At 62.3% G+C, this 54,917-nt stretch carries 56 protein-coding genes and 1 pseudogene (2 of these 57 only partly in view); 34 read left to right on the forward strand and 23 right to left on the reverse strand.

From position 1 onward, the window contains the following. From BLU85_RS00780 to BLU85_RS00795, 4 genes are all read left to right on the forward strand, one after another. Nucleotides 1-789, forward strand: the 3' portion of a protein-coding gene (locus BLU85_RS00780) for a TRAP transporter substrate-binding protein (protein ID WP_092196523.1). Its footprint begins 180 nt before the window's first position; the window shows 789 of its 969 coding nt (coding positions 181-969); its start codon lies off the left edge, out of view; it ends in the stop codon at nt 787-789. Between the two features lie 77 nt (nt 790-866). Next, on the forward strand, nt 867-1,394 hold the full coding sequence (locus BLU85_RS00785; protein ID WP_092171919.1) for a TRAP transporter small permease: 528 nt from the start codon (nt 867-869) through the stop codon (nt 1,392-1,394). Continuing rightward, entirely contained in the window at nt 1,394-2,674 is a 1,281-nt protein-coding gene (locus BLU85_RS00790) for a TRAP transporter large permease (protein ID WP_092196526.1), read from the forward strand. The genes BLU85_RS00785 and BLU85_RS00790 overlap by 1 nt, the downstream gene beginning before the upstream one ends. A 218-nt stretch (nt 2,675-2,892) precedes the next feature. Next, nucleotides 2,893-3,762, forward strand: a complete 870-nt coding sequence (locus BLU85_RS00795) for an aldose 1-epimerase (RefSeq protein ID WP_092196529.1) — start codon at nt 2,893-2,895, stop codon at nt 3,760-3,762. Between the two features lie 34 nt (nt 3,763-3,796). Here the strand turns inward: BLU85_RS00795 and BLU85_RS00800 are convergent, their stop codons facing one another. After that, entirely contained in the window at nt 3,797-4,597 is an 801-nt protein-coding gene (locus tag BLU85_RS00800) for a sulfite exporter TauE/SafE family protein (protein WP_092196531.1), read from the reverse strand. Nucleotides 4,598-4,735: 138 nt separating this feature from the next. Here BLU85_RS00800 and BLU85_RS00805 point away from each other — a divergent pair, with 138 nt between their 5' ends. Next, nucleotides 4,736-5,599 (forward strand): MBL fold metallo-hydrolase, encoded by an 864-nt coding sequence (locus tag BLU85_RS00805; RefSeq protein ID WP_092196534.1) that lies wholly within the window; start codon nt 4,736-4,738, stop codon nt 5,597-5,599. A gap of 87 nt (nt 5,600-5,686) precedes the next feature. On the opposite strand, the gene bkdR is transcribed toward BLU85_RS00805, so the two are convergent. Next, a complete protein-coding gene (gene bkdR, locus BLU85_RS00810; protein WP_003202929.1) occupies nt 5,687-6,175 on the reverse strand; it encodes a Bkd operon transcriptional regulator BkdR in 489 nt (162 codons plus the stop codon). Between the two features lie 192 nt (nt 6,176-6,367). Between bkdR and BLU85_RS00815 the strand changes: the two genes are divergently transcribed. The 5 genes from BLU85_RS00815 to BLU85_RS00835 all read left to right on the forward strand — a co-directional run bounded on the left by BLU85_RS00815 (nt 6,368) and on the right by BLU85_RS00835 (nt 12,610). Next, nucleotides 6,368-7,603, forward strand: coding sequence for a 3-methyl-2-oxobutanoate dehydrogenase (2-methylpropanoyl-transferring) subunit alpha (locus BLU85_RS00815; RefSeq protein WP_092196537.1), 1,236 nt, complete (start codon nt 6,368-6,370; stop codon nt 7,601-7,603). Between the two features lies 1 nt (nt 7,604). Next, nucleotides 7,605-8,663: an alpha-ketoacid dehydrogenase subunit beta gene (locus tag BLU85_RS00820; RefSeq protein ID WP_018605866.1), complete on the forward strand. Its 1,059-nt coding sequence runs from the start codon at nt 7,605-7,607 to the stop codon at nt 8,661-8,663. Then, nucleotides 8,664-9,932 carry a dihydrolipoamide acetyltransferase family protein gene (locus tag BLU85_RS00825; protein WP_092196540.1) on the forward strand — a complete coding sequence of 423 codons (1,269 nt, stop codon included), beginning with the start codon at nt 8,664-8,666 and terminating at the stop codon, nt 9,930-9,932. It abuts the gene before it with no gap. An 18-nt stretch (nt 9,933-9,950) separates the two neighbouring features. Continuing rightward, nucleotides 9,951-11,333: a dihydrolipoyl dehydrogenase gene (lpdA, locus tag BLU85_RS00830; RefSeq protein WP_092196543.1), complete on the forward strand. Its 1,383-nt coding sequence runs from the start codon at nt 9,951-9,953 to the stop codon at nt 11,331-11,333. Nucleotides 11,334-11,590: 257 nt separating this feature from the next. Then, a complete protein-coding gene (locus tag BLU85_RS00835; protein ID WP_092196546.1) occupies nt 11,591-12,610 on the forward strand; it encodes a branched-chain amino acid aminotransferase in 1,020 nt (339 codons plus the stop codon). A gap of 184 nt (nt 12,611-12,794) precedes the next feature. Here the strand turns inward: BLU85_RS00835 and BLU85_RS00840 are convergent, their stop codons facing one another. Beyond that, nucleotides 12,795-13,724, reverse strand: a complete 930-nt coding sequence (locus BLU85_RS00840; protein WP_092196549.1) for a DMT family transporter — start codon at nt 13,722-13,724, stop codon at nt 12,795-12,797. Between the two features lie 109 nt (nt 13,725-13,833). Here BLU85_RS00840 and BLU85_RS00845 point away from each other — a divergent pair, with 109 nt between their 5' ends. Continuing rightward, nucleotides 13,834-14,625, forward strand: a complete 792-nt coding sequence (locus BLU85_RS00845) for an AraC family transcriptional regulator (RefSeq protein WP_092196553.1) — start codon at nt 13,834-13,836, stop codon at nt 14,623-14,625. Between the two features lie 21 nt (nt 14,626-14,646). Here BLU85_RS00845 and BLU85_RS00850 read toward each other — a convergent pair whose 3' ends face one another. After that, nucleotides 14,647-14,988, reverse strand: coding sequence for an FKBP-type peptidyl-prolyl cis-trans isomerase (locus tag BLU85_RS00850; protein WP_092196556.1), 342 nt, complete (start codon nt 14,986-14,988; stop codon nt 14,647-14,649). A 211-nt stretch (nt 14,989-15,199) separates the two neighbouring features. Between BLU85_RS00850 and BLU85_RS00855 the strand changes: the two genes are divergently transcribed. Both BLU85_RS00855 and BLU85_RS00860 read left to right on the forward strand, forming a co-directional pair. Next, nucleotides 15,200-16,261 (forward strand): M4 family metallopeptidase, encoded by a 1,062-nt coding sequence (locus tag BLU85_RS00855; RefSeq protein WP_092196560.1) that lies wholly within the window; start codon nt 15,200-15,202, stop codon nt 16,259-16,261. Then, nucleotides 16,261-16,584: a protealysin inhibitor emfourin gene (locus BLU85_RS00860; protein WP_053122893.1), complete on the forward strand. Its 324-nt coding sequence runs from the start codon at nt 16,261-16,263 to the stop codon at nt 16,582-16,584. Before BLU85_RS00855 ends, BLU85_RS00860 begins: the two co-directional genes overlap by 1 nt. Nucleotides 16,585-16,588: 4 nt before the next feature. Here the strand turns inward: BLU85_RS00860 and BLU85_RS00865 are convergent, their stop codons facing one another. Continuing rightward, nucleotides 16,589-16,897 carry an RcnB family protein gene (locus tag BLU85_RS00865; RefSeq protein WP_092196563.1) on the reverse strand — a complete coding sequence of 103 codons (309 nt, stop codon included), beginning with the start codon at nt 16,895-16,897 and terminating at the stop codon, nt 16,589-16,591. A 275-nt stretch (nt 16,898-17,172) separates the two neighbouring features. On the opposite strand from BLU85_RS00865, the gene BLU85_RS00870 reads away from it, so the two are divergent. Further along, nucleotides 17,173-18,276 (forward strand): DNA alkylation repair protein, encoded by a 1,104-nt coding sequence (locus tag BLU85_RS00870; protein ID WP_092196566.1) that lies wholly within the window; start codon nt 17,173-17,175, stop codon nt 18,274-18,276. A gap of 4 nt (nt 18,277-18,280) precedes the next feature. Here BLU85_RS00870 and BLU85_RS00875 read toward each other — a convergent pair whose 3' ends face one another. Then, nucleotides 18,281-20,359: a putative bifunctional diguanylate cyclase/phosphodiesterase gene (locus tag BLU85_RS00875; protein WP_092196569.1), complete on the reverse strand. Its 2,079-nt coding sequence runs from the start codon at nt 20,357-20,359 to the stop codon at nt 18,281-18,283. A 361-nt stretch (nt 20,360-20,720) separates the two neighbouring features. On the opposite strand from BLU85_RS00875, the gene BLU85_RS00880 reads away from it, so the two are divergent. After that, a complete protein-coding gene (locus tag BLU85_RS00880) occupies nt 20,721-20,915 on the forward strand; it encodes a hypothetical protein (RefSeq protein ID WP_139207838.1) in 195 nt (64 codons plus the stop codon). Between the two features lie 41 nt (nt 20,916-20,956). After that, nucleotides 20,957-21,598 carry a DUF1345 domain-containing protein gene (locus BLU85_RS00885; protein ID WP_092196575.1) on the forward strand — a complete coding sequence of 214 codons (642 nt, stop codon included), beginning with the start codon at nt 20,957-20,959 and terminating at the stop codon, nt 21,596-21,598. 143 nt (nt 21,599-21,741) lie between these two features. Here the strand turns inward: BLU85_RS00885 and BLU85_RS00890 are convergent, their stop codons facing one another. From BLU85_RS00890 to BLU85_RS00915, 7 genes and pseudogenes are all read right to left on the reverse strand, one after another. Then, nucleotides 21,742-23,043, reverse strand: a complete 1,302-nt coding sequence (locus BLU85_RS00890) for an ATP-binding protein (protein ID WP_092196578.1) — start codon at nt 23,041-23,043, stop codon at nt 21,742-21,744. Between the two features lie 4 nt (nt 23,044-23,047). Continuing rightward, on the reverse strand, nt 23,048-23,749 hold the full coding sequence (locus BLU85_RS00895; protein ID WP_060741688.1) for a response regulator: 702 nt from the start codon (nt 23,747-23,749) through the stop codon (nt 23,048-23,050). A gap of 273 nt (nt 23,750-24,022) precedes the next feature. After that, nucleotides 24,023-25,204 (reverse strand): pyridoxal phosphate-dependent aminotransferase, encoded by a 1,182-nt coding sequence (locus BLU85_RS00900; protein ID WP_092196581.1) that lies wholly within the window; start codon nt 25,202-25,204, stop codon nt 24,023-24,025. Nucleotides 25,205-25,245: 41 nt separating this feature from the next. Beyond that, nucleotides 25,246-26,109, reverse strand: a complete 864-nt coding sequence (locus BLU85_RS31585) for a methyl-accepting chemotaxis protein (protein WP_371128532.1) — start codon at nt 26,107-26,109, stop codon at nt 25,246-25,248. After that, nucleotides 26,101-26,871, reverse strand: a pseudogene (locus tag BLU85_RS31590) (MCP four helix bundle domain-containing protein); the annotation flags it as partial. The pseudogene BLU85_RS31590 and the gene BLU85_RS31585, both read right to left, overlap by 9 nt. 187 nt (nt 26,872-27,058) lie before the next feature. Next, nucleotides 27,059-28,195 (reverse strand): glycerate kinase, encoded by a 1,137-nt coding sequence (locus BLU85_RS00910; RefSeq protein ID WP_092196586.1) that lies wholly within the window; start codon nt 28,193-28,195, stop codon nt 27,059-27,061. 282 nt (nt 28,196-28,477) lie between these two features. Next, complete coding sequence (locus BLU85_RS00915; RefSeq protein WP_092196589.1) at nt 28,478-29,602, reverse strand: sugar diacid recognition domain-containing protein; 1,125 nt, start codon at nt 29,600-29,602, stop codon at nt 28,478-28,480. A gap of 185 nt (nt 29,603-29,787) precedes the next feature. On the opposite strand from BLU85_RS00915, the gene BLU85_RS00920 reads away from it, so the two are divergent. From BLU85_RS00920 to rarD, 3 genes are all read left to right on the forward strand, one after another. Further along, nucleotides 29,788-31,098, forward strand: a complete 1,311-nt coding sequence (locus tag BLU85_RS00920; protein ID WP_092196592.1) for an MFS transporter — start codon at nt 29,788-29,790, stop codon at nt 31,096-31,098. Between the two features lie 124 nt (nt 31,099-31,222). Beyond that, complete coding sequence (locus BLU85_RS00925; RefSeq protein WP_092196595.1) at nt 31,223-32,257, forward strand: aldo/keto reductase; 1,035 nt, start codon at nt 31,223-31,225, stop codon at nt 32,255-32,257. Between the two features lie 125 nt (nt 32,258-32,382). After that, on the forward strand, nt 32,383-33,267 hold the full coding sequence (gene rarD / locus BLU85_RS00930; protein ID WP_092196598.1) for an EamA family transporter RarD: 885 nt from the start codon (nt 32,383-32,385) through the stop codon (nt 33,265-33,267). A gap of 175 nt (nt 33,268-33,442) precedes the next feature. Here rarD and hppD read toward each other — a convergent pair whose 3' ends face one another. Next, nucleotides 33,443-34,519 carry a 4-hydroxyphenylpyruvate dioxygenase gene (hppD, locus tag BLU85_RS00935; protein WP_060741677.1) on the reverse strand — a complete coding sequence of 359 codons (1,077 nt, stop codon included), beginning with the start codon at nt 34,517-34,519 and terminating at the stop codon, nt 33,443-33,445. Nucleotides 34,520-34,770: 251 nt separating this feature from the next. After that, on the reverse strand, nt 34,771-35,715 hold the full coding sequence (locus BLU85_RS00940; RefSeq protein WP_092196601.1) for a DMT family transporter: 945 nt from the start codon (nt 35,713-35,715) through the stop codon (nt 34,771-34,773). 246 nt (nt 35,716-35,961) lie between these two features. Between BLU85_RS00940 and BLU85_RS00945 the strand changes: the two genes are divergently transcribed. From BLU85_RS00945 to BLU85_RS00955, 3 genes are all read left to right on the forward strand, one after another. Further along, nucleotides 35,962-36,825: a LysR family transcriptional regulator gene (locus BLU85_RS00945; RefSeq protein ID WP_092196603.1), complete on the forward strand. Its 864-nt coding sequence runs from the start codon at nt 35,962-35,964 to the stop codon at nt 36,823-36,825. A gap of 266 nt (nt 36,826-37,091) precedes the next feature. Continuing rightward, entirely contained in the window at nt 37,092-38,636 is a 1,545-nt protein-coding gene (locus BLU85_RS00950) for an EAL domain-containing protein (RefSeq protein WP_092196606.1), read from the forward strand. Between the two features lie 224 nt (nt 38,637-38,860). Then, complete coding sequence (locus BLU85_RS00955; protein ID WP_092196610.1) at nt 38,861-39,226, forward strand: histone-like nucleoid-structuring protein, MvaT/MvaU family; 366 nt, start codon at nt 38,861-38,863, stop codon at nt 39,224-39,226. A 94-nt stretch (nt 39,227-39,320) separates the two neighbouring features. Here BLU85_RS00955 and BLU85_RS00960 read toward each other — a convergent pair whose 3' ends face one another. After that, complete coding sequence (locus BLU85_RS00960; RefSeq protein WP_092196613.1) at nt 39,321-39,857, reverse strand: DUF4946 domain-containing protein; 537 nt, start codon at nt 39,855-39,857, stop codon at nt 39,321-39,323. Nucleotides 39,858-40,052: 195 nt separating this feature from the next. Here BLU85_RS00960 and gloA point away from each other — a divergent pair, with 195 nt between their 5' ends. Further along, the gene (gloA, locus tag BLU85_RS00965) at nt 40,053-40,574 is read left to right on the forward strand and encodes a lactoylglutathione lyase (RefSeq protein WP_092196616.1); all 522 of its coding nucleotides are present in this window, start codon (nt 40,053-40,055) and stop codon (nt 40,572-40,574) included. 174 nt (nt 40,575-40,748) lie between these two features. Here the strand turns inward: gloA and ahpF are convergent, their stop codons facing one another. The 4 genes from ahpF to galU form a co-directional block, all read right to left on the reverse strand. Next, nucleotides 40,749-42,311 (reverse strand): alkyl hydroperoxide reductase subunit F, encoded by a 1,563-nt coding sequence (ahpF, locus tag BLU85_RS00970; protein ID WP_092196619.1) that lies wholly within the window; start codon nt 42,309-42,311, stop codon nt 40,749-40,751. A gap of 124 nt (nt 42,312-42,435) precedes the next feature. Next, nucleotides 42,436-42,999, reverse strand: a complete 564-nt coding sequence (gene ahpC, locus BLU85_RS00975; protein ID WP_092196623.1) for an alkyl hydroperoxide reductase subunit C — start codon at nt 42,997-42,999, stop codon at nt 42,436-42,438. Nucleotides 43,000-43,257: 258 nt separating this feature from the next. Then, nucleotides 43,258-44,613 carry a glutathione-disulfide reductase gene (gene gorA / locus BLU85_RS00980; RefSeq protein WP_092196627.1) on the reverse strand — a complete coding sequence of 452 codons (1,356 nt, stop codon included), beginning with the start codon at nt 44,611-44,613 and terminating at the stop codon, nt 43,258-43,260. Nucleotides 44,614-44,906: 293 nt separating this feature from the next. Beyond that, nucleotides 44,907-45,746 carry a UTP--glucose-1-phosphate uridylyltransferase GalU gene (galU, locus tag BLU85_RS00985; RefSeq protein WP_003182953.1) on the reverse strand — a complete coding sequence of 280 codons (840 nt, stop codon included), beginning with the start codon at nt 45,744-45,746 and terminating at the stop codon, nt 44,907-44,909. 234 nt (nt 45,747-45,980) lie between these two features. Between galU and BLU85_RS00990 the strand changes: the two genes are divergently transcribed. Both BLU85_RS00990 and BLU85_RS00995 read left to right on the forward strand, forming a co-directional pair. After that, nucleotides 45,981-46,193, forward strand: coding sequence for a hypothetical protein (locus BLU85_RS00990; protein ID WP_092196630.1), 213 nt, complete (start codon nt 45,981-45,983; stop codon nt 46,191-46,193). A 115-nt stretch (nt 46,194-46,308) separates the two neighbouring features. Beyond that, nucleotides 46,309-46,590 (forward strand): hypothetical protein, encoded by a 282-nt coding sequence (locus BLU85_RS00995; protein WP_092196633.1) that lies wholly within the window; start codon nt 46,309-46,311, stop codon nt 46,588-46,590. Nucleotides 46,591-46,620: 30 nt separating this feature from the next. On the opposite strand, the gene BLU85_RS01000 is transcribed toward BLU85_RS00995, so the two are convergent. Both BLU85_RS01000 and BLU85_RS01005 read right to left on the reverse strand, forming a co-directional pair. Further along, complete coding sequence (locus tag BLU85_RS01000) at nt 46,621-46,851, reverse strand: hypothetical protein (protein ID WP_060741667.1); 231 nt, start codon at nt 46,849-46,851, stop codon at nt 46,621-46,623. A 108-nt stretch (nt 46,852-46,959) separates the two neighbouring features. Further along, a complete protein-coding gene (locus tag BLU85_RS01005) occupies nt 46,960-47,310 on the reverse strand; it encodes a hypothetical protein (RefSeq protein ID WP_092196636.1) in 351 nt (116 codons plus the stop codon). A 203-nt stretch (nt 47,311-47,513) separates the two neighbouring features. Here BLU85_RS01005 and BLU85_RS01010 point away from each other — a divergent pair, with 203 nt between their 5' ends. The 4 genes from BLU85_RS01010 to ada all read left to right on the forward strand — a co-directional run bounded on the left by BLU85_RS01010 (nt 47,514) and on the right by ada (nt 50,119). Then, the gene (locus BLU85_RS01010) at nt 47,514-47,816 is read left to right on the forward strand and encodes a DUF1883 domain-containing protein (RefSeq protein WP_003182962.1); all 303 of its coding nucleotides are present in this window, start codon (nt 47,514-47,516) and stop codon (nt 47,814-47,816) included. 28 nt (nt 47,817-47,844) lie between these two features. After that, nucleotides 47,845-48,015: a hypothetical protein gene (locus tag BLU85_RS31045; protein WP_092196639.1), complete on the forward strand. Its 171-nt coding sequence runs from the start codon at nt 47,845-47,847 to the stop codon at nt 48,013-48,015. A gap of 262 nt (nt 48,016-48,277) precedes the next feature. Further along, a complete protein-coding gene (gene alkB / locus BLU85_RS01020; protein WP_092196642.1) occupies nt 48,278-48,958 on the forward strand; it encodes a DNA oxidative demethylase AlkB in 681 nt (226 codons plus the stop codon). 87 nt (nt 48,959-49,045) lie between these two features. Then, on the forward strand, nt 49,046-50,119 hold the full coding sequence (gene ada / locus BLU85_RS01025) for a bifunctional DNA-binding transcriptional regulator/O6-methylguanine-DNA methyltransferase Ada (protein WP_092196645.1): 1,074 nt from the start codon (nt 49,046-49,048) through the stop codon (nt 50,117-50,119). On the opposite strand, the gene BLU85_RS01030 is transcribed toward ada, so the two are convergent. Beyond that, a complete protein-coding gene (locus tag BLU85_RS01030; protein WP_060741664.1) occupies nt 50,083-50,571 on the reverse strand; it encodes a GyrI-like domain-containing protein in 489 nt (162 codons plus the stop codon). The genes ada and BLU85_RS01030 overlap by 37 nt on opposite strands. 147 nt (nt 50,572-50,718) lie before the next feature. Between BLU85_RS01030 and BLU85_RS01035 the strand changes: the two genes are divergently transcribed. The 5 genes from BLU85_RS01035 to BLU85_RS01055 form a co-directional block, all read left to right on the forward strand. Then, nucleotides 50,719-51,792 (forward strand): NAD(P)H-dependent flavin oxidoreductase, encoded by a 1,074-nt coding sequence (locus BLU85_RS01035; RefSeq protein WP_092196648.1) that lies wholly within the window; start codon nt 50,719-50,721, stop codon nt 51,790-51,792. Nucleotides 51,793-52,017: 225 nt separating this feature from the next. Further along, entirely contained in the window at nt 52,018-52,770 is a 753-nt protein-coding gene (gene modA / locus BLU85_RS01040; protein WP_092196651.1) for a molybdate ABC transporter substrate-binding protein, read from the forward strand. Continuing rightward, the gene (gene modB, locus BLU85_RS01045; protein WP_092196654.1) at nt 52,771-53,451 is read left to right on the forward strand and encodes a molybdate ABC transporter permease subunit; all 681 of its coding nucleotides are present in this window, start codon (nt 52,771-52,773) and stop codon (nt 53,449-53,451) included. A 3-nt stretch (nt 53,452-53,454) separates the two neighbouring features. Then, a complete protein-coding gene (gene modC, locus BLU85_RS01050; protein ID WP_092196657.1) occupies nt 53,455-54,534 on the forward strand; it encodes a molybdenum ABC transporter ATP-binding protein in 1,080 nt (359 codons plus the stop codon). Between the two features lie 190 nt (nt 54,535-54,724). Then, nucleotides 54,725-54,917, forward strand: partial view of a DNA topoisomerase IB gene (locus BLU85_RS01055; RefSeq protein WP_092196660.1) — the beginning only. Its footprint extends 863 nt past the window's final position; the window shows 193 of its 1,056 coding nt (coding positions 1-193); it begins with the start codon at nt 54,725-54,727; its stop codon lies beyond the right edge, outside the window.

The following is a 54,917-nucleotide window of genomic DNA, read 5'->3' on the forward strand; positions in this document are numbered from 1 at the left end:
TACTTCCCGGGCGGCGTCTTGGGTTCGGAAAAAGAAGTCATCGAGCAAATGCAGGCCGGTGCGATCCAGATGTCCCGTGTCAGCCTCGGCATCGTCGGCCCAGTGGTGCCGGACGTGAACGTGTTCAACATGCCGTTCATCTTTCGTGACCAGGCGCACATGCGCGCCGTTATCGACGGAGCGGTGGGCGATGAGATCCTCGACCGCATCACCAACTCTGAATTCGGCCTGGTGGCCCTGGCCTGGATGGACGGCGGCACGCGCAACCTCTACACCAAGAAACCGGTGCGCAAGCTCGAAGATCTCAAGGGTATGAAAATCCGCGTGCAAGGTAATCCGATGTTCATCGAGATGATGAACGCCATGGGCGCCAACGGTATCGCGATGGACACCGGAGAAATCTTCAGCGCCCTGCAGACCGGCGTGATCGACGGTGCGGAAAACAACCCGCCGACCCTGCTCGAACACAACCACTACCAAAACGCCAAGTACTACAGCCTCACCGGACACCTGATCCTGCCAGAGCCGATCGTGATGTCGAAAATCACTTGGAACAAACTCACGCCAGAGCAGCAGGACATGGTGAAAAAAGCCGCCAAGGCCGCCCAGGCGGAAGAGCGTGTGCTGTGGGACAAGAAGTCCGCCGCCAGTGAAGAAAAACTCAAGGCCGCTGGCGTCGAGTTCATCACCGTCGACAAGAAACCCTTCTACGACGCCACCGCGCCGATCCGGGCCAAGTACGGCGCGCCGTATGCCGACCTGATCAAGAAAATCGAAGCCGTGCAGTAAGCCCCCCTCAATCTGTATCCATGAAAAAGGCCCTGCGCGCCGGATGTTATGGGCGCGCCTGGTTACGGTGAAACCCGATGAAGAATTTGCTGCTGCGTATCAACGATAAAATCTACATGACATGCATCTGGGTGGCCGGCCTTTCTGTCCTTGCCGTTGCGCTGATGATCCCCTGGGGGGTGTTTGCCCGCTACGTGCTTGGCTCAGGCTCGAGCTGGCCGGAACCTACCGCGATTCTACTCATGATCGTGTTCACCTTCATCGGTGCCGCCGCCAGCTACCGCTCCGGCTCGCATATGGCCGTCGACATGGTTACCTCTCGCATGCCGCCGCACCTGAAAACCGCCGCGTCGGTTGTCTCTCAGCTGTTGATGGCAGCCGTGTGCATTTTCATGACCGTGTGGGGCACCAAGCTGTGCATGACCACTTGGAATCAATTCATGAGCGCCATCCCTACCCTGCGCGTCGGCATCACGTACATGCCGATACCGATCGGTGGCTTCCTGACGTTGATTTTTGTGCTGGAAAAACTCTTGCTGGGTGATCAAAGCCAGCGTCGGGTCGTGCAGTTCGACTTGGTTGAAGAAAACGAAGGTGCCGCTTAATGGACGCTCTGATTCTGTTGGGCAGTTTTTTGCTGTTGATCCTGATCGGCATGCCGGTCGCCTACGCGCTGGGCGCTGCCGCCCTGATCGGGGCGTGGTGGATCGATATTCCGTTCCAGGCCATGATGATCCAGGTAACGGGCGGTGTGAACAAGTTCTCGCTGCTGGCCATCCCCTTCTTCGTCCTGGCCGGTGCGATCATGGCCGAGGGCGGTATGTCCCGCCGCCTGGTGGCATTCGCCAGTGTATTGGTAGGCTTCGTGCGCGGCGGCCTGTCATTGGTCAACCTCGTGGCCTCGAGTTTTTTTGGCGCAATCTCCGGTTCCTCGGTAGCCGATACCGCCTCGGTCGGTTCGGTGTTGATCCCGGAAATGACACGCCGGGGCTATCCGCGTGACTACGCCACCGCCGTCACTGTCAGTGGTTCGGTGCAAGCGCTGCTGACGCCGCCCAGCCACAATGCGGTGCTGTACTCCCTCGCCGCTGGCGGCACCGTTTCCATCGGATCGCTGTTCATGGCCGGCATCGTCCCCGGCATCATGATGAACCTCTGCCTGATGGCGCTGTGCCTGGTTTTTGCGAAAAAGCGCAACTACCCCAAAGGTGAAGTGATCCCGCTCAAGGAAGCGTTGAAGATTTGCAAGGAAGCCATGTGGGGCATGATGACCTTGTTCATCATCCTCGGCGGCATTCTCTCGGGCGTTTTCACCGCCACTGAATCGGCCGCCATTGCTGTGGTGTGGGCGTTTTTCGTGACCATGTGCATCTACCGCGACTACAAATGGAGCGAGTTGCCGAAACTGATGCACCGCACCGTACGCACCATCTCCATCGTGATGATCCTGATCGGCTTCGCCGCCAGCTTCGGCTACATCATGACGCTGATGGAAATCCCGGCGAAGATCACCACTGCATTCCTGACGCTGTCGGACAATCGCTATGTGATCCTGATGTGCATCAACGTGATGTTGCTGCTGCTGGGCACCGTGATGGACATGGCGCCGCTGATCCTGATCCTCACGCCCATCCTGATGCCGGTGATCGTCGGCATCGGCGTAGACCCGGTGCAGTTCGGCATGATCATGCTGGTCAACTTGGGCATCGGCCTGATTACGCCACCGGTGGGTGCAGTGCTGTTCGTGGGCTCGGCCATTGGCAAGGTCAGTATCGAAAGCACTGTCAAGGCGCTGCTGCCGTTCTACGCCATGTTGTTCGTGGTACTGATGCTGGTGACTTACATCCCCGCCATTTCCCTGTGGTTGCCGCATCTGGTGTTGTAACCATTCCATCAGCAAGCAAGCCCCCTTGTGGCGAGGGGATTTTATCCCCGCTCCTGTAGGAGCTGCCGCAGGCTGCGATCTTTTCATCTTCCGCTTGAGACTCAATGGGCAGGGGAAAGATCGCAGCCTCGCTTCGCTCGTCAGCTCCTACAGGCGCAGCCGAGCGGGAGCAAGCTCCCTCGCCACAAAGGCTTCCCCACTCGACAGATGCGACCACCATGCCGCCACTCCTTCTCCATCTCGAAGACGAACTGACCCGCCTCACCCTGGCCCCGCATCTGGGCGCCAGCCTGGTCGAATGGACCTTGCGCAGCAGCGGCGCCCCGCTGCTACGCCCGCCCGCGCCGCAAGCCCTGGAAAACGGCCTGCCCGGCAAGCTTGGTGGCTTCCCGTTGATCCCCTGGTCGAACCGGATCGCCAACGGCGGTTTCGATTGCCCTGGCGGCTGGCTGGCCCTGGACGCCAACAGCCCCAACGACCCGTTCCCCATCCATGGCAGCGCCTGGCAGCAACCGTGGCAAGTGACCGAACAGAATGCCCAGGAAGCGTTGCTGCAACTCGACAGTCAGCACCCGTTCGGCTATTGCGCCAGTTTGCGTGTCCGCTTGCGCGGCGGCCAGTTGCAGATCGCAATGCTCGTCACCCACACGGCGAAACAGCCGGCGTGGCATGGGCTCGGCCTGCACCCATACTTCCCGCGCACCGCCGGCACGCGTTTGCAAACCCGGGCGAGCGAAGCCTGGCTGTGCGACGCCACTAAACTGCCGACGGAACGGATCGACCTGCCCGAACACTGGAATTTCCAGGAGTCCCGCTTATTGCCGGACACCGTCGTGGACAACGGCTTCGGTGGCTGGGACGGGCATTGCCTGATCCAACAACCGGACCTGGGTTATGAGCTGGCGTGCCAGGCCAGCGGCTGCGATTACTTCCTGCTCTACTGCCCCGTGGGCCTGGATTTCTTTTGCATCGAACCGGTCAGTCATCCGGTCAACGCCCACCACCTGCCTGGGCGGCCAGGCTTGCGCCTGCTGGAGCAAGGGCAATCGGTAGCGCTGGAGTTTTCGATGCAGTGCCGGTTGCTGTAACCCTCTGGCCATGGGCAATCCCGGTTCATGGCCGCTACGCCCGCACCCACATGAACACTGCCACCCCCAGGCACACCCCGGCGAACCCCACTTGCAGCGCCCGGGCCGGAACCTTGGCCGCCACTCGCCGCCCGAGCACCATCCCGACGATGCTCGCCGCAATGAACGCCATCCCTACCCGGTCGATGCTCACCCCGGCATGAAACGCGCCCACCACGCCAATCAACGAAATCAGGCTGATGACCATCAAGGACGTCGCGACGATCCCGCGCATCTGCACATCGGTCAGTTGCTTGAACGCCGGCACGATCAGGAAGCCGCCCCCCACGCCCAGCAACCCCGAGACCATGCCCGTCACCGCGCCCAATGCCGACAGCGTGGCGGTGCAACGAGGCGTCCAGGCCAGGCGGCCGGTCTGGCGGTCGAGCATGCAGTTTTTCTGGCCCCAACTGGCGGCGCCATGATCACTGGGCCCCACTTGCGGCGTTTCCCGGCGCAACATGCGCGCCGCCACCAGCACCATCAGCAGGCTGAACAGCATCATCAGGATTTTTTCCGAGAGCTGGTGGGCGAGGTAGATGCCCAGCGGTGAAAATACCGCGCCCAGCAGTGCGATCAGCAAGGCCGCACGGTAGCGCACCAGGCCATGGCGCAGCCCGTCGATGGCCCCCACCGCCGCCGCGCTACCCACCGCGAACAACGCCACCGGCGCGGCCTGGGTCATGCTCCAGCCCAGGCCCAACACCAACGCCGGCACCGCCAGGATGCCGCCGCCCGCCCCCGTCAGGCCAAGGACCAGGCCCATGACCACACCAAAAAAACTTGCCAGTAACATTCAGGTTCTCTCAAGCCGCGCACACCTGTTGGCAGGTGCGATCGCATTTGCAGGACGCCTTGGCCCTCACTAAGCTGCGGACCATATGTTGTAAACCTCAAGCGTAGCAACCGCTTCTTCCCGCACAGGTCCGCTGTCATGCCCGCGCAGATCCAGAGTTTTCTCGACCCCGCCTCCAAGACCTATACCCATGTTGTGTATGAACACGATGGCGGGCACTGCGCGGTGGTCGATCCGGTGCTCGACTACGATCCGGCCTCGGGCCGCAGCGGCACCGAGCAAGCGGATCGGGTGATCGCGTTTGTGCGGGAACATCGACTGACGGTGCAATGGCTGCTGGAGACCCACGCCCATGCCGATCACCTGTCCGCCGCGCCTTACCTGCGCCGGGAGCTGGGCGGCAAGATCGCCATCGGCGAGTCCATCGGCCAGGTGCAGAACGTGTTCAAGACCCTGTTCAACCTGGAGCCGCATTTCGCCGTCGACGGTTCGCAATTCGACCGCCTGTTCGCGCCCGACGAGTCCTTCCTGATCGGCAACCTCAAGGCCACCGCCCTGCATGTGCCCGGCCACACCCCGGCGGACATGGCCTACCTGATCGATGGCGACGTGATCCTGGTGGGCGACACGCTGTTCATGCCCGACGTAGGCACCGCCCGTTGCGACTTCCCTGGCGGCAATGCCCATCAGCTCTACGCCTCGATCCGCAAGCTGCTGGCCTTCCCCGCCGGGGTACGGCTGTACGTGTGCCACGACTATCCACCGGAGGAACGCGAGCCCCACTGCGTGAGCACCGTGGGTGAGCAGCGCCAGCACAACATTCATGTCCGCGATGGCATCGATGAAGCCTCGTTCGTGGCCATGCGTACCCAGCGCGACAAGACGCTGGGCATGCCGACGCTGCTGTTGCCGGCGATCCAGGTGAATGTGCGGGCCGGCCACCTGCCGCCAGCCGAGGACAATGGCGTGACGTACCTGAAGATTCCGATCAATCAGCTTTAAGATCAAAAGATCGCAGCCTTCGGCAGCTCCTACAGGAGAATCGCATTCACAATGTAGGAGCTGCCGAAGGCTGCGATCTTTTGATGTTCAGGTCCCCAAGGTCAGCCCATTGGCCGGCAACGGCAGCGCGGTCTTGTAGCGCACCTGCTTGAGGGCAAAGCTCGAACGGATGTTCGCCACGCCCGGGACCTTGGTCAGGAAGTCCATCATGAACCGCTCCAGCGACTGGATGGTCGGCACCAGCACGCGGATCAGGTAGTCCGGATCGCCGGCCATCAGGTAGCACTCCATCACCTCCGGCCGGTCGGAAATCGCCTCCTCGAAGTGCTGCAACGCTTCCTCCACCTGCTTCTCCAGGCTCACATGGATGAACACGTTGACGTGCAACCCCAGCAGGTCGGCATCCAGCAGCGTGACCTGCTCGCGGATCACGCCCAGTTCCTCCATCGCCCGGACGCGGTTGAAGCACGGCGTCGGCGACAGATTGACCGAACGGGCGAGATCGGCGTTGGTGATGCGGGCGTTTTCCTGAAGGCTGTTCAGAATGCCGATGTCGGTGCGATCCAATTTACGCATGAGACAAATAATCCTATTTTTTATCGTTGTGCAGATTTTTTATCTGCAAATGATCTGAACAGCAAGCTAACAGAGAAAAATATTCTTCTTCGTCGAGCCTATGATTGTTGTAGGACAATTTCCCCTACCCGGGGACATTCGTCAGCTAGCGCGCCCACTACAAGAAATTCACAAGATCGAGCGTAGAAAGCCATGAACCCAGCGTACGAACCGCTACGCCTGCACGTCCCCGAACCCTCGGGCCGTCCCGGCTGCAAGACCGACTTTTCCTACCTGCATCTGTCCGATGCCGGCACGGTGCGCAAACCTCCCATTGACGTCGAACCCGCCGAAACCGCCGACCTGGCCCGCAGCCTGATCCGCGTGCTCGATGACCAGGGCAATGCCTTGGGCGACTGGGCGGCGGATATTCCCGTCGAGATCCTGCGCAAAGGCATGCGCGCCATGCTCAAGACACGCATCTACGACAACCGCATGGTGGTCGCCCAGCGCCAGAAAAAGATGTCGTTCTACATGCAAAGCCTTGGCGAAGAAGCCATCGGCAGCGGCCAGGCCCTGGCGCTGAACATCGATGACATGTGCTTTCCCACCTACCGCCAGCAAAGCATCCTGATGGCCCGGGAAGTGCCGCTGGTGGGCATGATCTGCCAACTGCTGTCCAACGAGCGCGATCCGCTCAAGGGCCGGCAGTTGCCGATCATGTACTCGGTCAAGGACGCCGGTTTCTTCACCATTTCCGGCAACCTCGCCACGCAATTCATCCAGGGCGTGGGCTGGGGCATGGCCTCGGCGATCAAGGGCGACACCAAGATCGCCTCGGCCTGGATCGGTGACGGCGCCACCGCCGAATCGGACTTCCACACCGCCCTCACCTTCGCCCACGTCTACCGGGCGCCGGTGATCCTCAACGTGGTCAACAACCAGTGGGCGATTTCCACCTTCCAGGCCATTGCCGGCGGTGAAGCCACGACGTTCGCCGGACGCGGCGTCGGTTGCGGCATCGCCTCCCTGCGTGTCGATGGCAACGATTTCATGGCGGTCTACGCCGCCTCGCGCTGGGCCGCCGAACGCGCCCGCCGCAACCTCGGCCCGGCCCTGATCGAATGGGTCACCTACCGCGCCGGCCCGCACTCCACCTCGGACGATCCCTCCAAGTACCGCCCCGCCGACGACTGGAGCCACTTCCCGCTGGGCGATCCGATTGCCCGTCTCAAGCAGCACATGGTCAAGATCGGCCAGTGGTCCGAAGAGGAACATGCGGCGGTCAGCGCCGAACTCGAAGCCGAGGTGATCGCCGCGCAGAAGGAAGCCGAACAGTACGGCACCCTCGCCGGCGGGCAGATTCCCAGCGCCGCGACCATGTTCGAAGACGTCTACAAAGAGATGCCGGAGCACTTGAAGCGCCAGCGTCAGCAGTTGGGGATCTGACATGAACGATCACAACAACAATATTGCGTTGGACACCGCCATGACCACTACCACCATGACCATGATCCAGGCCCTGCGCTCGGCCATGGACGTGATGCTCGAACGCGACGACAACGTCGTGGTGTTCGGCCAGGACGTGGGCTACTTCGGCGGCGTGTTCCGCTGCACCGAAGGCCTGCAGAATAAGTACGGCACCTCGCGGGTGTTCGACGCACCGATTTCCGAAAGCGGCATCGTCGGCGTGGCCGTCGGCATGGGCGCCTACGGGCTGCGGCCGGTGGCCGAGATCCAGTTCGCCGACTACGTCTACCCGGCGTCGGACCAGATCATTTCCGAGGCGGCGCGCCTGCGCTATCGCTCGGCCGGCGAGTTCACCGCGCCGATGACCCTGCGCATGCCCTGCGGCGGCGGCATCTACGGCGGCCAGACCCACAGCCAGAGCATCGAGGCGATGTTCACCCAGGTCTGCGGCCTGCGCACCGTGATGCCGTCCAACCCCTACGACGCCAAGGGCTTGCTGATCGCCTCCATCGAAAACGATGACCCGGTGATCTTCCTCGAGCCCAAGCGCCTGTATAACGGCCCGTTCGACGGCCACCACGACCGCCCGGTAACCCCGTGGTCGAAACACCCCTCGGCCCAGGTGCCGGACGGTTACTACACCGTGCCGCTGGACGTCGCCGCCATCACCCGCCCGGGCAAGGACGTGACAGTTCTCACCTATGGCACCACGGTCTACGTCTCTCAAGTGGCGGCCGAAGAAACCGGCATCGACGCCGAAGTCATCGACCTGCGCAGCCTCTGGCCGCTGGACCTTGAAACCATCGTCAAATCCGTGAAGAAAACCGGCCGCTGCGTGGTTGTGCATGAAGCCACCCGCACCTGCGGTTTCGGCGCCGAGCTGGTGTCGTTGGTGCAAGAACACTGCTTCCACCACCTGGAAGCGCCCATCGAGCGTGTCACCGGTTGGGACACCCCCTACCCGCATGCGCAGGAGTGGGCGTATTTCCCTGGGCCGTCCCGAGTGGGCGCGGCGTTGAAACGGGTCATGGAGGTCTGAATGGGCACGCACGTTATCAAGATGCCGGACATCGGCGAAGGCATCGCCGAAGTGGAACTGTCGGTGTGGCACGTCAAGGTCGGCGACATGGTGGTCGAAGACCAGGTACTCGCCGATGTCATGACCGACAAGGCGATGGTGGACATCCCTTCGCCGGTGCATGGCCGGGTCATCGCCCTGGGTGGCGAGCCGGGTGAAGTCATGGCGGTGGGCAGCGAACTGATCCGCATTGAAGTCGAAGGTGCGGGTAATTTGAAAGAGTCGGCACAACCGGCGCCCGCCGCGGCGGCTGCGCAGGCACCGAAACTGGCGCCAGTGGCCACGCCTGAACCGGTGCTGGAAAAGACCGCCGCCCCTCGCCCGGCGCCGCAAGCCCCGGTGGCCCGCGATCCCGACGAGCGTCCTCTGGCCTCGCCGGCCGTGCGCAAACACGCGCTGGACCTGGGCATTCAATTGCGTCTGGTCCAGGGCAGCGGCCCGGCCGGACGGGTCCTGCACGAAGACCTCGAAGCCTACCTGGCCCAGGGTCCGTCGTCCCAGGCCAAGGGCGGTTCAGGTTATGCCGAACGCCACGACGAGCAGCAGATCCCGGTGATCGGCATGCGCCGCAAGATCGCCCAGCGCATGCAGGAAGCGACCCAACGCGCGGCCCATTTCAGCTACGTCGAGGAAATCGACGTCACGGCCCTGGAAGAGCTGCGGGTTCACTTGAATGAAAAACACGGCGCCAGTCGCGGCAAGCTGACCTTGCTGCCGTTCCTGGTCCGCGCCCTGGTCGTGGCCCTGCGGGACTTTCCGCAGATGAACGCGCGCTACGACGACGAAGCCCAGGTCATCAATCGCTCAGGCGCGGTGCATGTGGGCGTCGCCACCCAGAGCGACGTTGGCCTGATGGTGCCGGTGGTGCGTCACGCCGAAGCCCGTACGCTGTGGGACAGCGCGGCGGAAATCGCCCGCCTGGCCACGGCGGCCCGCACGGGCAAGGCCAGTCGCGATGAACTGTCCGGCTCGACCATCACCCTGACCAGCCTCGGTGCCCTCGGCGGCATCGTCAGCACGCCGGTGCTGAACCTGCCGGAAGTGGCAATTGTCGGCGTGAACAAAATCGTCGAGCGGCCGGTGGTGATCAAGGGCCAGATCGTGATCCGCAAGATGATGAACCTCTCCAGCTCCTTCGATCACCGGGTGGTCGACGGCATGGACGCGGCGCAATTCATCCAGGCCCTGCGCGGCCTGCTCGAACAACCCGCCACGCTGTTTGTGGACTAATCATCAATGGAGCAGGCGATGCAGACTTTGAACACTACGCTGCTGATCATCGGCGGCGGTCCTGGCGGTTATGTGGCGGCGATCCGCGCCGGGCAATTGGGCATCTCGACCATCCTGGTGGAAGGCCAGGCGTTGGGCGGCACCTGCCTGAACATCGGTTGCATCCCGTCCAAGGCGTTGATCCATGTGGCCGAGCAGTTCCACCAGACCCGACATCACAGTCAGGGCTCGGCCCTGGGCATCACGGTGGCGGCGCCAACGCTGGACATCGGCAAGAGCGTGGAATGGAAGGACGGCATCGTCGATCGCCTGACCACCGGCGTCGCGGCATTGCTGAAAAAGCACAAGGTCCAGGTCATTCATGGCTGGGCCAAGGTGATCGATGGCAAGACGGTCGAGGTCGGTGACACCCGCATCCAGTGTGAACACCTGCTGCTGGCCACCGGTTCGAAAAGCGTCAACCTGCCGATGCTGCCACTGGGCGGGCCGATCATTTCCTCCACCGAAGCCCTCGCCCCCACCTCGGTGCCCAAGCACCTGGTGGTGGTCGGCGGCGGCTACATCGGCCTGGAGTTGGGCATCGCCTATCGCAAGCTCGGCGCCGAGGTCAGCGTGGTCGAGGCCCAGGAGCGAATCCTGCCAGCTTACGACGGCGAGCTGACGCAACCGGTGCACGAGGCGCTCAAGCAACTGGGGGTGAAGCTGTACCTCAAGCACAGCGTCGAAGGGTTCGATGCCCAGGCCAGCACCTTGCAAGTGCGCGATCCCAATGGCGACACGCTGAACCTGGACACCGACCGGGTGCTGGTGGCGGTCGGGCGCAAACCCCACACCCAGGGCTGGAACCTTGAAGCGCTGGACCTGGCGATGAACGGTTCGGCGGTGAAAATCGACAGTCGTTGCCAGACCAGCATGCGCAACGTCTGGGCCATCGGCGACCTGAGCGGCGAACCGATGCTCGCCCACCGGGCCATGGCCCAGGGCGAAATGGTCGCCGAGCTGATCGCCGGCCAGCATCGGGAATTCAACCCGACCGCCATCGCCGCGGTGTGCTTCACCGACCCGGAACTGGTGGTGGTCGGCAAGACGCCGGACGAGGCCAAGGCCGCCGGGCTGGACTGCCTGGTTTCGAGCTTCCCGTTCGCCGCCAACGGCCGGGCCATGACCCTGGAATCGAAGAGCGGTTTCGTCCGGGTCGTGGCGCGCCGGGACAATCACTTGATCGTGGGCTGGCAAGCGGTCGGCGTCGGCGTGTCTGAGCTGTCCACGGCATTCGGCCAGTCCCTGGAAATGGGCGCGCGCCTGGAGGACATCGCCGGCACCATCCACGCCCATCCGACGCTGGGCGAGGCCGTGCAGGAAGCGGCGTTGCGGGCGTTGGGGCATGCGTTGCATCTGTGATTCAGGGGAATTGATGGTGTGAGCGAGGCCCCTATCGCGAGCAAGCTCGCTCCCACAGGTGATATCGGTCGTTCATGGGAACACAATCCCATGTGGGAGCGAGCTTGCTCGCGATTTTCAAGAACACCATCATTTATCTGTCTGCACCTTATCGTGCGGGCTGCGAAACAGCCCCGGAATGAAGTATTGTTGTCCCCATCCAAAAAACGTCAGAAGCCTTGAACCGTTTCGACGGTTGTTAAGTAATAGAGGGTGTCATGGGTAACGAGAGCATCAATTGGGACAAACTGGGCTTTGACTACATCAAGACCGACAAGCGCTACCTGTCGCACTGGCGCGATGGCGCCTGGGACGCGGGCACCCTGACCGACGACAACGTGCTGCACATCAGCGAGGGCTCCACGGCCCTGCACTACGGTCAGCAGTGCTTCGAAGGCCTGAAGGCCTATCGTTGCAAGGACGGTTCGATCAACCTGTTCCGCCCGGACCAGAACGCCGCCCGCATGCAGCGCAGCTGCGCCCGCCTGCTGATGCCGCAGGTCGAGACCGAGCAGTTCGTCGAAGCCTGCAAGCAAGTGGTCCGCGCCAACGAGCGCTTCATCCCGCCGTATGGCACCGGCGGCGCGCTGTACCTGCGCCCGTTCGTGATCGGCGTGGGTGACAACATCGGCGTGCGCACCGCACCCGAGTTCATCTTCTCGATTTTCTGCATCCCGGTCGGCGCCTACTTCAAGGGCGGCCTGACCCCGCACAACTTCCTGATCTCCAGCTTCGACCGCGCCGCCCCGCAAGGCACCGGTGCGGCCAAGGTCGGTGGCAACTATGCCGCCAGCCTGATGCCCGGCTCCCAGGCCAAGAAGGCCAGTTTCGCCGACTGCATCTACCTGGACCCGATGACCCATTCGAAAATCGAGGAAGTCGGCTCGGCCAACTTCTTCGGCATCACCCACGACGACAAATTCGTCACCCCCAAATCCCCTTCGGTCCTGCCGGGCATCACTCGCCTGTCGTTGATCGAACTGGCCAAATCGCGCCTGGGCCTGGAAGTGATCGAAGGCGACGTGTTCATCGACAAGCTGTCGGACTTCAAGGAAGCCGGTGCCTGCGGTACTGCGGCGGTGATCACCCCGATTGGCGGCATCAGCTACAAGGACAAGCTGCACGTGTTCCACAGCGAAACCGAAGTCGGCCCGATCACCCAGAAGCTCTACAAGGAACTGACCGGCGTGCAGACCGGCGACGTGGAAGCGCCGGCGGGTTGGATCGTCAAGGTTTGACCTCACCGGCAGCATCAGGGGCTTTTATGGCGAGGGAGCCTGCTCCCTCACCCGTAGGAGCTATGTAGGAGCTGACGAGTGAAACGAGGCTGCGATCTTTCCCCAGACACTTGAGTCCCAAGCGAAAGATCAAAAGATCGCAGGCTTCGCCAGCTCCTACAGGCCCCAGCGTCTGATACTCCCATTACTCCCGACGCAATACCAACCACCGCCCCCAACGCTGGCGAAACCATCCGTAACCGCTGACCAGCAAGATCCCGCCCAGCACCAGAACCGCGCCAACGATAAAGTTCGGCTCCAGCGGCTCATCCAGCAACCAGACACCAAAACCGATGCCAAACAGCGGCGTCATGAACGACAGCACGCCCAACTGCGAAGCCAGGTAGTGGCGCAGCAGCGAGAACCAGATCAGGAAACTGGCGAAGGACACCAGCAACACCTGGAACGCCAGGCTGGCAATGAGTTGCGGCGTGGGGTTGATCGTCGTTTGCGCCAACGCCATGGACATTGCGATCAGCAGCACCCCGGCACCCACCAGTTGATAAAGCAGTGTCTGGCTGGCCGGCACGTCGGTCAGCCGCGAACAGCGTACCGTCACCGTGGTCGCACCCCACAGCGCGCCGGCCAACAACCCCATGCCGTCACCGAGCAACGAGCTGCCGTTCCCCGCCCCCGAGCCGCCACTGAAGGCCACCACGATCCCGCCGAAGGCAACCGCGATGCCCAACCATTGCGCCGGCTTCAGGCGTTCGTTCGGCAGTTTCCAGTGCAAGCCGAGGGCGGCGAACATCGGTGCGGTGTACAGGAAGATCACCATGTGCGAAGCCGTCGTATGACGCAGGCCTTCGCCCACCATCACGAACTCCAGGGCAAACAACAACCCCACCAACAGACCAGGACGCCAACTGCCATCGGCCAGGGACAGGCGTTCACCCCGCGCCAGCACCAACAGCCAGACCAGTATCGCGGCGATGGCCGAGCGCACACCCAGTTGCAGCATCGGCGCCATGTCGGCGGCGCTGGCCTTGATCGCGACTTGCTGGAAACCCCAGATGGCACAGAGTCCAGTCATCAGGGCACTGACCTGGCCATCCAGGGCACGGCGGGTGGTCATGGGAAAGATCCTTGGACAGAAATGGATGAAAGGATTGTCTGCCTGACACCTTTGCTGGATATAGTGATTACCCGACAAGCCATCCCGGTAATCCGCCATTGCGGTCGATATGCAGCCTCCAGCCCAACATCTGAAAATGCCTCCGTTCGACGCGGCCCTGCCCTCGCCGATTTTCTTTCGCAGCGCCTGCATGCCGGCCCACGCCACTTACCCCCGGCATCGGCATGCCTGGGGTGAGTTCGTCTATTCCTACAGTGGGGTGATGGAAATCGAGATCGCCCAGCACCATTACCTGGCGCCACCGCAGTACGGCATCTGGCTGCCACCGGACATGGAACACGTTGGGTTCAATCGGCACGAGGCCTGTCATTGTTCGTTGTACCTGGCGGCCGAACTGTGCGCTGCGCTGCCGGCCGTACCCTGCGCGCTGACCTTGAGCCCACTGATCCGCGCGTTGCTGGAAGAGTTGCGCAGCGAGCCGCCGAGCCAACCGCAGACACCCGAGCAGCAGCGCTTGTTGCAGGTGCTGGTGGACAAGCTCACTCAGGCGCCCCATGCCGGTAGCTACCTGCCCTCCTCGGATGATCCACTGCTGGGCCCCGTATTGCGGGCCCTGGAGGCGAATCCCAGCGACCCGCGCTCCTTGCCACAACTGGCCCGCGCCGCCAACACCACCGAACGCACGCTGATGCGCCGGGCCCAACGGGACCTGGGCATGTCCCTGGTGGAATGGCGCCAGCGCCTGAAAGTCATCGAGGCCCTGGCCCTGCTCGAACGTGGCCAGAGCGTGGAAACCATTCGCCTGGACCTGGGCTACAGCAGCGCCTCGGCGTTCATCAGCATGTTTCGCAAAATGATGGGCACCACGCCGGACGAGTATCGACGCAGGCATATGGCTTAAGGCCCCGCCCTGGTAAGCCCTTCAATCGTAACGGGTCAGCACCTCCAGCAACTCGATTTCAAAGATCAGGTTGGCGTTGGGCTTGATGTGTGCGCCCATGGACCGTTCACCGTAGGCCAGGTGGGCCGGCACCAGCAACTTGCGCTTGCCGCCGACTTGCATGCCCATCAGGCCCAGGTCCCAGCCCTTGATGACGCGACCGGTGCCGATCACGCATTGGAAGGGTTTGCCGCGACTGTAGGACGAATCGAATTCGGTGCCGTCTTCAAGGGTGCCGCGGTATTGGGTGGTGATCAGCGCACCTTTGACTACGCTTTTGCCGTCGCCCTGTTGCAGGTCGATGATTTGCAGTTCTTCATTCATGGCGTATTTCCGTGTCATTTCAGGCGCCGGTTTTTCGCAGAATTCCAGGCATATGGCAATCCTTTGTGGCGAGGGGATTTATCCCCTCGCCACAGGTCCTATGGATTCGTATGGCATTGTGTTTTATCAGGCTGCTCATGCAATAGGGAACCGCAACGGCCTATTCGGTTCACATGGGTATCGACCCTGCATTTCAGATAAGGATTTTCTGATGATCGTCTCTCGTCCGCTCCACGGTTTCATTCCGCCGTACATTCTCAATCGCATCATCGCCCACGGCTCCGAACAGCAACGCTCCAGCGCCCTCGGCACCTTGACCCACGTGCGCAATCTGCGGCACAACCCCGGCCCGCCCAGCACCCCGCCCGTCGCGGCGGCGCTGCCCAAGCCCGGCAAGGCCGGACACCCGCAACGTAGCGTGCACGACGCCCAGAACAGCATGGAGCTGCCCGGCCAGCCGGTACGCCTGGAAGGCCAGCGGGCCAGTGGCGATCCGGCCGTGGACGAGGCCTACGATGCCCTGGGCGCCACCTATGATTTTTTCTGGAAGGTCCTGGGGCGCGACTCCATCGACAACAAAGGCTTCGCCCTGGTGGGCAGCGTGCATTACGGCCAGGGCTATGAAAACGCCTTCTGGAACGGCGCGCAGATGGTGTTCGGCGACGGCGACGGCGAAATCTTCCAGCGCTTCACCCGCTCCCTGGACGTGGTGGCCCACGAACTGGCCCATGGCGTCACCGAAAGCGAAGCCGGGCTGATCTACGCCAACCAGTCCGGTGCGTTGAACGAGTCCATCTCCGATGTGTTCGGTGTGCTGGTCAAGCAGTTCGTGCTCGAACAGACCGCCGACCAGGCCGACTGGCTGATCGGCGCCGACCTGCTCACCGACAAGATCAACGGCGACGGCCTGCGCAGCATGTCCAACCCCGGCAGCGCCTACGATGACCCGCTGCTGGGCAAGGACCCGCAACCTTCGCATATGCGCGAATTCGTGATTACCCGTGAAGACAACGGTGGCGTGCACATCAACTCCGGCATTCCCAACCGGGCCTTTTATCTGGCGGCGACCACGCTGGGCGGATTTGCCTGGGAAAAGGCCGGCCGGATCTGGTATGAAACCTTGTGCGACCGAAGACTGGCCAATGACGCGTCCTTCAGCGCCTTCGCCCGCCTGACCGTCGAGCATGCCCGACAGCGCTTCGGCACGCGGGAAGTGCAAGCGGTACAGAACGGCTGGGCCCAGGTCGGCGTCGACCTGACACAGGAGAGCTGATGAAAACCCTTCCAGACCTCGACGACAAGGCCGTGGTACGGCTGTCGCGCCAGGGCGGCGTGGCCGCCATCCATGCACTGACCCGGCCACGGGAAATCGAGTTCGCCCAGTGCGACCTCGACCAGCGCACACGCATCTGTTCGGTCCTGGAGGGCTGCCTGCCGCTGACCTCCTCCACGCCCGGGCGCGGCGACCAGCGGTTTTTCCAGATCGAGGTGCGTTATCGCGCCAACGACCAGGACGACGAGATGGTGCTGCAGGTGCCCGAAGACCGGGCACCCGGCGAGTTGGTTCACCTATGGGACAAAGGCGAAGTGCTCTGAAGATTTAACGTGTGGCCGGCACGATCTTGACGATCGCGCCGGACACGGTTTCGATCAGCAGGTACTTGTCGTCGATCTGCACCCATTGCTGCTCGCTTGTCGGCTGTTCCAGCTTCTTCTGCTTCCAGTCCTTCATGGCCCTGTCCGTGCGCTGGTAGTCCGCCGGTACCCGGTCGTTCTCCACCAGCCTGCGGCCATTGCTCGGCGAATGCTCCAGGGCGTCTCCGGTTTTCTCGACCGCTTGCGCAACAGGCCCAAGGGTTCCAAGGCCGGCAATCAGGACCAGGCTGACGATCAGGGTGGGTTTGCGCATAGAAAAAACTCCAGTTATTCGAGGGACTGAATCTGGGACTTCGCGAGCGGCAAATCATTCCTTTTACCGTAGAAGCTCGTAGGAATTCGCAGGAGCTCGTAGGAGCTCGTAGGAGCTGTCGAGTGCAACGAGGCTGCGATCTTTCCCAAGACACTTGAATCCCAAGCGAAAGATCAAAAGATCGCAGCCTTCGGCAGCTCCTACAACGCAGCCGAGCGGGAGCAAGCGCCCTCGCCACGGGATATAGTGACAAGCCCTGCACGACGGACCCTGCCATGACGACCCCGACCACTGCCTCCCCTGCCCTCAAGGAAATCTTCAACAGCGCCCGCCTGGAACACATCGCCAGCGAAATGCGCGCGGTGTATCCGGCATTCGACGCCAAGGCATTCTTGCGCCTGGCCAACGATGGGCTGGCCGAGTTGTCGGTGATGCAGCGCATGGCCCGGGTCAGCGAGTGCCTGCACGCGGTGCTGCCTCTCGATTATGAAGCGTCGCTGGAGGTGCTGCGCGCCCTTGCCCCGCGCCTGAACAGCATGTTCGTCAGCATGTTCCTGCCGCACTACGTGGCGTCTTACGGCCGCAATCACTTCGACGTGTCGTTGGACGCGCTCCAGTATTTCACCCGGTTCGGTTCGTCGGAGTTCGCCGTGCGGCACTTCTTGCGGGACGACCTGGAACGCACCCTCAAGGTCATGCACGGCTGGGCCCTGGACGCCAACGAGCACGTGCGCCGCCTGGCCAGCGAAGGCAGCCGGCCGCGCCTGCCGTGGTCGTTTCACCTGGAACCGATCCAGGCCAACCCCGACCTGGCCGCCGCGATCCTCGACACACTCAAGGCCGACGCCAGCCTTTATGTGCGCAAATCCGTGGCCAACCACCTCAACGATGTCACCAAGCAGCATCCGGACTGGGTGCTGGACCAGATCGAAGGCTGGCCGTTGCAAGACCGCCACACCGCGTGGATTGCCCGGCATGCGCTGCGTAGCTTGATCAAACAAGGCAACCCGAGGGCGCTGGGGGTCATCGGCGCCGGCGGCAAGGCGCAGGTCCAGGTGCTGGATTTGCAAGTGACGCCGGCGGTGATTCGCTTGGGAGAACAGGTCACGCTGTCCTTCACGGTGCAATCAACCCTCGGGCAGAGCCAGCGCCTGGTGATCGACTACGCCGTCGACTACGTGAAAGCCTCGGGCGGCACCTCGGCCAAGGTCTTCAAACTCAAGACCTTCGACCTGCCCGCCCAGGGTCGCGTCAACCTCAGCCGTTCGCAACATATTCGCGAGCTGACCACCCGCAAACACTACGCGGGCCGGCATGCCGTGCACCTGCTGGTCAACGGCGAGCGGCTGGGCAGCACGGCGTTCGATATCGTCTCCTGAGGGGTCAGGCTATCGCCATGGTTTTCGCCTGGCGAATGTCCTGCAGGAAACGCTCGGCCGGCAGCGGATGGCCCAACAGGTAGCCCTGCAGCGAATCGCAGCCCAACTGGGTCAGGAAGTCTTGTTGCATGTCGGTCTCCACGCCTTCGGCGACGATCCGCAGGCCCAGGGCCTGGCCGAGGGCGACGATGGCCGAGACGATGGCCGCGTCATCGCTGTCGTGCTCCAGGTCCCGCACGAAGCCGCGATCGATCTTCAGCTCGTTGGCCGGCAGGCGCTTGAGGTACATCAGGCTCGAGTAGCCGGTGCCGAAGTCGTCGATGGACAAATCCACCCCCATGTCCGAGAGCAGTTGCAACACCGTCATGCTCGCGTCCGCATCGCTCATGGCGGTGGTTTCGGTGATTTCCAGGGTCAGGCTGTTGGCCGGCAGCTTATGCGTTTCCAACGCCTTGGCCACGCTCTGCACCAGACCGGTGTGACAGAACTGCAAGGCCGAGAGGTTCACCGCGATGCGCCAGTCGGTATAACCGAGCACGTACCATTCGCGCATCTGCCGACAGGCTTCGTTCAATACCCATTCGCCGATGGGGATGATCAACCCGGTCTTTTCCGCCAGGTCGATGAACGTGTCGGGCATCAACAGGCCCTGGGTCGGGTGGGTCCAGCGCAACAAGGCTTCGGCCCCGACCGGAAGGCCATTGGCCGCGTCGAACTTGGGCTGGTAATGCAGGCTGAACTGCCGCTGTTCGACGGCCATGCGCAAGTCTTGCAACAGCTGCAATTGCTTGCGGGCGTTGCTGTTCATCGAGGCGTCGAAAAAACTGTAGCCGTTTTTGCCAGCGCCCTTGGCGTGGTACATCGCCGCGTCGGCGTTCATCAGCAGCTCTTCAGCGCTCTGGCCGTTGCCAGGGTAAAGGGCGATACCGACGCTGGCGGAGATCTGCAAGTCATGCTCAGACACCCGGAACGTGCGCCCGATCAAGCCGACCTGGCGGGCCGCCAGTCGCAAGGCATCGTCGGGCTCGACCAGTTGCACCAACAGCACGAATTCATCACCGCCGATCCGCGCCAGGGTGTCCTGGCTGCGCAGGTCTTCACGCAGGCGCAGGGCCACGTCCCGCAGCAACAGGTCACCCATGTGGTGGCCAAAGGCATCGTTGACCGGCTTGAAACCATCGAGGTCGATGAACATCAAGGCGAAGCAACCGCCCTGCTCTTGCACCCGATGCATGGCCTGGTCGATCCGGTCGGCCAGCAGCACACGGTTGGGCAGTCCGGTGAGGGGGTCGTGCAGGGCCAACTGTGTCAGTTCCCGGTTGGCCCGGGTCAGGGACTGGGCCAGCTCGGCGGTGCGGGCTTCCAGGCGCGCATCGAGAATCGACGTCAGCAAGGCAATGGCCAGCACCGCCAGGGTGGTGATCAACACCAGATTGTCCAGGCCCTTGCCGCTCAAGCCGTCCAGAGAACCACAGAAACTGCCCTCGCTGAACCGCGCCCCGGCCATGCCGGTGTAGTGCATGCCGACGATGGCGATGCCCATGACCACTGCGGCACCCGCGCGCGCCAGACGCACATGGGGGCTGTTCTGGCGCAGGCGAAAGGCAATCCACAGCGCCGCCGCCGACGCGCCGACAGCAATCACCAACGATGCCCCGAACAGCGTCGGGTCGTAATCGATGCCCGGCTGCATCCGCAGCGCGGCCATGCCGGTGTAATGCATGGCGCTGATCCCGGCGCCCATGATCAGCGCCCCGAAAGCCAGTTGCCACGCCGGCAATCGCGGCTGGCTGACCAGCCAAAGGGCAAAACCGCTGGAAAGAATGGCGGTCAGCAGCGACAGCGCGGTGATCGAAACATCGTAGCCAAGCTCAACCGGCAAGGTGAACGCCAGCATGCCGATGAAGTGCATGGACCAGATGCCCACCCCCATCGCCAGCGCGCCCCCGGTCATCCACAAATGCGCGGCACGCCCCTGGGCGGTCGCGATACGCCCGGCCAGATCCAGCGCGGTGTAGGAAGCCAGCACGGCAACAAACAAGGAAATCGAAACAAGGGCGGGGGAATAACTGCCGATGAGCATGGTTTTTTCTCGTAACAGAAGATCCGTACTGCTTCCATGCCCGGTCGGAGGTCGGCGATTGTACTGAATCGTGACAGGGACGCACGAAGCAAATGTCAAAAAGCCATCAAACCTGGAATATTTTCGACGAAAGACACTCCCCCATGCAGGGAGATTTTTTCTGCAAGCCATCCATCATGCGTCCACCTAAGTTCCATTGTGGGAGCGAGCTTGCTCGCGATAGCGGTGGATCAGCATGCATCAATGTTGAATGGGCCGCCGTCATCGCGAGCAAGCTCGCTCCCACAGTGGGATTTGGGCCGGGCACAGGTTTTAGATTCACTGGAGATCCAGTGTGGGAGCGAGCTTGCTCGCGATAGCGGTGAGTCAGTCTGCACACGGGCCCCGGGCCATGGAAGCGGACCACCAGACCCCGACCGGTTTTGACCGGCTACCTCAAGACGCCTTCCGGGGCATCGACAGGGAGGGCTCGATGGAGGCGGCGATCCGGCGGATGCAGGAAGCGGGCGTGCAATTGATCGAATCCAGCGCGATAGACGGTCGCCCCTTCGCTTGATGGCTCATACTAGGTGCCTCTTTTCCGCACAGTGAACCTCCATGCCCTTCCTCGCCCGCACTCACCCGCGTCTTTCCAGCGCCACGGTCCTTGGCCTGGCGGTGGGTATCCTGGTTCCCGTGGACTCGATCATCAGCAAGATCCTGATCGGCTGGAATGCCGGGGTCTGGACCTACCTGGTGCTGATGTTCTGGCTGACCGTGCGGGCCAAGGCGCCCGATGTGAAGCGCATCGCCGAAATCGAAGATGAAAATGCCGGGCTGGTGCTGCTGACGGTCTGCGTCGCGGCATTGGCCAGCCTGGCGACCATCACCTTCGAGCTGGCCGGCAGCCGCGACCTGCAGGCCGCTGGCAAGCTGTTGCATTACGGCTTCACGGCAATGACCGTGATCGGTTCATGGTTGCTGATCGGGGTGATTTTCAGCGTCCACTACGCACGGCTGTATTACACCTGGGAGGGCAAGGAGCCGGCGCTGCGGTTTGCCGAAGGGCTGACCACGCCCAACTATTGGGATTTCCTGTATTTCTCTTTCACCATCGGCGTGGCGGTACAGACCTCGGATGTGGGGGTTGCTACCCGGCAGCTGCGCAAGATCGTGCTGGCGCAGTCGTTGATCGGGTTTGTGTTCAACACGGCGATCCTGGGGTTTTCGATCAATATTGCGGCGGGGTTGTTTGGGTAGAAGGGGCAACCTTGCGTAGGAGCTGCCGAAGGCTGCGATCTTTTGATCTTGATCTTTTGTCTGCGACTCAATTGTCTGGGGCAAGATCGCAGCCTCGTTTCACTCGTCAGCTCCTACGAGCTCCTACGGGGGGCGAGGATGCATCAGGGTGGTGTTGGCAGCCATAGCCTGAAACGTGCCCCGCCCAGTGGCGAGGCTTCCACCGTCAAGGTGCCGCCCTGGGCTTCCAGGGCCCGGCGGCTGATGGCCAGGCCGAGGCCAAAGCCGCCCGTGGCGCGATCGCGGCTGCGGTCCAGGCGATAGAACGGCTCGAACACCCGCTCGCGTTCGCCGTCGGGAATGCCGATGCCGTCGTCGTCGACCCAGATTTCACAGCCTTGATCACCCACCAGCACGCCGATCTGGATGTGCTTTTCGCAATAACGCATGGCATTGCGCAGCAGGTTCTGCAACGCCCGTGCGGTCAGCCGTGGGTCCAGCACAAAACGCTCCAGCGTTCCATGCAACAACACGTCGATGACCACGTCCGGCGCCGCCAGGTCCTCGTCGACGCTGCCCAGGATGCTGTCGATGAACTCGTCCAGCGCCACTTCGACCCGTTCGGGCAAGTGTTGCGGGTTTTGCAATCGACTGTAGGACAGCAGCTCCAGCACCAACTCATCCAGCTCGCGAATGTGCGCCACCAGCCCCTGCAGACGCTCGCGGCTGGGTGCCGGCAGGTCGTCGGACAGCGCCAGGGCCAGGCCGAAGTCGAGCCGCGTCAGGGGCGTGCGCAGTTCGTGGGACACGGCGTTGAGCAGATCCCGCTGTTGGTTGAGCAGGTTCTCGATGTCCCCTGCCATCGTGTCGAACACGTGGGCCAGGCTGCCGATGTTCGAACTGGAGGCGATGTGCGTACGCTCCCCCAGATGACCTTTGCCGAAACGCTCGGCGGTGCGCCGCAGGCGTTCCAAGTCGCGCCAGTGAGGCCGCAACCAGAGCAACAGGCAGGCCAGCATCGTCGCGCCGATCAACACGTTGATGCTCCAGTACAACCAGCTGACATCGGCCGGGTCCGGCGGCACGACCATCTTCACCGCCGTGCGCTCATCCAGCGGTGCCGCCGCCAGGGTTCGCCAGGCCCAGTCGCCGAGGCGCACCACATTCTCGCCGCGCTTGAGACGTGCCTGCTCCTCGGCGCTGAAACCGTTGTCATCAATGGCGGCCAGTTCGATGCGCAGCGGGTCGAATTCCTTGTCCATCTGCGCCGCCAGCGCCGGCCACTGTGCGCTGGGCACGGCGCGGAACTGCTTGACCAACAAGGTTTGCAGGCCCCGGGAATAATCGAGGTTGTAGGTCAGGAAACGCTCGTGGAACAGGCGGACCACCAGTTCCGGCATCAGGTAGATCGCCGCGCTGTAGGACACGATGGTGACCAGGTACAGGCGAATCAGCAGCTTCCACATCGACTCAGCATTCCCACTCGGAACGGCTGAACAAGTAGCCCTTGCCCCACACGGTCTTGATCTTGCGGGCTTCGTCGGCGTTGTCGTCGAACTTGCGCCGCAACTTGGAAATCGCCACATCCACCGAACGGTCGGTGCCGTTGAATTCGATGCCCCGCAGGCGTTGCAGGATCTGGTCGCGACTCAACACTTCGCCGGAATGCCGGGCCAGCACCACCAGCAGGTTGTATTCACCGCTGGACAATTCCACCGCCTGCCCGCGCCAAGTCACCGTGCGCTCGGACAGGTCGATGCACAGGTTGCCCACCAGGATGCGGTCGTTGGCCGTCTGCGGCTCGATGAGGCTGCTGCGCCGCAACAAGGTGCGCACCCGCGCCAGCAACACCCGGGGCTCGCACGGCTTGGTGACATAGTCGTCGGCGCCCATTTCAAGGCCCAGGACCTGGTCATGGCTGTCGTCCCGGGCGGTGAGCATCAGGATCGGCAAGGTCGCCGAATCGGCCCGCAGCAAGCGGCAGACCTGCAAGCCGTCCAACCCCGGCAGCATCAGGTCGAGGATCACCAGGTCCGGCGGATCGACCCGCGCCCGTTCACGCACATGATCGCCACGGCTGAGGACGCTGACCTGATAGCCGTTGCGCTCAAGATAACTGGCGATCAGTTCAGAGAGTGCGGTGTCGTCTTCCACCAGGAGGATGTTGGGCATGGTGTTTCCAGAAAGTGCTGTGGCGCCGGCCATGCCGCTATCGCGAGCAAGCTCGCTCCCACAGTGGTGTTGTGTCGTCCCCAAGACCCTTGCTCGCGATAGCGGTGCAACAGGCGCAGGAAAATCTCAAGCGGCCAAGGATATACGCCCTCACCCACCCAGAGCCAAACCCCTTACACAATTTCACACACTGTCTACAAAGCTTTACCGGATTACCCCTTTTCTGGATCGTGAGCTCTTTGTGAATACACTGCGATTGAGCATTGTGAAACTTCAGCGCATTTGCAAAGACTGACCGGCACACGAGGCAATCCGCCTACACGCCTCCGCCAGTTTCACCTGATCGACCACCAACCCGATCCGAATATGCCCCGCCGCACTCGGCCCGAACGCCTCGCCGGCCAGCACCGACACGCCATACCCGTCCAACAGCCGCTCGGCAAATGCCTGGGCGTCGAGGCCCGTCTGGCGCACATCGACCATCACGAACATCCCGCCGTCAGGCCGCACCGGCTTGAGGCCCGGGCAGTCATCAAGCATGGCGCACACCAGCTCGCGGCGCTGGCGATATTCCTCGTGCATCTGCGCCACCTCAGGCAGAGCCTGCTCCAGCGCGACCTGGGCGGCGCGTTGCACGAAATCCGGCAAGCCGAACAGCATGCACAGCGACAGGTTCGCCAAGTGCCCGGCCAGCGCCTGCGGCCCGATGACCCAGCCGATGCGCCAGCCGGTCATGGCGTGGGATTTGGACAGGCTGTTGATCGTCGCGGTGCGCTCGGCCATGCCTGGCAGGCTGGCCGGGCTGATGTGTTCGCCTTCGTAGATCAGGTCGCTGTAGACCTCGTCACTGATCAGCCACAGGTCATGTTCGATGCACAACCGCGCCAAGGCTTGCCAGGTGGACATCGGCAGGCTGGCGCCGGACGGGTTGTTCGGGCTGTTGAGCAGCATCGCCCGGGTACGCGGGGTCACAAGACGGGCAACATCCGCCGGTTCGACCCGAAAACCGTTCTCCGGACGGACCGCCACCGGCACCACTGTCGCGCCACAGGCACCGAATACCGCCTCGTAGGTGACATACATCGGCTCAGCGACGATAACTTCGTCGCCAGGGTTGAGCAGGCATTGCGCGACCGCGTACACCGCGCATTGCGCCCCCGGCAGCACAACCACATGTTCGGCGCCTACTCCCTGGCCGCAGCGCAGGCGGTGACGCCGGGCAATGCTGGAACGCAAGGTGTGCAGGCCGCGAATGTCCGAATAATGAGTGTCGCCAGCCCACAGGCTGCCCACCGCCGCATCGACGATGGCCCGTGGAGTGTCAAAGTCTGGGTCGCCTACCGACAGCAGCAACACGTCCATGCCCTGTTCGCGCATGGCCAGCGCCCGGTCGTGAATCTGCCAGGCGGCGGCACCTTCGCCGGTGATGCGTTGGGTCAAGACTGAGAAGCGCATGTACGTCTCCTGATTGCGCGGAATCCAGCCTCAACCCTATCTCAAATCACAAACCGCGCCACCATCGCATTCAAACCCACCGCCAGGCGCGACAGTTCGTGGGTGGCGTCGCTGGTCTGTTTCGCGCCGCTGGCCGATTGCGTAGCCAGGTCACGGATGTTCACCAGGTTGCGGTCCACTTCGCGGGAGACCTGGGCCTGTTCTTCCGAGGCGCTGGCAATGACCAGGTTGCGCTCGTTGATCTGGTGGATCGACTGGGTGATCTGCTCCAGGGCCACGCCGGCGGCCCGGGCCATCTCCAGAGTGCTTTGGGTGCGCTGGTTGCTCTGCTGCATCGATTGCACGGCCTGGCCGGTACCGTTCTGGATGCCGGCGACCATTTTTTCGATTTCCTGGGTCGATTGGGCGGTGCGATGGGCCAGGGCCCGGACTTCATCGGCCACCACCGCGAAACCGCGTCCGGCTTCCCCGGCACGGGCGGCTTCGATGGCCGCGTTCAGCGCCAGCAGGTTGGTCTGCTCGGCGATGGCGCGGATCACATCCAGCACCTTGCCAATGTCCCGGCCCTGGACCGCCAGGCCTTCGATCATCGAAGCGGTGGCTTGCACGTCGTGGGTCATGGTCTGGATCGCATCGACGGTTTCCACCACCCGCGAGCGCCCTTCCTGGGCTGCCTGGGTCGACTGGCCCGAAGCTTCGGAAGTGGACACCGCGTTGCGGGCGACCTCCTCGACGGCGGCGGTCATCTCGTTGACGGCAGTGGCGGCCTGTTCGATTTCATTGTGCTGCTGTTGCAGGCCGCGGGAGGATTCCTGGGTGACCGCGCTCAGTTCTTCGGCCGCCGCCCCCAATTGACTGGCGGAGCCGGCGATCTGCTCGATGGTCTGGCGCAGGCTGCCTTGCATCGCGGCCAAGGCCTGGAGCAAGCGGCCGGGTTCATCCTTGCCGTCAACCGCGATGTCCTGGACCAGGTTGCCGCTGGCAATGATCCGGGCGGCCTCCAAGGCCCGGTTGAGTGGCGCAACGATGCTGCGGGTCAGCAGCAACGCCAACACGACCGTGGCCAGCGCGGCAATGAGCGAGACGACGATGATGCCGGTGATGGCGCTGTTGTAATGTTCGCCGGCCAGGGCCGATGCCTCACTGGCACCGGCCACGTTGAGGGCAATGAGCTTGTTGAGCTGCTCGCCCATCAGGTCGGTGCCTTCCTTGATCCGCGTATTGATGTGGGTGCGCAGCTCGTCAGTCTTGTTCTGGCGCGACAACTCGAGCATTTCTTTCTGGGCTTGCAGATATTTGTCGAGGGTCGCCGAAAAGACTTTGTACAGCTCAGCCTCTTGCGGCGAGGCCGGCAACGCAGCGTAACCGCTATTGGCCTTGTTCAGTTTTTCCACCAGCACACCAATGCGGCCGTCGGCCTCTGTCAGGCTGGCCGGGTCGCGGTTGACCAGGATCCGGAACGAAAGAATGCGCATGCGCAACACGCTTTCCAGCACATTGGCCAGGTAGCCGACGCTGGGCACTTGGGACTGCTCCATGTCCAGCGAAGCCTGGCGGATGACTGACATGCGATTGGCGGCGAATACGCCGAGGATAACGACGAGCAACGCGATGACGGCGAAGCCCAGAAAAGCCCGGGGAGCGATATTCAAGTTGCGTAGAGACATGGGAAGACCTCGCTGTGATGGGGTCGAGCATCCATGCCGCCAGCGTACGGGTTGGAATAATTGTGTGTACGCCTGAGTGGTTATCGGCCGGGCTCCAGGTTTTTTGCAGGGGAATGTAAAAAAATATTTCACAAGGCTTCCGTGGCGAGGGAGCTTGTTCCCTCGCCACAGGTGTGCGCGACCGGCTTTATCGGCGCGCCACCCGCCACAGCCGGGCGATGTCCTGGGCGCGCTCGCTCAACAGGCGCGGGGCGTCGACGCAGGCTTGCTGCAAGGTCATCGGCCCGTTGGCCAGGGCGAAGGCGGCGTCGATACCGTGTTCGTACAGCGCCTGGTAGCCCTCCCCCAGCGTGCCGGCAATGACCACCACCGGTACGCCCTGCTGGCGGGCGATGCGGGCCACGCCGAAGGGGGTCTTGCCGCGCAGGGTCTGGGCGTCGAAACGGCCTTCGCCGGTGATCACCAGGTCGGCGCCGCTGACCGCCTCGGCCAGCCCGGTCAATTGGGCGACGACGTCCACGCCGGTACGAAACTGCGCCCCCAAAAAAGCCTTGGCCGCGAACCCCAGGCCACCGGCGGCGCCACTGCCCGGCTCGTCGCGTACATCCCGGCCCAGCGCCTGGGCACAATGGTCGGCGAAATGCCCCAGGGCCCGGTCCAGTGCCTGCACTTGAGGGACCGAGGCGCCCTTCTGCGGACCGAAAACGGCGGAAGCGCCATGGGGTCCGCACAGCGGGTTATCGACGTCGGCGGCGATCTCGAAACTGACATGGGCCAGGCGTGGGTCGAGGTCGCTCAGGTCGAGGCGCGCCAGGTTCGCCAAAGCCAGTCCGCCGGAAGGAAGGGGTTGGCCCTGGTCATCCAGCAATGCCACGCCCAGGGCCTGCATCGCGCCGGCGCCGGCGTCGTTGGTGGCACTGCCGCCGATGGCCAGGATTACCCGCCCGGCCCCTTCGTCCAAGGCGGCGCGGATCAACTCGCCGGTGCCGTAGGTGCTGCTGGAACAGGCATCGCGCTGCTCCGGTGGCACGAGCTGCAAGCCACTGGCCTCGGCCATCTCGATGATCGCAGTGCGGCTGTCGGCCAACCAGCCCCAGCGAGCCTCGACGGGAGCGCCCAGGGGACCGCGGACCCGGGTGTGACGCCACTCGCCATTGCAGGCGGCCAGCACCGACTCCACCGTCCCCTCGCCGCCATCGGCCATCGGGCACTTGACCAACTGGGCATCCGGCCAGACCTGGGCCAGCCCCTGGGCGATGGCATCGGCGACACCCTGGGCGCTGAGGCTGTCCTTGAACGAGTCGGGGGCGATGATTATTTTCATATTACTCTCCGGTTCCGATGCACAGCATGCTGCCAGTTGACCGCAGCCGTGACGCCGGTCTGCCGCACAAAAGACACCGGGCATTATTGTTCAATTTCACAAATACCGGTTTTCCAGGAGATTCAGGTTGAAGCTGGCGGCCTCATCGCGAGCAGGCTCGCTCCCACAGAGCGAGTGCCGCAGATCAAACTGTGGGAGCGAGCTTGCTCGCGATAGCGGTGTGTCAGCTTGCACAGGTATTGGATGTGCCACCGTCATCGCGAGCAAGCTCGCTCCCACAGGTTATGGGGTGATCTCGGCGGTCTGCGGCAACAGTTGCACTCCCAGGTACAACGCCAGCATCCCATCCAGCCGCAACGGATCCACGCCGCTGAGCTCGGCGATGCGTTCCATGCGGTAGCGCAGGCTGTTGCGGTGAATGCCCAACGCGTCGGCGCAGGCCTGGCTTTGGCCGTCGTGTTCGCACCAACTGCGTAGGGTCGCGAGCAACTGGCCGTTGCTGTCCTTGGCGATGACCTTGCGCAGCGGGGTCAGCAATTCATCCAGGGCGTCGTCGCTGCGATGACGCCAGAGCATCACCGGCAAGCGATAACGGTTGAGGGTCAGCATTCGCGACTGCGGCAACACATCGCGCCCGTAGGCCAACAGGTCCCCGACCCGTCGGTAGCAACGACGCAGGCCCGCCAGCCCTTCGGCCTGGCCGCCCACCGCCACGCGCAGAATGCTCCAGCCCAATCCGTCGAGCTTGCCCAGCAGGCGCTCGTTCTCCACCGAGGCGGTCACCGGCCGGCACCAGAGCAAGGAAGATTTGGACGACGTCAGGCACCAACTGTCCGGGTAGCGCGACATCAGCCAGGCGCTCAGCGTCTCGACGGTCTGGCCGGACCCGTGCTCCAGGCCCAGTTCGAACAGATACGGCACTCGTGAGAGTTGCGGCTTGAGGCCCATTTGCCGGGCTTCGTCCAGCAGTCGCGGCGAATCCCCGGCGTCCCCCAGCAGCAACGCCAGCAAGTCATCGCAACGCTGGCGGCGCCATTGCTGTTCGGCCTGCTGGTTGCGCTGGCCCACCAGCATCTCGGCGGTCATGCGCACCAGTTCGGCGTAGGTACGCAGTTGCGCGGGCTCCCCAGTGATGCCCAATACGCCAATCAGCCGTTGATCGAACATCAGCGGCAGGTTGATCCCCGGCTGCACGCCCTTGAGGTGCATCGCGGTGTGCTCGTCGATTTCCACCACCCGGCCATTGGCCAGGACCAGTTGCGCCCCCTCATGGCGCGTATTGACCCGCTCGCGCTCGCCGCTGCCGAGGATCAGGCCCTGGTTGTCCATGACATTGACGTTGTACGGCAGGATCGCCATCGCCCGGTCGACGATGTCCTGTGCCAGGTCGTGATCGAGTTCGAACATGGGCGGTGTTCCTTGCAGGGGGCATGAATTATTGTTTCAGGCATGGGTTTGGTCAGGCGCACAGGGCCTGCATTCAAACCCTGTGCTCAAGCACAAAGACACGGGACCTTGGGCTGGCCGAGACTCAAGGGGCGGTCAACGTTACCCCCTGGCTCGCAAAAATCATAATAAAGAGAGACCTCGCCATGTCCCAGAGCGCAGCAGCCCTCCTGGCTACCAACGACGAAAAGAATACCGTCTACAAGCGCATCACCCTGCGTTTGATCCCCTTCATCTTCATCTGCTACCTGTTCAACTACCTCGACCGGGTCAACGTTGGCTTCGCCAAGCTGCAGATGCTCGATGCCTTGAAATTCAGTGAAACCGTGTACGGTCTCGGCGCCGGGATCTTCTTCATCGGCTACGTACTGTGTGGCGTACCGAGCAACCTGGCCCTGACCCGGTTCGGCCCCCGGCGCTGGATCGCATTGATGATGATCACCTGGGGCACGCTGTCGACCTGCCTGCTGTTCGTCACCACCCCCACCCAGTTCTACACCCTGCGGCTGTTCACGGGTGCGGCCGAAGCCGGATTCTTTCCTGGCGTGGTGCTGTACCTCTCGCAATGGTTCCCGACGTTCCGTCGCGGCCGGATCATGGCGCTGTTCATGTCGGCCATCCCGGTGTCCGGCCTGTTGGGCAGCCCGTTTTCCGGGTGGATCCTCAACCACTTCGCCGCGGGCCAGGGCGGCCTGGCGGGATGGCAGTGGATGTTCCTGCTGCAGGGTATCCCGACGGTGATCCTCGGCGCTCTGGCGTTCTTCCTGCTCAGCGACACCTTCGCCAACGCCAAATGGCTGACCGCCCAGGAACGCGCCGTGCTCACCGCCGACCATGCCGACGACCTGGCGAACAAACCGCAGACCACCGGCGACTCCCTGCTGGCCGTATTCAAGAACCCGGCGATCTGGGCCTTTGGCCTGGTGTACTTCTGCATCCAGAGCGGCGTGTACGCGATCAACTTCTGGCTGCCGTCGATCATCAAGAGCCTGGGTTTCAGCGATAACCTGGTGATTGGCTGGCTGAGTGCGATTCCTTACCTGCTGGCAGCGGTGTTCATGTTGCTGGTGGGTCGCTCGGCGGACTTGCACAAAGAACGTCGCTGGCACTTGGTGGTGCCGATGCTGATGGGCGCGGTCGGGCTGCTGATCGCCGTCAACTTCGCCACCACCCCGGCCATCGCCATCATCGGCCTGTCCATTGCCACCATGGGTGCCCTCACCGGCCTGCCGATGTTCTGGCCGGTGCCCACCGCCCTGCTCAGCGCCGGAGCCGCCGCCGGTGGCTTGGCCTTGATCAATTCCATGGGCCAGATGGCCGGCTTCCTCAGCCCGTACCTGGTGGGTTGGGTCAAGGACGCCACCGGCTCCACCGACGCGGCGTTGTACCTGCTCGCCGGGGTGATCGTGTGTGGCAGCCTGTTGGCACTGCGTATGACCCGCACCCTGCGCACCTGAGGCAAGCCTTGCTCCCACAGAAGCTCATTCCCACAGGATTGGCAGTGTTTGAGAATTCTGTTTGATCCGCGCGGTGGTTCTGGGGTTTGATTGAGCCTTTCTCCATGGATAAAAGGATCTTGTCATGAGCTACCGCACGCTAGGCCATTCCGGGTTGCAAGTCTCGACGTTGACCCTGGGCACGATGATGTTCGGCGAACAGACCAGCACCGAGGATTCCCTGCGGATCATCGACAAGGCCTGGGACCAGGGCATCAATTTCATCGACACCGCGGACGTCTACACCAACGGCCGCTCCGAGGAAATCGTCGGCGAGGCGATCGCCCGTCACCGCCACGAATGGGTGCTGGCCACCAAGGTCGGCTTCGGCCCGCCGGACGGCGTGCCCAACCGCAGCGGCCTGAGCCGCAAGCACCTGTTCAATGGCATCGAGGCCAGCCTGACGCGCCTGGGCACCGATTACCTGGACATCTATTACCTGCACCGCGAAGACCACAACACCCCGCTGCACGTCACCGTGTCGGCCATCGGCGACTTGATTCGCCAGGGCAAGATCCGCTATTGGGGCCTGTCGAACTACCGTGGCTGGCGCATCGCCGAAGTGATCCGGATCGCCGACAGCCTGGGCATCGACCGACCGGTGATCAGCCAACCGCTGTACAACATCGTCAACCGCCAGGCGGAAACCGAGCAGATCACCGCCGCGCAGAACTACGGCCTTGGCGTGGTGCCGTTCAGCCCGCTGGCCCGCGGCGTACTCAGCGGCAAGTACGCGCCGGATGTGGCGCCGGACGCCAACAGCCGTGCCGGGCGCCAGGACAAACGCATCCTGGAAACCGAATGGCGGGTCGAGTCCCTGCGCATTGCCCAGCAGATCCTGCAATACACCCAGGGCCGGGGCGTGGGCATCGTCGAGTTCGCCATCGCCTGGGTGCTGAACAACAGCGCCGTGACCTCGGCCATCGTCGGGCCGCGCACCGAGGAGCAGTGGGATTCGTACATCAAGGCGCAGGCGGTGAAGATCAGCGCGGAAGATGAAGCCTTCATCGATTCGCTGGTGACGCCGGGGCATGCGTCGACACCGGGGTTCAATGATGTGAGTCATTTCGTGCCGGGGCGAGTGCCCGTGGGAGCAAGGCTTGCCCGCGATGAACGATAACGCGGTTCAACCGTTCAACCGCAGCGCCGCCATCGCGGGCAAGCCTTGCTCCCACACACTTGCTCCCCTGGATAACCTTGCCAGCCAACAGTTTGGGTTGATTGATCGCCCTCAAGAGAATCACCGTGTCCAAAGGCATCGCTCTATCGGTCTCGGCCTCTGTGCTGTTCGCCGTCATGTACTACTACACCTCATTGCTCTCCCCCCTGAGCGGCGTGGAGATCTTCGGCTGGCGCATGCTGCTGACGATGCCATGCATGACCGCCTTCCTGCTGGTGACGCGGGACTGGCACCTGGTCACGGCGCTGATCCAACGCCTGGTCGCCACGCCAAGGCTATTGATTGCGGCAATCCTCTCTTCGGTGCTGATGGGCGCGCAGCTATGGCTGTTCATGTGGGCGCCGCTCAATGGCTACAGCCTGGACGTGTCGCTGGGGTACTTCCTGCTGCCGCTGTCGATGGTCCTGACCGGGCGCATCGTCTATGGCGAGCGCCTGTCCTACCTGCAGAAAGTCGCCGTGTTCTTCGCCACCCTTGGCGTGTTCAACGAGTTGTACCGGGTGGGTGGTTTTTCCTGGGCAACCTTGCTGGTGGTGATCGGCTACCCGATCTATTTCATCCTGCGCAAACGCATCAAGACCGACAACCTCGGCGGGCTCTGGCTGGACATGACCCTGATGCTGCCCGTGGCGCTGTGGTTCGTGCAAAGCGGTGAACAGGGTTTCAACGTGTTCGATCAATACCCGCGGCTGTCGCTGCTGATCCCGTTGCTCGGGGTGATCAGCGTCAGCGCGCTGGTGTCCTATATCGTTGCCAGCCGGCTGCTGCCGTTCAGCCTGTTCGGCTTGTTGAGCTACGTCGAACCGGTCCTGCTGCTGGGCGTTGCGCTGCTGTTGGGCGAAAGCATCGAGGCCGCTGAATGGCTGACCTACATCCCCATCTGGATGGCCGTGGCGGTGTTGGTGTTCGAAGGCTTCAAGCACCTGGTGCGGCAACGGCGCAGGGCTTGAGGCCAACGCCACCCCCTGTGGGAGCGAGCTTGCTCGCGATGGCGGCGGATCAGCCAATATCGATACAAGCTGACCCACCGCTATCGCGAGCAAGCTCGCTCCCACAGGCTCTGCATCGTTCAATAAAAAGCCCGCCCGACATCACTGCCGGGCGGGCTTTTTCATGGGTCAGGTGTTACTCGGTCGCCAGCACGCCCCGACGCACCTGGTCGCGCTCGATGGACTCGAACAACGCCTTGAAGTTGCCTTCGCCAAAGCCGTCGTCGCCCTTGCGCTGGATGAATTCGAAGAACACCGGCCCCATCAGGGTTTCCGAGAAGATCTGCAGCAGCAGGCGCTTATCACCCTGTTCGGAAGCACCATCGAGCAATATGCCCCGCGATTGCAGTTCATTCACTGGTTCGCCGTGGTTCGGCAGGCGGCCTTCGAGCATTTCGTAGTAGGTGTCCGGCGGCGCGGTCATGAAGCGCATGCCGATGCTTTTCAAGTGGTCCCAGGTCTTGATCAGGTCATCGGTGAGGAAAGCCACGTGCTGGATGCCTTCGCCGTTGAACTGCATCAGGAACTCTTCGATTTGCCCGGCGCCCTTGGACGACTCTTCGTTCAACGGGATGCGGATCATGCCATCCGGGGCGGTCATGGCCTTGGAGGTCAGGCCGGTGTATTCGCCCTTGATGTCGAAGTAACGGATCTCACGGAAGTTGAACAACTTCTCGTAGAAGCCGGCCCAGTAGGCCATGCGCCCGCGGTACACGTTGTGGGTCAGGTGATCGATGATTTTCAGGCCCGCGCCCACCGGGTTGCGGTCCACACCTTCGAGGAATACGAAATCGATGTCATAGATCGAGCTGCCTTCGCCAAAACGGTCGATCAGGTACAGCGGCGCGCCGCCGATGCCCTTGATGGCCGGAAGGTTCAGCTCCATCGGGCCGGTCTCGATGTGGATCGGCTGGGCGCCGAGTTCCAGGGCGCGCTTGTAGGCCAGTTGCGAATCCTTGACCCGGAATGCCATGCCGCACACCGACGGGCCGTGCTCGGCGGCAAAATACGAGGCCACGCTGTGGGGTTCGTTGTTGAGGATCAGGTTGATCGCGCCCTGGCGATACAGGTGCACATCCTTGGAGCGGTGGGTGGCCACTTTGGTGAAGCCCATGATCTCGAAGATCGGCTCCAGGGTGTTGGGGGTCGGGGATGCGAACTCAATGAACTCGAAGCCCATCAGGCCCATGGGGTTTTCGTATAGATCTGCCATGTCGGCGCCTCATCATTCTGGTCAATTAACAAAAAAACGTTAGTTGCAGGCAATGCTGGGGACACGGGGCGGCGCGCAGGAAATACCACGAACGCTGCGGGCGAGGAAATCGCCGTAGATCAGTTGAAACCCAAGTATCTTCATTGTCGACCCAAGGCTCTCGCGGGCGAGGCTTCTGCTGCCAGAAGACGTTATTCTTATATGCGTAAATCGATTCTACACAGCGTAACCGGATTTGTCCGCCTTCTGTATCAAATCGCCTTTTCCTTCGACCGCGCAAGGGGTTTGTTGCACAGAAAAATACCCACCAGGATCACGCCCCCGCCGACGCACATCAAGGCCGTGAGCCGTTCGTCCAGCAGCAGCGCTCCCAGCAGCACCGCCGTCAGCGGGTTGAGCGCGATGAATACGCCAGAGCGGGTCGCGCCGATCCGGCGAATGCCGTCATACCAGGCGATATAGGCCAGGGCCGAGCCCAGCACGCCGAGGTACAACAGGCTCAGCCATTGTTCCATGTCCAACGCGCGCAGGGCGTCGAGCCGAACCTCGCCCGCCGCCGCGCAGGTCAGCCACAACATCAGCGTGCCCAGCAGAATCGACCAGGTCACGGTCTGCAAGGGACCGAGGCTGTCATTGAGTTTTTTCGAAAACAGCGAATAGACGCCCCAGCCCAGCACGCAGCCAAAAATCAACAGGTCGCCGATCCAGCCCTGCGTCGCGCCTTGCAACAAGGACGGATCACGACTGACAATCACCAACCCCGCCCCGCCAATGCACAGCACGATGCCCGCCCCTTTCAGGCGGCTGAGCCGCTCCTTGAACAACCACCAGGACGCCAGCCCGATCACCGCCGGGTTCAAGGCCACGATCAGCGAAGCCCGCGACGCATTGATGTACTGCAAGCCATAGAAGAAGCACAGGTTGTAGAAAAAGATGCCGAAGAACCCCAGCGCCGCCAATTGCAGCCCCTGCTTCACAGTGGGCCTGGCCAGCGGGATCCCGGCCAGGGCGAGAAACGCCAGCAGCGCGAGACTCGCCAGCAGGAACCGCAGGCTGGCGGCAAACATCGGCGCCAGGGCATCGGCAAGGATCCGGCCGGCCACGAAGGTCCCGCCCCAGATCATGGTGACCATGGCGAGCTTCAGGTAGACCGGCAGGTCCGACGGGATCGGGACGGTTTGTTCGAGGGTTTTCATGGTTTCACCACCGCACGCTAATGAGAACAACGCAAAACCTGTGGCGGGGGGATTAATTGTGGGAGCAAAGCTTGCTCGCGATGAAGGCGGCGCGACTCAGCAGGCAAACCGAGTCATCGTTCATCGCGAGCAAGCTTTGCTCCCACAGGTTGCGACCTCGCTACAGGTGTTGTGCTGCTTCCTGATTCAAGTCAGATACCTCATTATCTGGCTCATGTATTGTCATCGTAAAATGAGCGATCACTCATGACCCTCACTCAACTCGAAATCTTCTCCCTGGTCGCCGAGCTGCGAGGTTTCACCGCCGCGGCCACGCGCTTGGGCATTGGCCAGTCCGCGGTGTCCCACGCCATTAAATCCCTGGAACAAGAGTTGGGCGTGGAATTGCTCAGGCGCCACCATTCGGTTGTGGAGCTCAGCGACATTGGCCAGCAGTTGCTGCTGCGGGCCCGGGCCATGCTCGGGCTGGCCAACACCTTGCGTCAGGAAGCCGCCGATGCCCGGGGCATGCGCCGAGGTACCTTGCGCATCGGCTCGTTCGGGCCGACGTCATCGATGAAAGTGTTGCCCGGAATCCTGCGGCGCTATCGAGCCTTGCATCCCGGGATCGAAGTGCACATCGACGAAGGGCCCGACAGGCAGGTCGTCCAATGGCTGGACGAACGGCGGATCGACGTCGGTTTCGTGGTGCTGCCCGAGGAGCGTTTCGATACGTTCGCGTTGCTGGAAGATCAGATGGTCGCCCTGCTGCCCGCCTCACACCCCCTCGCCGCCCAGGCCAGCCTGAGCCTCAAGGACCTGTGCAACGACCCCTTCGTGCACACCGAGGCGGGATCGTCGGAGCTGGTCACGCGCCTGTTCAATGCCGCCCGGCTGACACCGAACGTGCGTTTTCGTTGTTCGCAGTTGCTCAGCACCCTGGATGTCGTCAGGCGTGGCGAGGCGGTGAGCGTGGTGTCCGAAGGGTCGTTGCCGGACGATGGAAATCCCGGTTACGTCGCCCGGCCCCTGTCGCCGCGGGTGCCGCGCCAGATCGGCCTGGCGGTATTGGACAGCCGCCAGGCCTCGCCCGCGACCCTGGCGTTCATCGAGCTGGCTCGACAGTCATGAGCCTCTGTGGGGCCGGGCTTGCTCGCGATGTCGGCGAGTCAGCTTGCATCGAGATTGAATGTCACGACGTCATCGCGAGCAAGCTCGCTCCCACAGTATGGGCGTGAGCGCCGCAGGCTCCCTGTGGGAGCGAGCTTGCTCGCGATGGCGGTGGGTCAGCTTGCAACAATTGCGGGCCTGCCCACAGACAGGCAAGTCACCGACAGGCCATCTATCATGGTCGGCATCTGACGCTTCCCTCATCCCCTTTTCCTCAGGTTGTGCCGATGCCCTTGACCGCCACCCGCTCGCACGCCCGGTCCCGTCGCTTTCTGGTCACCCTGCTTTGCGGTCTGGTGCCGATCCTGTCAGGGCTGGTCATTTTGTACATGCAAGCCGAACGGACGCTGGCGCAACACGCCCTGCAGACCGCCGAGGAGTCGGTCAGGCAGATCGAACTGATGCTCGACAACACCGCGTTGGCGGCCCGTGAACTATTGCCCCTGGCCGGCCAGCCCTGCGAAGTGGTGAAGCTGGCCTTGCGCGAACAGGTGACGCGCCGGCCCTTTGTCCGCTCGACCAACCTGATCTGGGACAACAACCTCTATTGCAGCTCGCTGTTCGGGGCGTTCGAGGAACGCGTCAACCCGAGCGACTATCACCAGGGCAGGCTGTGGCTCCTGGACGGCAACCCGGTGACGCCGGACACCGCGTTGCTGATCTACCGGCTCAATGAGGGCCGGCAAGGCGCCCTGGCCACCCTTGACGGGTACCACCTGGCCAACGTCCTGCGCCTGATCGGCCGCCAGGCCCGGCTGCGGCTCCAAGTCGGGCCGAATTGGCTGGCGGCGGATGGCAAGGTCCGGCCAGCGCCCTTGCCCGGGTCGCCGGTGGCCCAGACCGAACTGGGTTCAGCGCGCTACGCCTTCAATGTGGAAGCCGGATTCGACGAGGGTGAAACCTGGCGCTACATGGCCAGGGAATATCCGCCACTGCTCAGCCTGCTGGTCTTCTTCGGCGTTGTGGCCGGGACACTCGGACACTGGCTGCAACAGCGCGCCTCGTCTCCCAGCCGTGAATTGCAACGGGCGCTGGAAGCCGGCGAGTTCGTGCCCTACCTGCAACCGGTCGTGCACAGCGACAGCAAACGCTGGGCCGGCGTCGAGGTGCTGATGCGCTGGAACCATCCCAAGGAAGGCCTGGTCCGCCCGGATCTGTTCATCCCCTTCGCCGAACACAGTGGCGTGATCGTGCCGATGACCCGTGCGCTGATGCAGCAAACCATGCACCTGCTGGTGCCGCTTGCGCCTCGACTCGAAGCGCCGTTTCATGTCGGCATCAACATCACCGCCCGCCACTGCCAGGATCTGGCGCTGGTGGACGATTGCCGCGAGTTCCTCAATGCCTTCGCGCCGGGTGCGATGACCCTGGTGTTGGAGTTGACCGAGCGCGAGCTGATCGAACCGACGCCCGTGACCCGGCAACTGTTCGACCAACTGAGGAATTTGGGCGTCAAGATCGCCCTCGACGATTTCGGCACCGGTCATTCCAGCCTGGCGTACTTGCGCCAGTTCAATGTGGACTACCTGAAGATCGACCAGAGTTTTGTCTCGATGATCGGTGCCGACGCCCTGTCGCGCCACCTCCTCGATAGCATCATCGAACTGTCGGGCAAGTTGGACCTGGATATGGTTGCCGAGGGTGTCGAAACCGTCGAACAAAGCGACTACCTGAGCGCCCATGGGGTGAACTTTCTACAAGGCTATCTATTTGGCCAACCGATGAGCGGTCAGGCATTCGTCGAGACCTTGACCGGCACTAATGGCAGTTAACTGCCGTCGATCTATTGACGATGTCCTGCCAATTGATAAAAGCGCTTGCTGTTGTTACATAACGAAAAAGTTACGATTTACACTTTCTGGATTAACTACTACAATTTTTCTACCTGTGCCACATAACAGGAGAGAGTCATTAACACCGAGTCGCTTCAAGGCGCTTGGCTTATAGCTTTGTTTGCGGTTGGTATCAGCCAAATATTTTGATTGGAGTAATCATTTTGTCCAGACTCGCTGAATTTCGTGCAGCCGAAAAGGCCCTTCAAGAACAGCTCAAGGCGCTGGAATCGCTGAAGAACGATGCCGGGCTCAAGAAGGAAATCGAATTCGAGGAAAAGCTCCAGGGACTGATGAAAACCTACGGCAAGAGCCTGCGCGACATCGTCGCGATCCTCGATCCGAACCCATCCAAGGCGAGCCTGCAATCGACCAAGCCCACCAAGACACGCCGCGCGCGAGTGGTGAAGGTTTACCAGAACCCGCACACCGGCGAATTGATCGAGACCAAGGGCGGCAATCACCGTGGCCTGAAAGCCTGGAAAGAACAGTACGGTGCGGCGACCGTCGATTCTTGGCTGCGTGGTTGACAACCCCCAAGACGCAAAAAAGCCCTGAACACTCAGGGCTTTTTTATGGGCAGGACTTTAGGATTAAACCCATTGGCGTATTACGCTGGAGGCATCATAGTTTCAAACTGTTTCGCACCGACTGTATTTCATCCTGGCTTTCAACAAACACCTGCGCCTGCACTGCATAGGACAGCACATAAGCCTTGCCCTCATTTAGTGCCGCGACGAGTGCCTGAGACAATACATGTCGTCCGTTTTGCGTGATCGTGCAAGTGGTTTCCAATGCAGTTACGCCGCCCAACATTGAGGCATGGACCTTAGTGCATACACTTTGGTAACCACCTTGGAAAAAATCCTTCTGGATTGACTTGCGCATTTCCAACAATACGCCTTGCAAGTTGACCTGATGATCGGGCTCGACGGGGGTGGTGGTCAGTTCCATGACCATCACGGCGTTGCCTGCAGGATCACTTTTGGTTGCCCGTTGGCGCAGGGTTCCGGGTGGCACCGAGGCCGATGCGTCTGCCGGCAGCGGTTCGACGACCCAGCCCTGGGGCCACAGGATCTGCGGTTCGGCGGCCTGGACACCACCGACACTCGCAACACTGGCAAACAGCAGGACAAACAGCGAAAGGAACGGTCGAATCATTGCGAGGCCACTCGAGGACGAATCGTAAAGTCTGAAGCCCGGGGCAGCACCAGGCAATAGCCACATGCGGTTTGGCGATGCCGCGCCCCTTGCGTATCATGGGCGCACCTGCAAGGAAGCCGTCTGACGCAAGCCCAGGAACCGTCGCGACCACGCTTGCGACGCCGTTTGCCCCACTTATTTTCCGGAGGGCCCATGAGCCTGCAAGAACTCAATACTTTCCCTGGCGTCACCGCACAACCTGACGCCGCCACGGCCAGGTTCGTCTTCAACCACACCATGCTGCGGGTCAAGGACATCACCAAGTCCCTGGATTTCTACACCCGCGTGCTGGGTTTCTCGCTGGTGGAAAAACGCGACTTCCCGGAAGCCGAATTCAGCCTGTACTTCCTGGCGCTGGTGGACAAGAACCAGATCCCGGCGGACGCGGCGGCGCGTACCGAATGGATGAAATCGATCCCCGGTATCCTGGAACTGACCCACAACCACGGCACCGAAAGTGACCCGGCGTTCGCCTACCATAACGGCAACACCGACCCACGCGGTTTCGGTCACATCTGCATCTCGGTACCGGACATCGTCGCGGCCTGCGAGCGCTTCGAAGCACTGGGCTGCGACTTCCAGAAACGCCTGAACGATGGCCGCATGAAAAGCCTGGCCTTCATCAAGGACCCGGATGGCTACTGGGTCGAAATCATCCAGCCGGCGCCGCTGTAAGCTGTACTGATGCCCATTGTGGGAGCGAGCTTGCTCGCGATGAGGCAGCACATTCAGCATTGATGCAAGCTGATCCACCGCCATCGCGAGCAAGCTCGCTCCCACAGAATGATGGCCGATAAAAAACCCCATGAGCCATGGCCCATGGGGTTTTGTCTTGCCGCTTTCGGCTGTTTATGCCGGCGCGGAGGTGCGGATCAAGTGGTCGAAGGCGCTCAGCGAAGCCTTGGCGCCCTCGCCCACGGCGATCACGATCTGCTTGTACGGCACAGTGGTCACGTCACCGGCGGCGAACACGCCGGGGATCGAGGTCTCACCACGGGCATCGACGATAATCTCTCCCCTCGGCGACAGCTCGACGGTGCCTTTGAGCCAATCGGTGTTGGGCAGCAGGCCGATCTGCACGAAGATCCCTTCCAGCTCCACGTCCCGCACTTCACCGCTCGGACGGTCCTTGTAGCGCAAGCCATTGACCTTCTGGCCGTCCCCCGTCACCTCGGTGGTCTGGGCGTTGGTCACCACTGTCACGTTTGGCAGACTGTGCAGCTTGCGCTGCAACACCGCGTCGGCACGCAATTGCACATCGAACTCCAGCAAGGTGACGTGGGCCACGATACCGGCCAGGTCGATCGCCGCCTCGACGCCGGAGTTACCACCGCCGATCACCGCCACGCGCTTGCCTTTGAACAACGGACCGTCGCAATGCGGGCAGTACGCCACGCCCTTGTTGCGATATTGCTGCTCGCCCGGCACGTTCATTTCGCGCCAGCGGGCACCGGTCGCCAGGATCACGGTCTTGGCCTTGAGGCTCGCACCGCTGGCGAACTTGATTTCATGCAGGCTGCCGTCCTTGCCTGGCAGCAAGGCGTCGGCACGCTGCAGGTTCATGATGTCCACGTCGTACTGCTTGACGTGTTCTTCCAGGGCAACGGCCAGTTTCGGCCCTTCGGTTTCCTGGACCGAGATGAAGTTCTCGATGGCCATGGTGTCGAGCACCTGGCCGCCGAAACGTTCGGCCGCCACACCGGTGCGGATGCCTTTACGGGCCGCGTAGATCGCTGCCGAAGCGCCAGCCGGTCCGCCGCCGACCACCAGTACATCGAAGGCATTCTTGGCGCTGATTTTCTCAGCCTGGCGTTCGATGCCGCTGGTGTCGATCTTGGCGAGAATCTCTTCCAGGCCCATGCGGCCCTGGCCGAAGTTCACGCCGTTCAGGTAAATGCTGGGCACGGCCATGATCTGGCGTTCATCGACTTCGGCCTGGAACAGCGCGCCGTCGATGGCGACGTGGCGAATGTTCGGGTTCAGCACCGCCATCAGGTTCAGCGCCTGGACCACGTCCGGGCAGTTCTGGCACGACAGCGAGAAATACGTCTCGAAGTTGAACTCGCCTTCAAGGGCGCGAATCTGTTCGATGACCTCGACACTGGCCTTCGACGGGTGGCCGCCGACTTGCAACAGGGCCAACACCAGCGAAGTGAATTCGTGGCCCATGGGAATGCCGGCAAAACGCAGGCTGATATCGGCTCCCGGGCGGTTCAACGAAAACGACGGCTTGCGCCCATCGGTACCGTTGTCGAGCAAGGTAATCTGGTGGGAAAGACTGGCGACTTCTTGGAGTAACGCGAGCATTTCCTGGGATTTCGCACCGTCGTCGAGGGAGGCGACGATCTCGATCGGCTGGGTGACCCGTTCCAGGTATGACTTCAACTGAGCTTTAAGATTGGCGTCCAACATACGGGCGATTTCCATTTTGTGAATTCAGAAAAAAACAACGCCCGAGCGAATCTCGCCCGGGCGTTTTTTGGGGCGAAGCGGCTTACTTGATTAAGAGCGGATCGCCCTCGGATGACTCACAGACTCAGATCTTGCCGACCAGGTCCAGGGACGGAGCCAGGGTGGCCTCGCCTTCTTTCCACTTGGCTGGGCAGACTTCGCCCGGGTGAGCGGCAACGTACTGAGCGGCCTTGACCTTGCGCAGCAGCTCGGAAGCGTCGCGACCTACACCACCGTCGTTGATCTCGACGATCTTGATCTGGCCTTCTGGGTTGATCACGAAAGTACCGCGGTCAGCCAGGCCGGCTTCTTCGATCAGCACGTCGAAGTTGCGGGAGATGACGTGGGTCGGGTCACCGATCATGGTGTACTGGATCTTGCCGATGGCTGGCGAAGTGTTGTGCCAGGCGGCGTGGGCGAAGTGAGTGTCGGTGGAGACGCTGTAGATCTCGACGCCCAGTTTCTTGAATTCGGCGTAGTTGTCAGCCAGGTCTTCCAGCTCGGTTGGGCAAACGAAGGTGAAGTCAGCTGGGTAGAAGAACACGACAGACCATTTGCCTTTCAGGTCGGCATCCGACACTTGGACGAATTCGCCGTTTTTGAAGGCGGTAGCGTTGAACGGTTTAACTTGGCTGTTGATGATAGGCATCGATGTTTCTCCATCAGGGTTGAGAAGTTGATGGAGGGAATCTTAACCACTCATCCCCCGGCTGGCTCATTGGCAAACCTGATGTGAATGATTGGTTTTGGCTATCAGGAATCTATATAGATAGAAAAAATCTGTAGGTGCTGGTGAAGGCTGCGATCTTTCCGCTTGGGGCTCAAGTGTCTGGGGAAAGATCGCAGCCTCGTTGCACTCGTCAGCTCCTACGCTCCTACGCTCCTACAACAACGGCTAAGGGCCGCGTCAGGCGACGGGCGTACGCATCGTCACGAACTCTTCGGCGGCGGTCGGGTGCACGCCGATGGTCTCGTCGAAGTCGCGCTTGCTGGCGCCGGCCTTGAGGGCGATGGCCAAGCCTTGGACGATTTCACCGGCATCCGGGCCAACCATATGGCAACCCAGGACCTTGTCGGTCTGAGCATCCACCACCAGTTTCATCAGGGTGCGCTCCTGGCAATCGGTCAAGCTCAGCTTCATCGGCCGGAAACGGCTTTCGAAGATCTCGACCTCATGCCCCTCTTCCCTGGCCTGCTCCTCGGTCAGGCCCACCGTGCCGATGTTCGGCAGGCTGAACACGGCGGTGGGGATCATCCGGTAATCCACCAGTCGATACTGCTCGGGCTTGAACAGACGCCGCGCCACTGCCATGCCTTCGGCCAGGGCGACAGGGGTGAGCTGGACGCGACCGATCACGTCGCCAATGGCCAGGATCGACGGTTCGGTGGTCTCGTATTTTTCGTTGACCTTGACGAAACCCTTCTCGTCCACCGTGACGGTGGTGTTCTCCAGGCCGAGATTGTCGAGCATCGGTCGCCGGCCGGTGGCGTAGAACACACAATCGGTGATTAACGTTTTGCCATCCTTGAGCTCGACCCTCAGGCTGCCGTCGTCCAGTTTTTCGATGGATTTGATGTCGGCGTTGAATTGCAGGTCCAGGCCACGACGGGTCAGTTCTTCGGCCAGGTGCTTGCGCACCGCACCGTCGAAACCGCGCAGGAACAGTTCGCCGCGATACAGCAACGACGTCTGAGCGCCCATGCCGTGGAAGATCCCGGCGAATTCCACCGCAATGTAGCCACCGCCCACCACGATGACGCGCTTGGGCAGCTCCTTGAGAAAGAACGCCTCGTTGGAGCTGATGGCGTGCTCACGCCCCGGAATGTCCGGGATCACCGGCCAGCCGCCGGTGGCGATCAGGATATGCCTGGCGGTGTGACGCTGGCCGTTGATCTCGACCTCATGGGGCCCGGTCAGCCTGGCGTGCCCTTCGTGCAACGCGACGCCGCTGTTGACCAGCAGGTTGCGGTAAATGCCGTTGAGGCGATTGATCTCCTGGTCCTTGTTGGCGATCAGCGTAGCCCAGTCGAAACTCGCCTCGCCCGCCGTCCAGCCATAGGCCGACGCTTGCTCGAAGTCCTCGGCGTAATGCGCGCCATAGACCAGCAGCTTTTTCGGCACGCAGCCCACGTTGACGCAGGTCCCGCCCAGATAGCGACTTTCCGCCACGGCCACCTTTGCCCCAAAACCGGCGGCGAACCGCGCAGCCCGCACACCACCGGAACCGGCGCCAATCACATACAAGTCAAAATCGTAGGCCATTCTTTATCTCCTTCGGCAGGTCATCAGCATACCTGCTGTTTTCACCTGAGGCAGCGTTGCGGTGGGTTATGGGGGCGGAAAACGAAAAAGCCAGCCAGACTGGATTGAGCGCAATTCCTGTGGGAGCGAGTTTGCTCGCGATGGCGTCGGATCGGCAGCATTGAGGTTGGCTGGCCCACCGCTATCGCGAGCAAGCTCGCTCCCACAGGGGTGTTGCTTGTGTGCGAGAGATTTTTCCCCGCGCAAAAAAACGCCCCGAACCAGTCGGGGCGTTTTTCAAGGCGCGGCGGCTATCAGTAAGCCTTGCCGGTCTTGTAGAAGTTCTCGAAGCAGAAGTTGGTCGCGTCGATGTAGCCTTCGGCGCCACCGCAGTCGAAACGCTTGCCCTTGAATTTGTAGGCCATGACACAGCCGTTCTGGGCCTGTTTCATCAGGGCGTCGGTGATCTGGATTTCGCCGCCCTTGCCTGGCTCGGTCTGCTCGATCAGGTCGAAGATGTCCGGGGTCAGGATGTAGCGACCGATGATCGCCAGGTTCGACGGTGCGTCTTCAGGCTTTGGTTTTTCAACCATGCTGTGAACACGGTAGATGTCGTCGCGGATCATTTCGCCGGCAATCACGCCGTACTTGTTGGTTTCCTGCGGATCGACTTCCTGGATCGCCACGATGGAGCAGCGGAACTGCTTGTACAGCTTGACCATCTGGGTCAGGACGCCGTCGCCTTCGAGGTTGACGCACAGGTCGTCCGCCAGGACCACGGCGAACGGTTCGTCGCCGATCAATGGGCGGCCGGTCAGGATCGCGTGGCCCAGGCCTTTCATTTCGGTCTGGCGGGTGTAGGAGAACGAGCACTCATCCAGCAGTTTGCGGATGCCGACCAGGTATTTTTCCTTGTCAGTGCCTTTGATCTGGTTTTCCAGCTCGTAGCTGATGTCGAAATGGTCTTCCAGCGCGCGTTTACCACGACCAGTCACGATGGAGATTTCAGTCAGGCCCGCATCGAGGGCTTCTTCGACGCCGTACTGGATCAGTGGCTTGTTCACCACCGGCAGCATTTCTTTGGGCATGGCTTTAGTCGCTGGCAGGAAGCGAGTACCGTAACCGGCTGCTGGGAACAAGCATTTCTTGATCATATAAGTCCTTGAAAAGGCGGTGTGTACGAGTTTCGGCGCAGTCTAATCAGGCGACGGGCACCTTACAATGCCCGCACTGGCCAACCGGTGCCATCATAGAGAAATAAAAAACGGCGGATAGTTCAATCGCCTTTCGTTTCGATGGCTGCAGCGGTCCACTGTACGCCAGTGAGCGCTGTTTGCGAGCATTTGACGTATCATGGCGTCCTTGATCACGCCAATTGAGGCAGTTAGATGTCGGCAAGAAACGCAAACGGTTATTCGGTCAGCCAGGGCAAGGACGGCCAGTGGTGGATTATCAATTACCACGGCGAGCAGGTCGCCGGTCCCTTGCCTAGCAAGGCCATGGCAGTGGAAGTGGCTGCGGTATTCCAGGACGAACGCGCTGCCCCAGCGACGAATGAACGCGAAGGCGCCCCCGCACGCAGCCCCCGCCGCAAGAAATAACCAGACCGGCCTCTAGTAGATGCCGCCCGGACATCGAACGAGGCCGGTTTAGCTGTACCGCAATGGCCATTCGCTATAATCTCGCCGTTGCCCTTTCCTCCTCGATGACGATCCCATGAAGACACTTCTGGCGCTGTTTACAGTCCTGGCCCTGGCGGGCTGTGCCTCGGCCGAAAAAACCTATCTCGATAATGGCGAGCAGGGCTTGACCATCGACTGCTCGGGCGAGGCCAATTCCTGGGCGACCTGCTATGAAAAGGCCGATGCGTCCTGTGCCGGCACCGGCTACCGCATCGTCGGCACCGACGGCACGCCCCAGGCCAAGGAAAGCGAGAAGACCCTGGGCGTCGACGTCGGCAACTTCAGCAGCCGCAGTGTCGTGGTGGTCTGTAAATAAGCGAGTGTCCTGTATTTGCGATACAGGGCATTAGATGTGGATCTCGGCGGTCTTGATGCCCAGCCCGCGTATGGTCTCGATCAGGTCATCGAGTTGGCTGAAGGACTCGACTTCGTCCTGCTCATCCACCAGGAAAAAACTGCGCCCTGCGCTTTTCTTGAAGAACACGACCCATTCGCCCGGGCTCGCCGGGTTCTGAATCACGTGGGTGGCATAAATAAGGCCTTCTGCATGGCGCTCGCGCACCTGCTCGCGTTTCATCGACTGACTCCATGAATGACAATGCCGCCAACGTTGCCGTGGCGGCATTTTTTGTCGAGGGCGCCAGTCTATCCGATGGCCGGCCCGCTCGTCAGGCGCTGACGGTGTTCAGCCGGAAATACAGGCGTTGGCCGCATCCTGCACATCGCCCGGACGCACCGGCACGTTGGACATACTTTCGTGCAGCTTGATGCTGCTGCCACTGGAACGCTCGTCAATGTCGAACACTGCCGCCGGCAAGGACGACAGTTTGCCCGGGACGATCAGTCGCACGCCGTTCTTGTGCGGCTCCATTTGCAGCGAGCCACGGCTGCTGGCCAGCTTGTCGGCAACGCACTTGGCATATTCGTGTGGTTTCTTTCCGGAGATGACGCTCATGGTGGGAGGCGTCTGATTGATGTCCGATACCGATGCACATCCACTCATGGCCAATGCCAACACCCACACGCTGCGCTTCATATGTTTCCTCCAATAAAGATCCTCCGACAGTGCAGACGCCGTTTTGCTCCGGTGCCGCACCGCTTTTTTTCCCCCGCCACCTGCGATAAATGAACAAAGCCTGGAGCGCGGGCCGGATATTAACACTCGAGGCTGATAAACTGCGCCTCATTGCCCCTTGCTATCGTTTTGATTTTGTAGAAAAAGCCCTTCTGGAGGCGCCCATGAAATTCATTCACCAGCGCGAGCACCTGAACGAAGACGACATTGTCGTCATCGAATGCTCCCAAATGTGCAACATCCGTTTGATGAACGACGCCAACTTCCGCAGCTTCAAGAACGGCGGCCGGCACACCTATCACGGTGGCGCGTTCGACACGTTCCCGGCCAGGATCACGGCGCCGAGCACCGGTTTCTGGAACATCACTATCGACACCGTCAACCGCCGTGCAATCAGCGTCACGCGCAAGCCGACCCTGACCCACAAGATCAAAATCATCCGGCGTTCCAGCTCGAAACTGAGCTGAGCATCGCCCTTTCAGGAAAGGCAAAACCGTGGCCCAGACGACCAAATATGTCATCAAGTACAAGCTCAACGGCGAACGCCGCTTCGAATTCGCCCAACTGGAAACCGGTACTGAGGAAGAAGCCAGAGCGGCCTTGCAGGCGTTGCACGGCCAGACCGAAGATGTGATCAGCGACGTCAGTGTCAGTAAAGCGCTGTAACGGCTCACCCCGATTGATTTCAGGTGCCCCCATGGCCGGTGTAACCACCGTGCTCGCCGGGCTGCGATGTAGAAGCTGTGTAGGAGCTGTGTAGGAGCTGTCGAGTGCAACGAGGCTGCGATCTTGTCCCAGACAATTGAGTCCTGAGCGAAAGATCAAGATCAAGATCAAAATCAAAAGATCGCAGCCTTCGGCAGCTCCTACGCCACGCGAGCGGGAGCAAGCTCCCTCATCACGCGGCACACCCTGGGAATCATTTTTCATGATGCGCAGTAACGACACACCGATCACATTGGACCTGTTCGCCGACCAGCCGCCCACCACCTCCGGCCAGATCGAACAGATTGGCCAACAATCCTTCGTCCTGCGTGGGTTCGCCTTGCCCTGGCTCGACCGTTTGCTGCCGGCGCTGGAAAGCGTCTTGCAGGCTGCGCCGTTCCGGCAGATGGTCACGCCCGGTGGCTTTACCATGTCGGTGGCCTTGAGCAGTTGCGGCGCCCTGGGCTGGACCACCGACCGCAGCGGCTATCGCTACACCGCCCATGACCCGCAGACCGGCCACCCCTGGCCCGATATGCCGGCGGTGTTTCGCGAACTGGCGCAGGCCGCCGCCCGGCATGCACAGTTCGAGCAGTTCGAGCCCGACAGCTGCTTGATCAACCGCTACGTGCCCGGCGCGCGGATGTCGCTGCACCAGGACAAGGACGAACGCTCCCTCGCCGCGCCCATCGTCTCGATCTCCCTGGGCTTGCCAGCGGTGTTCCAGTTCGGCGGCTTCGAGCGCAGCGACAAGAGCCTGCGCGTCCCGTTGCTCCATGGTGACATCGTGGTCTGGGGCGGCGTGGACCGGTTGCGTTACCACGGCGTGCTGCCGCTCAAGGAAGGACAACACCCGCGCCTGGGGTCCCAGCGGATCAACCTGACGTTTCGCACCGCCGGATGAAGGTGCAGAATTCAACCGCAAGACCCGGAGTGTCGTCACTTGGATGGCTCGCTACTGTAGGCAAAACGGGCCAATGGAATAACGACCATGAACAGCACTTCGAACAATCTTGCCCCTGAACTGGATCCCCGCTGGGCCGCCGTGCTCGCCCGGGATCCGCACGCCGATGGGCAATTCGTCTATGGCGTGAAGACCACCGGCATCTATTGCCACCCCAGCAGCCTGTCGCGCCTGCCCAACCCGCGCAACGTCGAATTTTTCGACACGCCGGAACAGGCCCAGGCCGCCGGCTACCGTCCCAGCAAGCGCGTGGCCCGGGACCAGACCCAGATCGCCGCCCAACAAGCGGCCCGCGTCGCGGCGGCCTGCCGGCAGATCGAGGCGGCCGAGCAACTGCCGGGCCTGAATGAACTGGCAACGAGCGCCGGCTTGAGCCCCTTCCATTTTCATCGGGTCTTCAAGGCAGTCACCGGCCTGACGCCCAAGGGGTATGCCGCCGCCCATCGTTCACGCAAGGTGCGCGAACGCCTGGCCGATGGCGGCACGATCACCGAAGCGCTGTACGACGCCGGTTTCAATTCCAACAGCCGCTTCTATGAAGCCGCCGACAAAGTGTTGGGCATGAAACCCGCCGACTACCGCGCCGCCGGGCAGAACACCGACATCCGTTTCGCCGTCGGCCAATGCTCCCTCGGGGCGATCCTGGTGGCGCAAAGCGAGCGTGGCGTGTGCGCGATCCTGTTGGGAGACGATCCGGACGCGCTGGTGCGGGACCTGCAGGACAAATTCCGCCGGGCCAACCTCATCGGTGCCGACCACGCGTTCGAGCAGTTGATCGCCCAGGTGGTGGGCTTCATCGAAGCGCCGGCCCTGGGCCTGGACCTGCCCTTGGACCTGCGCGGCACCGCCTTTCAGGAACGGGTCTGGCAAGCGTTGCGGGACATTCCCGCGGGCAGCACCGCCAGCTACGCCGAGATCGCCCAGCGCATCGGCATGCCCAAGGCCGTGCGCGCCGTGGCCCAGGCCTGCGGCGCCAACAGCCTGGCGGTGGCGATCCCTTGCCACCGGGTGGTGCGCAGCGACGGCAACCTGTCGGGCTATCGCTGGGGCGTGGAGCGCAAGCGTCAGTTGCTGGCGCTGGAGCGCTCGGCCGGGGACTGAACGCCGATGTAGATCGCCACCGAGTCGGGGCTGCCGTAGACCTCGAAATCGGTGGTGAAGCGGCGCAGCGTCTGTGGGTTATCCGCGAAGTAGGCCCAGATCAGGCCCCAGGTCTGGACCACGCAATCGGGCATCGGCCCCTTGGCCGAAAACACCAGGTAATCCCCGCCCTCGATGTCCACGGCGGGGTAGCCTGCGCTGGTCGCATCCACCTGTACCCCGGCCGTCACGTCGAAGTGGCCGGTGGCGTCGGACTCGTAATTGGAATACACCCCGTAGACGAACGACTCCGACTGCCTGGCCGGGATCGTGTCGAACAGCCCTTCGGTGAAGAACCGTTGCCACATCGGGCCGATCCTGGCCGTGTCGGGCTGCTGCTCGTCGGTGTTGCGGGTGCGCACCTGCAAACCGGCCACGGTGAAGGGTTCGACGGTCTTGAGTTTCACGTCCATGGGTCAGGCTCCTTGATGACTGAAGCCGCATGGTAACCCTCCCGCCGACGGGATCAAGTTACGACGGGCGATTGAAAAACTCGACTGGCCCTCGCCGGCCCACACCTGCTAAAAACGCTGTTTCCTTCTGCCGTCGGAGACCCGCACATGAGCCAGTGGCCAGACACTCGCCTTCTTGACCTGCTCGGTATCGAGCTGCCCATCATCCAGGGGCCGCTGGCCGGGGTGACCGGGCCGGCCATGGTAGTCGCGACCTGCAATGCCGGCGGGCTGGGTTCGATGCCGGCGGCGATGCTCGATGTCGAGCAGTTGCGCCAGGCACTGACGACCATCAGCGAACAGACCGACAAGCCGTTCAACGTGAATTTTTTCTGTCACCAGCCGCCGACCTTCGACGAACAGCGGGCCGAGACCTGGAAGCAACGGCTCAAGCCGTACTATCAGGAACTGGGCGTCGATTTCGACGCACCGACCCCGGTGTCCAACCGCACCCCCTTCGATGATGCTGCCTGCCGGGTGTTGGAGGAGATGCGTCCCAAGGTGGTCAGTTTCCACTTTGGCCTGCCGGAAAAATCCCTGCTGGACCGGGTAAAGGCCACCGGGGCGAAAATCCTTTCGTCGGCCACCACCGTCGAGGAAGCCATCTGGCTCGAACAGCACGGTTGCGACGCGATCATCGCCATGGGCTATGAGGCCGGGGGCCATCGCGGGATGTTCCTCAGCGACGACCTCAACACCCAGGTCGGCCTGTTTGCCTTGTTGCCGCAGGTGGTGGATGCGGTGAAGGTACCGGTGATCGCCACCGGCGGCATTGGCGATGCGCGCGGGATTGTCGCGGCATTCGCCCTGGGCGCCTCGGCGGTGCAACTGGGCAGCGCCTACCTGTTCACCCCCGAGGCGAAAATCAGCCCGTCCCATCACCGAGCGTTGCGCACGGCCAAGGAAAGCCAGACCGCCGTCACCAACCTGTTCACCGGCCGCCCGGCCCGGGGCATCGTCAACCGGGTGATGCGCGAAGTGGGACCGATGAGCCCGCTCGCGCCGGCATTTCCCCTGGCGGGCGGCGCATTGATGCCGTTGCGCGCCAAAGGCGAAGCGGACTTCAGCAACCTCTGGGCCGGCCAGGCGTTTCCAATGGGCCGCGAGCTGACGAGCGCCGAACTGACCCGGCGGTTGGCTGAAGAGGCATTGGCCCGATTCAACAACCGCGGGCGGTCCTGACAGTCGTCATCGCCTGTCAGGCTGCCATCGCGAGCAGGCTCGCTCCCACAGGTCCAGTGGTGTGTCCGGATTGCCGGTTGCTCCCCTATCCCCTTTGGGAGCGAGCCTGCTCGCGATGGGGCCAGCGCTTACCCCCTTGCTCCCCAGGCAAAATGCCACGTTCCGTTTGTCGGCCATTCGCTATATATTCCGGTATATAGCGAACCTACCCTCGGAGACTCATCTATGCGCCTCACCCGCTTCGCGCCGTTGCTGTTGATCCCGTTCCTGACTATTGGCGCCGTCCAGGCCGCCGAGGTGCAGGTGGCGGTCGCCGCCAATTTCACTGCGCCGATCCAGGCCATTGCCGCCGATTTCGAAAAAGACACCGGGCATAAACTGGTGGCGGCGTACGGTGCCACCGGGCAGTTCTACACGCAGATCAAGAACGGCGCGCCATTCGAGGTTTTCCTCGCCGCCGACGACACCACCCCGGCCAAACTCGAAAGCGAAGGCGACACCGTCAAGGGCTCGCGCTTCACCTACGCTATCGGCACCCTGGCGCTGTGGTCGGCCAAGGACGGTTATATCGACAACCAGGGCCAGGTCCTCAAGCGCAACGACTTCCAACACCTGTCCATCGCCAACCCGAAAGCCGCGCCCTATGGCCTGGCCGCGACCCAGGTGCTGGACAAGCTGGGCTTGACCGCCCAGGTCAAAAGCAAGCTCGTCGAAGGCCAGAACATCACCCAGGCCTACCAGTTCGTCTCCACCGGCAACGCCGAGCTGGGCTTCGTCGCCTTGTCGCAAATCTACAAGGACGGCAAGGTCACCGGCGGTTCGGCGTGGATCGTCCCGGCCGAACTGCATGACCCGATCAAACAGGACGCGGTGATCCTCACCAAGGGCCGGGACAACCCCGCCGCCGTGGCCTTGGTGGATTACCTCAAAGGCCCGAAAGCCGCTGCCATCATCCAAGCCTACGGTTACCAACGCTAAATGCCCCTGACCAGCGCCGACTACGCCGCCATCTGGCTGACCCTGAAGCTGGCGTCCTTGACCACGGTGATCCTGCTGCTCGTCGGCACGCCCATCGCGTTGTGGCTGTCACGCACCCGCTCCTGGCTGCGCGGGCCGGTGGGGGCGGTGGTGGCATTGCCGTTGGTGCTACCGCCCACGGTGATTGGCTTTTACCTGCTGCTGGCATTGGGGCCGAACGGCTGGATCGGCCAGCTCACCCAAGCCCTCGGGTTGGGCACCCTCACCTTCAGCTTTACCGGGCTGGTGATCGGCTCGGTGATCTATTCCATGCCGTTTGTGGTGCAGCCGTTGCAAAACGCCTTCGCTGCCATTGGCAGTCGCCCCCTGGAAGTCGCCGCTACCCTGCGAGCCGGGCCCTGGGATACGTTTTTCAGCGTCATCCTGCCCCTGGCCCGTCCTGGTTTCATCACTGCGGCGATTCTGGGTTTCGCCCACACCGTCGGCGAATTCGGCGTGGTGCTGATGATCGGCGGCAACATCCCGGAGAAAACCCGGGTGGTGTCGGTGCAGATCTATGACCATGTCGAAGCCCTGGAGTATGCCCAGGCCCACTGGCTGGCGGCGGCGATGCTGGTGTTTTCATTCCTGGTGCTGCTGGCGTTGTATTCCAGCCGCCGAACCCGTTCCGGTTGGGGCTGATCGATGATCAACGCGCGTTTGCAACTCGACCACGGGGCTTTTTCCCTGGACCTGGATGTGCAACTGCCAGGCCGTGGCGTGACCGCCCTGTACGGGCCTTCCGGCTCCGGCAAGACCACCTGCCTGCGCTGCATTGCCGGGTTGGAGCGGCCGGCCCGGGGTTTTATCGAGGTCAACGGCCAAGTGTGGCAGGACAGCGCGCACGGCGTGTTCGTGCCCCCCCACAAGCGGCCGGTGGGGTATGTGTTCCAAGAGGCCAGCCTGTTCGCCCATCTGTCGGTACGGGCCAACCTGGCGTTCGGCCTCAAGCGCATCGCGCCGGCACAACGGCGAGTGGACATGGACCAGGCCACCGATCTGCTGGGTATCGGGCACTTGCTCGATCGCCAGCCGCACAACCTCTCCGGCGGCGAGCGCCAACGGGTGGGCATCGCCCGTGCCTTGCTCACCAGCCCGCGGCTGCTGCTGATGGATGAGCCGCTGGCGGCCCTCGATAGCCGACGCAAAAACGAAATCCTGCCTTACCTGCAACGACTCCACGATGAGCTGGACATCCCGGTGCTGTATGTCAGCCATTCCCAGGACGAAGTGGCGCGTCTGGCCGATCACATCGTGCTGCTCGACGCTGGCCGCGCACAGGCCAGCGGCCCCATCGGCGAAACCCTGGCCCGGCTCGACCTGCCATTGGCCCTGGGGGATGACGCCGGGGTGGTGATCGAGGGCAAGGTCAGCGGCTATGACCCGGCGTACCAATTACTGACCCTGAACCTGCCCGACAGCCAACTGACCGTACGCGTCGCCCACACGTCCCTGGCCCTCGGCCAGCCGCTGCGCTTCAAGGTCCAGGCCCGGGACGTCAGCCTCAGCCTGGCGAACGATGCCCAGACCAGCATCCTCAACCGCCTGCCGGTGACCGTGGTCAGCGAACAGGCCGCCGACAACGCCGCCCATGTGCTGGTCCGCCTGGAAGCCGCCGGCACTCCACTGCTGGCGCGGATCACCCGCTATTCCCGCGACCAGTTGAACCTGCGGCCGGGGCTGGCGCTGTGGGCGCAGATCAAGGCGGTGGCGGTGTTGGCGTAGTCCCCTTGTGGGAGCGAGCTTGCTCGCGATGACGGCGCTACATCCAGCATTGATGCAAGCTGATTCATCGCTATCGCGAGCAAGCTCGCTCCCACAAGGGTTACGGGCAACCGCAGAATCTTGGCACGACCGCAACGGGCTGCGGTCAATCGATCACAGGCCACCGGATTCGCTGCCAAGGACTTTCTTCATGCCCGACACCCTGCCGCCGGATGCACTGCCGGCCGACCTGCATTACGTCGACGACACCGCCCCCGGCATCACTCGCAAGAAATTGCGTGGCAAGTTCTGTTATTTCGACCCGCAGGGCCAGCGCATCACCGACGCGGCCGAGATCCAGCGTATCAATGCCCTGGCGGTACCCCCGGCCTATACCGATGTGT

Origin of the sequence: Pseudomonas sp. NFACC14 (assembly GCF_900106885.1) — a bacterium.
GTDB classification, from domain to species: domain Bacteria; phylum Pseudomonadota; class Gammaproteobacteria; order Pseudomonadales; family Pseudomonadaceae; genus Aquipseudomonas; species Aquipseudomonas fluorescens_AA.

Excerpts from the sequence above, each read along its gene's own strand:
- BLU85_RS00785 (WP_092171919.1), top strand. The coding sequence starts at position 867 with ATGAAGAATTTGCTGCTGCGTATCAACGATAAAATCTACATGACATGC.
- BLU85_RS00790 (WP_092196526.1), top strand. The coding sequence starts at position 1,394 with ATGGACGCTCTGATTCTGTTGGGCAGTTTTTTGCTGTTGATCCTGATC.
- BLU85_RS00795 (WP_092196529.1), top strand. The coding sequence starts at position 2,893 with ATGCCGCCACTCCTTCTCCATCTCGAAGACGAACTGACCCGCCTCACC.
- BLU85_RS00800 (WP_092196531.1), bottom strand. The coding sequence starts at position 4,597 with ATGTTACTGGCAAGTTTTTTTGGTGTGGTCATGGGCCTGGTCCTTGGC.
- BLU85_RS00805 (WP_092196534.1), top strand. The coding sequence starts at position 4,736 with ATGCCCGCGCAGATCCAGAGTTTTCTCGACCCCGCCTCCAAGACCTAT.
- bkdR (WP_003202929.1), bottom strand. The coding sequence starts at position 6,175 with ATGCGTAAATTGGATCGCACCGACATCGGCATTCTGAACAGCCTTCAG.
- BLU85_RS00815 (WP_092196537.1), top strand. The coding sequence starts at position 6,368 with ATGAACCCAGCGTACGAACCGCTACGCCTGCACGTCCCCGAACCCTCG.
- BLU85_RS00820 (WP_018605866.1), top strand. The coding sequence starts at position 7,605 with ATGAACGATCACAACAACAATATTGCGTTGGACACCGCCATGACCACT.
- BLU85_RS00825 (WP_092196540.1), top strand. The coding sequence starts at position 8,664 with ATGGGCACGCACGTTATCAAGATGCCGGACATCGGCGAAGGCATCGCC.
- lpdA (WP_092196543.1), top strand. The coding sequence starts at position 9,951 with ATGCAGACTTTGAACACTACGCTGCTGATCATCGGCGGCGGTCCTGGC.
- BLU85_RS00835 (WP_092196546.1), top strand. The coding sequence starts at position 11,591 with ATGGGTAACGAGAGCATCAATTGGGACAAACTGGGCTTTGACTACATC.
- BLU85_RS00840 (WP_092196549.1), bottom strand. The coding sequence starts at position 13,724 with ATGACCACCCGCCGTGCCCTGGATGGCCAGGTCAGTGCCCTGATGACT.
- BLU85_RS00845 (WP_092196553.1), top strand. The coding sequence starts at position 13,834 with ATGCAGCCTCCAGCCCAACATCTGAAAATGCCTCCGTTCGACGCGGCC.
- BLU85_RS00850 (WP_092196556.1), bottom strand. The coding sequence starts at position 14,988 with ATGAATGAAGAACTGCAAATCATCGACCTGCAACAGGGCGACGGCAAA.
- BLU85_RS00855 (WP_092196560.1), top strand. The coding sequence starts at position 15,200 with ATGATCGTCTCTCGTCCGCTCCACGGTTTCATTCCGCCGTACATTCTC.
- BLU85_RS00860 (WP_053122893.1), top strand. The coding sequence starts at position 16,261 with ATGAAAACCCTTCCAGACCTCGACGACAAGGCCGTGGTACGGCTGTCG.
- BLU85_RS00865 (WP_092196563.1), bottom strand. The coding sequence starts at position 16,897 with ATGCGCAAACCCACCCTGATCGTCAGCCTGGTCCTGATTGCCGGCCTT.
- BLU85_RS00870 (WP_092196566.1), top strand. The coding sequence starts at position 17,173 with ATGACGACCCCGACCACTGCCTCCCCTGCCCTCAAGGAAATCTTCAAC.
- BLU85_RS00875 (WP_092196569.1), bottom strand. The coding sequence starts at position 20,359 with ATGCTCATCGGCAGTTATTCCCCCGCCCTTGTTTCGATTTCCTTGTTT.
- BLU85_RS00885 (WP_092196575.1), top strand. The coding sequence starts at position 20,957 with ATGCCCTTCCTCGCCCGCACTCACCCGCGTCTTTCCAGCGCCACGGTC.
- BLU85_RS00890 (WP_092196578.1), bottom strand. The coding sequence starts at position 23,043 with ATGTGGAAGCTGCTGATTCGCCTGTACCTGGTCACCATCGTGTCCTAC.
- BLU85_RS00895 (WP_060741688.1), bottom strand. The coding sequence starts at position 23,749 with ATGCCCAACATCCTCCTGGTGGAAGACGACACCGCACTCTCTGAACTG.
- BLU85_RS00900 (WP_092196581.1), bottom strand. The coding sequence starts at position 25,204 with ATGCGCTTCTCAGTCTTGACCCAACGCATCACCGGCGAAGGTGCCGCC.
- BLU85_RS31585 (WP_371128532.1), bottom strand. The coding sequence starts at position 26,109 with ATGCAAGGCAGCCTGCGCCAGACCATCGAGCAGATCGCCGGCTCCGCC.
- BLU85_RS00910 (WP_092196586.1), bottom strand. The coding sequence starts at position 28,195 with ATGAAAATAATCATCGCCCCCGACTCGTTCAAGGACAGCCTCAGCGCC.
- BLU85_RS00915 (WP_092196589.1), bottom strand. The coding sequence starts at position 29,602 with ATGTTCGAACTCGATCACGACCTGGCACAGGACATCGTCGACCGGGCG.
- BLU85_RS00920 (WP_092196592.1), top strand. The coding sequence starts at position 29,788 with ATGTCCCAGAGCGCAGCAGCCCTCCTGGCTACCAACGACGAAAAGAAT.
- BLU85_RS00925 (WP_092196595.1), top strand. The coding sequence starts at position 31,223 with ATGAGCTACCGCACGCTAGGCCATTCCGGGTTGCAAGTCTCGACGTTG.
- hppD (WP_060741677.1), bottom strand. The coding sequence starts at position 34,519 with ATGGCAGATCTATACGAAAACCCCATGGGCCTGATGGGCTTCGAGTTC.
- BLU85_RS00940 (WP_092196601.1), bottom strand. The coding sequence starts at position 35,715 with ATGAAAACCCTCGAACAAACCGTCCCGATCCCGTCGGACCTGCCGGTC.
- BLU85_RS00945 (WP_092196603.1), top strand. The coding sequence starts at position 35,962 with ATGACCCTCACTCAACTCGAAATCTTCTCCCTGGTCGCCGAGCTGCGA.
- BLU85_RS00950 (WP_092196606.1), top strand. The coding sequence starts at position 37,092 with ATGCCCTTGACCGCCACCCGCTCGCACGCCCGGTCCCGTCGCTTTCTG.
- BLU85_RS00960 (WP_092196613.1), bottom strand. The coding sequence starts at position 39,857 with ATGATTCGACCGTTCCTTTCGCTGTTTGTCCTGCTGTTTGCCAGTGTT.
- gloA (WP_092196616.1), top strand. The coding sequence starts at position 40,053 with ATGAGCCTGCAAGAACTCAATACTTTCCCTGGCGTCACCGCACAACCT.
- ahpF (WP_092196619.1), bottom strand. The coding sequence starts at position 42,311 with ATGTTGGACGCCAATCTTAAAGCTCAGTTGAAGTCATACCTGGAACGG.
- ahpC (WP_092196623.1), bottom strand. The coding sequence starts at position 42,999 with ATGCCTATCATCAACAGCCAAGTTAAACCGTTCAACGCTACCGCCTTC.
- gorA (WP_092196627.1), bottom strand. The coding sequence starts at position 44,613 with ATGGCCTACGATTTTGACTTGTATGTGATTGGCGCCGGTTCCGGTGGT.
- galU (WP_003182953.1), bottom strand. The coding sequence starts at position 45,746 with ATGATCAAGAAATGCTTGTTCCCAGCAGCCGGTTACGGTACTCGCTTC.
- BLU85_RS00990 (WP_092196630.1), top strand. The coding sequence starts at position 45,981 with ATGTCGGCAAGAAACGCAAACGGTTATTCGGTCAGCCAGGGCAAGGAC.
- BLU85_RS00995 (WP_092196633.1), top strand. The coding sequence starts at position 46,309 with ATGAAGACACTTCTGGCGCTGTTTACAGTCCTGGCCCTGGCGGGCTGT.
- BLU85_RS01000 (WP_060741667.1), bottom strand. The coding sequence starts at position 46,851 with ATGAAACGCGAGCAGGTGCGCGAGCGCCATGCAGAAGGCCTTATTTAT.
- BLU85_RS01005 (WP_092196636.1), bottom strand. The coding sequence starts at position 47,310 with ATGAAGCGCAGCGTGTGGGTGTTGGCATTGGCCATGAGTGGATGTGCA.
- BLU85_RS01010 (WP_003182962.1), top strand. The coding sequence starts at position 47,514 with ATGAAATTCATTCACCAGCGCGAGCACCTGAACGAAGACGACATTGTC.
- alkB (WP_092196642.1), top strand. The coding sequence starts at position 48,278 with ATGATGCGCAGTAACGACACACCGATCACATTGGACCTGTTCGCCGAC.
- ada (WP_092196645.1), top strand. The coding sequence starts at position 49,046 with ATGAACAGCACTTCGAACAATCTTGCCCCTGAACTGGATCCCCGCTGG.
- BLU85_RS01030 (WP_060741664.1), bottom strand. The coding sequence starts at position 50,571 with ATGGACGTGAAACTCAAGACCGTCGAACCCTTCACCGTGGCCGGTTTG.
- BLU85_RS01035 (WP_092196648.1), top strand. The coding sequence starts at position 50,719 with ATGAGCCAGTGGCCAGACACTCGCCTTCTTGACCTGCTCGGTATCGAG.
- modA (WP_092196651.1), top strand. The coding sequence starts at position 52,018 with ATGCGCCTCACCCGCTTCGCGCCGTTGCTGTTGATCCCGTTCCTGACT.
- modB (WP_092196654.1), top strand. The coding sequence starts at position 52,771 with ATGCCCCTGACCAGCGCCGACTACGCCGCCATCTGGCTGACCCTGAAG.
- modC (WP_092196657.1), top strand. The coding sequence starts at position 53,455 with ATGATCAACGCGCGTTTGCAACTCGACCACGGGGCTTTTTCCCTGGAC.